Annotated in this window: 52 protein-coding genes and 2 tRNA genes; 26 read left to right on the forward strand and 28 right to left on the reverse strand. The window is 68.0% G+C overall.

What is annotated here, in order from left to right:
• Nucleotides 1-786 (forward strand): methyl-accepting chemotaxis protein (locus DBR10_RS19520; protein ID WP_233243129.1); only part of this gene is annotated, 786 nt, incomplete at its 5' end.
• Nucleotides 787-856: 70 nt separating this feature from the next.
• Here the strand turns inward: DBR10_RS19520 and DBR10_RS00355 are convergent.
• Nucleotides 857-2,083: an aminotransferase-like domain-containing protein gene (locus tag DBR10_RS00355; protein WP_108504739.1), complete on the reverse strand. Its 1,227-nt coding sequence runs from the start codon at nt 2,081-2,083 to the stop codon at nt 857-859.
• Nucleotides 2,084-2,472: 389 nt separating this feature from the next.
• Nucleotides 2,473-2,548 (reverse strand) — tRNA-Ala (locus tag DBR10_RS00360).
• 113 nt (nt 2,549-2,661) lie between these two features.
• On the opposite strand from DBR10_RS00360, the gene DBR10_RS00365 reads away from it, so the two are divergent.
• The 3 genes from DBR10_RS00365 (at nt 2,662) to DBR10_RS00375 (ending at nt 5,201) form a co-directional block, all read left to right on the forward strand.
• Nucleotides 2,662-2,976 (forward strand): YggT family protein, encoded by a 315-nt coding sequence (locus DBR10_RS00365; protein WP_108504733.1) that lies wholly within the window; start codon nt 2,662-2,664, stop codon nt 2,974-2,976.
• 3 nt (nt 2,977-2,979) lie between these two features.
• The gene (locus tag DBR10_RS00370; RefSeq protein WP_108489784.1) at nt 2,980-3,258 is read left to right on the forward strand and encodes a DUF167 family protein; all 279 of its coding nucleotides are present in this window, start codon (nt 2,980-2,982) and stop codon (nt 3,256-3,258) included.
• A 203-nt stretch (nt 3,259-3,461) separates the two neighbouring features.
• Nucleotides 3,462-5,201: an ATP-binding protein gene (locus DBR10_RS00375; protein ID WP_108504734.1), complete on the forward strand. Its 1,740-nt coding sequence runs from the start codon at nt 3,462-3,464 to the stop codon at nt 5,199-5,201.
• Between the two features lie 14 nt (nt 5,202-5,215).
• On the opposite strand, the gene DBR10_RS00380 is transcribed toward DBR10_RS00375, so the two are convergent.
• The 3 genes from DBR10_RS00380 to DBR10_RS00390 form a co-directional block, all read right to left on the reverse strand.
• Complete coding sequence (locus tag DBR10_RS00380; protein WP_255579970.1) at nt 5,216-6,415, reverse strand: FAD-dependent oxidoreductase; 1,200 nt, start codon at nt 6,413-6,415, stop codon at nt 5,216-5,218.
• A 5-nt stretch (nt 6,416-6,420) separates the two neighbouring features.
• Nucleotides 6,421-7,407, reverse strand: a complete 987-nt coding sequence (gene cysK / locus DBR10_RS00385) for a cysteine synthase A (RefSeq protein ID WP_108504736.1) — start codon at nt 7,405-7,407, stop codon at nt 6,421-6,423.
• 69 nt (nt 7,408-7,476) lie between these two features.
• Nucleotides 7,477-8,601 (reverse strand): DNA cytosine methyltransferase, encoded by a 1,125-nt coding sequence (locus tag DBR10_RS00390; protein ID WP_108504737.1) that lies wholly within the window; start codon nt 8,599-8,601, stop codon nt 7,477-7,479.
• A gap of 46 nt (nt 8,602-8,647) precedes the next feature.
• Between DBR10_RS00390 and DBR10_RS00395 the strand changes: the two genes are divergently transcribed.
• On the forward strand, nt 8,648-9,088 hold the full coding sequence (locus DBR10_RS00395) for a COG3650 family protein (RefSeq protein WP_108504738.1): 441 nt from the start codon (nt 8,648-8,650) through the stop codon (nt 9,086-9,088).
• Nucleotides 9,089-9,090: 2 nt separating this feature from the next.
• Here DBR10_RS00395 and DBR10_RS00400 read toward each other — a convergent pair whose 3' ends face one another.
• Nucleotides 9,091-9,519 carry an acyl-CoA thioesterase gene (locus DBR10_RS00400; RefSeq protein ID WP_108556072.1) on the reverse strand — a complete coding sequence of 143 codons (429 nt, stop codon included), beginning with the start codon at nt 9,517-9,519 and terminating at the stop codon, nt 9,091-9,093.
• A 3-nt stretch (nt 9,520-9,522) separates the two neighbouring features.
• On the reverse strand, nt 9,523-9,819 hold the full coding sequence (locus DBR10_RS00405) for a zinc-finger domain-containing protein (RefSeq protein ID WP_369831676.1): 297 nt from the start codon (nt 9,817-9,819) through the stop codon (nt 9,523-9,525).
• A 143-nt stretch (nt 9,820-9,962) separates the two neighbouring features.
• Between DBR10_RS00405 and DBR10_RS00410 the strand changes: the two genes are divergently transcribed.
• From DBR10_RS00410 to DBR10_RS00450, 9 genes are all read left to right on the forward strand, one after another.
• On the forward strand, nt 9,963-10,925 hold the full coding sequence (locus DBR10_RS00410; protein ID WP_108504618.1) for an ABC transporter ATP-binding protein: 963 nt from the start codon (nt 9,963-9,965) through the stop codon (nt 10,923-10,925).
• A 106-nt stretch (nt 10,926-11,031) separates the two neighbouring features.
• Nucleotides 11,032-12,369, forward strand: coding sequence for an NCS2 family permease (locus DBR10_RS00415; protein ID WP_108504619.1), 1,338 nt, complete (start codon nt 11,032-11,034; stop codon nt 12,367-12,369).
• A 70-nt stretch (nt 12,370-12,439) separates the two neighbouring features.
• Nucleotides 12,440-12,516: transfer RNA gene (locus DBR10_RS00420), tRNA-Arg, on the forward strand.
• An 81-nt stretch (nt 12,517-12,597) separates the two neighbouring features.
• Nucleotides 12,598-13,254 carry a TetR/AcrR family transcriptional regulator gene (locus DBR10_RS00425; RefSeq protein WP_233243131.1) on the forward strand — a complete coding sequence of 219 codons (657 nt, stop codon included), beginning with the start codon at nt 12,598-12,600 and terminating at the stop codon, nt 13,252-13,254.
• A gap of 138 nt (nt 13,255-13,392) precedes the next feature.
• Nucleotides 13,393-13,785: a thiol-disulfide oxidoreductase DCC family protein gene (locus tag DBR10_RS00430; protein ID WP_108504620.1), complete on the forward strand. Its 393-nt coding sequence runs from the start codon at nt 13,393-13,395 to the stop codon at nt 13,783-13,785.
• A complete protein-coding gene (locus DBR10_RS00435) occupies nt 13,782-14,234 on the forward strand; it encodes a DUF3429 domain-containing protein (protein ID WP_108504621.1) in 453 nt (150 codons plus the stop codon). Before DBR10_RS00430 ends, DBR10_RS00435 begins: the two co-directional genes overlap by 4 nt.
• 7 nt (nt 14,235-14,241) lie before the next feature.
• Nucleotides 14,242-14,967: an SDR family NAD(P)-dependent oxidoreductase gene (locus tag DBR10_RS00440; protein ID WP_108556073.1), complete on the forward strand. Its 726-nt coding sequence runs from the start codon at nt 14,242-14,244 to the stop codon at nt 14,965-14,967.
• Between the two features lie 5 nt (nt 14,968-14,972).
• Nucleotides 14,973-15,917 (forward strand): NAD(P)/FAD-dependent oxidoreductase, encoded by a 945-nt coding sequence (locus DBR10_RS00445; RefSeq protein WP_108556074.1) that lies wholly within the window; start codon nt 14,973-14,975, stop codon nt 15,915-15,917.
• 142 nt (nt 15,918-16,059) lie between these two features.
• Complete coding sequence (locus DBR10_RS00450; RefSeq protein WP_108504077.1) at nt 16,060-17,841, forward strand: hypothetical protein; 1,782 nt, start codon at nt 16,060-16,062, stop codon at nt 17,839-17,841.
• A gap of 16 nt (nt 17,842-17,857) precedes the next feature.
• On the opposite strand, the gene DBR10_RS00455 is transcribed toward DBR10_RS00450, so the two are convergent.
• The 12 genes from DBR10_RS00455 to hrcA form a co-directional block, all read right to left on the reverse strand.
• Nucleotides 17,858-18,562 carry a sugar phosphate nucleotidyltransferase gene (locus DBR10_RS00455; protein ID WP_108504076.1) on the reverse strand — a complete coding sequence of 235 codons (705 nt, stop codon included), beginning with the start codon at nt 18,560-18,562 and terminating at the stop codon, nt 17,858-17,860.
• Entirely contained in the window at nt 18,559-19,617 is a 1,059-nt protein-coding gene (locus DBR10_RS00460; RefSeq protein WP_108504075.1) for a GHMP family kinase ATP-binding protein, read from the reverse strand. The genes DBR10_RS00455 and DBR10_RS00460 overlap by 4 nt, the downstream gene beginning before the upstream one ends.
• Before the next feature lie 213 nt (nt 19,618-19,830).
• Nucleotides 19,831-20,913 (reverse strand): methyl-accepting chemotaxis protein, encoded by a 1,083-nt coding sequence (locus tag DBR10_RS00465; protein WP_108504074.1) that lies wholly within the window; start codon nt 20,911-20,913, stop codon nt 19,831-19,833.
• A gap of 190 nt (nt 20,914-21,103) precedes the next feature.
• Nucleotides 21,104-23,608, reverse strand: coding sequence for a DNA topoisomerase (ATP-hydrolyzing) subunit B (gyrB, locus tag DBR10_RS00470; RefSeq protein ID WP_369831657.1), 2,505 nt, complete (start codon nt 23,606-23,608; stop codon nt 21,104-21,106).
• Complete coding sequence (gene recF / locus DBR10_RS00475; RefSeq protein WP_108504073.1) at nt 23,605-24,768, reverse strand: DNA replication/repair protein RecF; 1,164 nt, start codon at nt 24,766-24,768, stop codon at nt 23,605-23,607. The genes gyrB and recF overlap by 4 nt, the downstream gene beginning before the upstream one ends.
• A 209-nt stretch (nt 24,769-24,977) precedes the next feature.
• Complete coding sequence (locus DBR10_RS00480; RefSeq protein ID WP_108504072.1) at nt 24,978-25,352, reverse strand: VOC family protein; 375 nt, start codon at nt 25,350-25,352, stop codon at nt 24,978-24,980.
• A 69-nt stretch (nt 25,353-25,421) separates the two neighbouring features.
• Complete coding sequence (locus tag DBR10_RS00485; RefSeq protein ID WP_108504071.1) at nt 25,422-25,766, reverse strand: hypothetical protein; 345 nt, start codon at nt 25,764-25,766, stop codon at nt 25,422-25,424.
• Nucleotides 25,767-25,771: 5 nt separating this feature from the next.
• Entirely contained in the window at nt 25,772-27,412 is a 1,641-nt protein-coding gene (locus tag DBR10_RS00490; protein ID WP_233243133.1) for a S9 family peptidase, read from the reverse strand.
• Nucleotides 27,413-27,429: 17 nt separating this feature from the next.
• Nucleotides 27,430-27,711 carry a hypothetical protein gene (locus tag DBR10_RS19525; protein ID WP_146189515.1) on the reverse strand — a complete coding sequence of 94 codons (282 nt, stop codon included), beginning with the start codon at nt 27,709-27,711 and terminating at the stop codon, nt 27,430-27,432.
• Between the two features lie 66 nt (nt 27,712-27,777).
• Nucleotides 27,778-28,896, reverse strand: coding sequence for a DNA polymerase III subunit beta (gene dnaN / locus DBR10_RS00495; protein WP_108504070.1), 1,119 nt, complete (start codon nt 28,894-28,896; stop codon nt 27,778-27,780).
• A 265-nt stretch (nt 28,897-29,161) separates the two neighbouring features.
• Nucleotides 29,162-29,782: a nucleotide exchange factor GrpE gene (grpE, locus tag DBR10_RS00500; protein WP_108504069.1), complete on the reverse strand. Its 621-nt coding sequence runs from the start codon at nt 29,780-29,782 to the stop codon at nt 29,162-29,164.
• Nucleotides 29,783-29,791: 9 nt separating this feature from the next.
• The gene (gene hrcA / locus DBR10_RS00505) at nt 29,792-30,886 is read right to left on the reverse strand and encodes a heat-inducible transcriptional repressor HrcA (RefSeq protein WP_108504068.1); all 1,095 of its coding nucleotides are present in this window, start codon (nt 30,884-30,886) and stop codon (nt 29,792-29,794) included.
• 133 nt (nt 30,887-31,019) lie between these two features.
• Here hrcA and rph point away from each other — a divergent pair, with 133 nt between their 5' ends.
• Both rph and DBR10_RS00515 read left to right on the forward strand, forming a co-directional pair.
• Complete coding sequence (rph, locus tag DBR10_RS00510; RefSeq protein WP_108504067.1) at nt 31,020-31,736, forward strand: ribonuclease PH; 717 nt, start codon at nt 31,020-31,022, stop codon at nt 31,734-31,736.
• A 130-nt stretch (nt 31,737-31,866) separates the two neighbouring features.
• Complete coding sequence (locus tag DBR10_RS00515; RefSeq protein WP_108504066.1) at nt 31,867-32,844, forward strand: S1C family serine protease; 978 nt, start codon at nt 31,867-31,869, stop codon at nt 32,842-32,844.
• 293 nt (nt 32,845-33,137) lie between these two features.
• Here DBR10_RS00515 and DBR10_RS00520 read toward each other — a convergent pair whose 3' ends face one another.
• The 4 genes from DBR10_RS00520 to DBR10_RS00530 all read right to left on the reverse strand — a co-directional run bounded on the left by DBR10_RS00520 (nt 33,138) and on the right by DBR10_RS00530 (nt 34,838).
• On the reverse strand, nt 33,138-33,362 hold the full coding sequence (locus DBR10_RS00520) for a helix-turn-helix domain-containing protein (RefSeq protein ID WP_108490621.1): 225 nt from the start codon (nt 33,360-33,362) through the stop codon (nt 33,138-33,140).
• Between the two features lie 17 nt (nt 33,363-33,379).
• Nucleotides 33,380-33,910, reverse strand: a complete 531-nt coding sequence (locus tag DBR10_RS00525) for a DUF2975 domain-containing protein (RefSeq protein WP_108490622.1) — start codon at nt 33,908-33,910, stop codon at nt 33,380-33,382.
• Between the two features lie 75 nt (nt 33,911-33,985).
• Complete coding sequence (locus DBR10_RS19530; protein WP_233243135.1) at nt 33,986-34,102, reverse strand: hypothetical protein; 117 nt, start codon at nt 34,100-34,102, stop codon at nt 33,986-33,988.
• A 142-nt stretch (nt 34,103-34,244) separates the two neighbouring features.
• Entirely contained in the window at nt 34,245-34,838 is a 594-nt protein-coding gene (locus tag DBR10_RS00530; RefSeq protein ID WP_108504065.1) for a glutathione S-transferase N-terminal domain-containing protein, read from the reverse strand.
• Between the two features lie 24 nt (nt 34,839-34,862).
• Between DBR10_RS00530 and rdgB the strand changes: the two genes are divergently transcribed.
• Genes rdgB through DBR10_RS00555 form a run of 5 tightly spaced genes read left to right on the forward strand, consistent with a single transcriptional unit; the run spans nt 34,863 to nt 38,723 of the window.
• Complete coding sequence (gene rdgB / locus DBR10_RS00535) at nt 34,863-35,465, forward strand: RdgB/HAM1 family non-canonical purine NTP pyrophosphatase (RefSeq protein ID WP_108504064.1); 603 nt, start codon at nt 34,863-34,865, stop codon at nt 35,463-35,465.
• Nucleotides 35,458-36,609, forward strand: coding sequence for a radical SAM family heme chaperone HemW (gene hemW / locus DBR10_RS00540; protein WP_108504063.1), 1,152 nt, complete (start codon nt 35,458-35,460; stop codon nt 36,607-36,609). Before rdgB ends, hemW begins: the two co-directional genes overlap by 8 nt.
• A gap of 55 nt (nt 36,610-36,664) precedes the next feature.
• Nucleotides 36,665-37,537 (forward strand): 16S rRNA (cytidine(1402)-2'-O)-methyltransferase, encoded by an 873-nt coding sequence (rsmI, locus tag DBR10_RS00545; RefSeq protein WP_108504062.1) that lies wholly within the window; start codon nt 36,665-36,667, stop codon nt 37,535-37,537.
• Nucleotides 37,534-37,911 (forward strand): YraN family protein, encoded by a 378-nt coding sequence (locus DBR10_RS00550; protein WP_108504061.1) that lies wholly within the window; start codon nt 37,534-37,536, stop codon nt 37,909-37,911. The genes rsmI and DBR10_RS00550 overlap by 4 nt, the downstream gene beginning before the upstream one ends.
• Entirely contained in the window at nt 37,908-38,723 is an 816-nt protein-coding gene (locus DBR10_RS00555; protein ID WP_108504060.1) for a SirB1 family protein, read from the forward strand. Before DBR10_RS00550 ends, DBR10_RS00555 begins: the two co-directional genes overlap by 4 nt.
• A gap of 491 nt (nt 38,724-39,214) precedes the next feature.
• Here the strand turns inward: DBR10_RS00555 and DBR10_RS00560 are convergent, their stop codons facing one another.
• The gene (locus tag DBR10_RS00560) at nt 39,215-40,186 is read right to left on the reverse strand and encodes a LysR family transcriptional regulator (RefSeq protein WP_199223466.1); all 972 of its coding nucleotides are present in this window, start codon (nt 40,184-40,186) and stop codon (nt 39,215-39,217) included.
• Between the two features lie 216 nt (nt 40,187-40,402).
• On the opposite strand from DBR10_RS00560, the gene DBR10_RS00565 reads away from it, so the two are divergent.
• The 5 genes from DBR10_RS00565 to DBR10_RS00585 all read left to right on the forward strand — a co-directional run bounded on the left by DBR10_RS00565 (nt 40,403) and on the right by DBR10_RS00585 (nt 47,886).
• On the forward strand, nt 40,403-40,960 hold the full coding sequence (locus tag DBR10_RS00565) for a phosphohydrolase (protein WP_108489740.1): 558 nt from the start codon (nt 40,403-40,405) through the stop codon (nt 40,958-40,960).
• Nucleotides 40,961-41,933: 973 nt separating this feature from the next.
• Nucleotides 41,934-42,878 carry a glutathione synthase gene (gene gshB, locus DBR10_RS00570; protein WP_108489749.1) on the forward strand — a complete coding sequence of 315 codons (945 nt, stop codon included), beginning with the start codon at nt 41,934-41,936 and terminating at the stop codon, nt 42,876-42,878.
• 135 nt (nt 42,879-43,013) lie between these two features.
• Nucleotides 43,014-44,564: a YifB family Mg chelatase-like AAA ATPase gene (locus DBR10_RS00575; protein ID WP_108556075.1), complete on the forward strand. Its 1,551-nt coding sequence runs from the start codon at nt 43,014-43,016 to the stop codon at nt 44,562-44,564.
• A 34-nt stretch (nt 44,565-44,598) separates the two neighbouring features.
• Nucleotides 44,599-46,146: a response regulator gene (locus tag DBR10_RS00580; protein ID WP_108504059.1), complete on the forward strand. Its 1,548-nt coding sequence runs from the start codon at nt 44,599-44,601 to the stop codon at nt 46,144-46,146.
• Between the two features lie 36 nt (nt 46,147-46,182).
• A complete protein-coding gene (locus DBR10_RS00585; RefSeq protein WP_108504058.1) occupies nt 46,183-47,886 on the forward strand; it encodes an AmpG family muropeptide MFS transporter in 1,704 nt (567 codons plus the stop codon).
• Nucleotides 47,887-48,042: 156 nt separating this feature from the next.
• Here DBR10_RS00585 and DBR10_RS00590 read toward each other — a convergent pair whose 3' ends face one another.
• From DBR10_RS00590 to DBR10_RS00605, 4 genes are all read right to left on the reverse strand, one after another.
• The gene (locus DBR10_RS00590; protein WP_108556076.1) at nt 48,043-48,873 is read right to left on the reverse strand and encodes a S1 family peptidase; all 831 of its coding nucleotides are present in this window, start codon (nt 48,871-48,873) and stop codon (nt 48,043-48,045) included.
• Nucleotides 48,874-48,898: 25 nt separating this feature from the next.
• A complete protein-coding gene (locus DBR10_RS00595; protein ID WP_108504057.1) occupies nt 48,899-49,327 on the reverse strand; it encodes a DUF350 domain-containing protein in 429 nt (142 codons plus the stop codon).
• A gap of 314 nt (nt 49,328-49,641) precedes the next feature.
• Nucleotides 49,642-50,847 (reverse strand): 23S rRNA (adenine(2503)-C(2))-methyltransferase RlmN, encoded by a 1,206-nt coding sequence (rlmN, locus tag DBR10_RS00600; RefSeq protein WP_108504056.1) that lies wholly within the window; start codon nt 50,845-50,847, stop codon nt 49,642-49,644.
• A gap of 105 nt (nt 50,848-50,952) precedes the next feature.
• Complete coding sequence (locus DBR10_RS00605; protein ID WP_108504055.1) at nt 50,953-51,243, reverse strand: hypothetical protein; 291 nt, start codon at nt 51,241-51,243, stop codon at nt 50,953-50,955.
• Nucleotides 51,244-51,669 lie beyond the last annotated feature (426 nt).

Here is a 51,669-nt window from a genome sequence, read left to right on the forward strand (position 1 = left end):
GCCAGCCTGGAACAGACGGCGGCCGCACTGGACGAAATCACGGCCACCGTCCGCAAGACGGCCTCGGGGGCCAAGGAAGCCTCCAGCGTCGTGGCGGCGGCCCGCGGGGATGCCCAACGCTCCGGTGACATTGTCAGTCAGGCCGTCTCGGCGATGACCGAAATCGAGGGGTCGTCGCAGCAGGTCAGCCAGATCATCGGTGTCATCGACGAGATTGCCTTCCAGACCAACCTGCTGGCCCTGAACGCCGGGGTTGAAGCGGCCCGGGCCGGTGAGGCCGGTCGTGGTTTCGCCGTCGTCGCCCAGGAAGTGCGGGCCCTGGCCCAGCGCTCGGCCGATGCCGCCAAGGAGATCAAGATCCTGATTTCGACCTCAACCCAGCAGGTCGGGGCCGGCGTGAATCTGGTGGGGCAGACGGGCGAGGCGCTCAGCCGCATCGTGGCGCAGGTCGCCTCGATCGACGCTCTGGTCAACGAGATTGCCGCCTCGGCCAACGAGCAGTCCACGGGCCTGCACGAGGTCAATGTCGCTGTGAACCAGATGGATCAGGTGGTTCAGCAGAACGCCGCCATGGTGGAGCAGGCGACGGCGGCCACCCACTCGCTCAAGGGCGAGGCCGGCGAACTGGCCAATCTGGTTGGGCGCTTCAAGGTGGCTGAGGGCTCTGCATCCCACGCCCCTGCGGCGATATCGGCACCGGCGCAGCGGCCAAGGCCTGTCACCGCCGTGCGTCCGGGCCGCAGCTCGGCAGCGGTCGCCGTCAAGGAAGACTGGGAAGAGTTCTGATCCGCAGCGACCAGGCGCGCCAAGACGACATCAAGAGGCTCTCCGGGTGACCGGGGAGCCTCTCTTCGTTTCAGGCCATGCGCGCGATCAGTCGCGCCAGTCGTGCCACGCCATCTTCGATCTGTCCGTCTTCCGGCAGGGAATAGCTGAGACGGATCGCATTGGTCACCGGAACCTCGGCGAAGAAGGGCTCGCCGGGGACGAAGGCGACCCGCTCCTCGGCCAGCGCCCGTTCCAGCAGGGTCTTGCCGTCCATACCTTCCGGCAGCTGGACCCAGACGAACATGCCGCCTTCAGGGACCGTCCAGCGGACACCGGCGGGCATGTGCCGTTCCAGGGCCGACAGCAGGGTCTGGGCCCGGGCGGCATAGGTGTTTCGCAGCAGGCCCAGGTGCTGCTCGTAGCCTTCGGACACCGCGCGATGGGCGACCATCTGGTTGACGGTCGAGACGTGCAGGTCAGCGCCCTGCTTGAGCAGGACCAGTTTTTCGATCACGGCCTTCGGACCGCAGACCCAGCCGATCCGCAGGGCCGGGGTCAGGGTCTTGGACAGGGTGCCGCAAAACAGCGTCCGGGCCGCCTCGATCGACCCTGACCGGGCGATATCCAGCGCCAGCAGGGTGGGCAGGGCCTGGTCGGTAAAGCGCAGCTCGCGATAGGCCCCGTCCTCGATCAGGGTCATGTCGAGCGTCCCGGCCATGTCGAGCAGGGCCTCACGTTCGACCAGGCTCAAGCTCTTGCCGGTGGGGTTGGCGAAGTCGGGGACGAAATAGCCCAGCGGCCGGGCGGTGCGGCCGTCCATCAGGACATCCAGGTCGACGCCTTCGCTCAGGGCGGTCTCCGGCAGGTCCAGATAGGTCGGCTCATAGCCGTTGAAGGCCTGCAGCGCGCCCAGATAGGTGGGGCGGGCGACCATCACGGTGTCGCCCCGGCTGATGAACAGCTTGCCCAGAAGGTCGAGCGCCTGTTGCGAGCCGGCGGTCAGCATGATGTTCTGGGCATCGCAGGGCACGCCGTCTCGGCTCATGCGCTCGGCGATCCACTGGCGCAGAGGCAGATAGCCCTCACTGACCGAGTACTGCAGGGCCTGGGCCGCCAGCACCGGGTCGGACAGGATGGCGTCGTAGCTCGCCTGGATCTGCGGCGTCGGAAACAGCGCGGGATTGGGAATGCCGCCAGCGAAGGACAGGATGTCCGGCTGGTCGAGCAGCTTTAGAAGTTCGCGGATCTCGCTGGCGCGCACACGGCCCATGCGCTCGCTGAAGCGCTGCGCCCAATCCGTTCTGGTCGTGGTCATGAGAAAAAAGTCCGGGGGTTCGCCGACGGGCCTGCCGTCCAAAAAGCCGCCGCAGCGGCGCTCGTCCTGATCAGGTCAGGGGCGTCATACGAAACAGGTTGGGCCCAGGGTGCGCCGACGCCAGTAGCGCCGCTGCCTGCTTGCGATCTTGCTCATGGTGTAGTCGTAGCGGCATCGTTTCCCGAAGGAAACCGGCGGGTCACACGACGGCTGCGATTTTACCGGTACCGTCTCAACAGGAGCCGGGCGCTTCGGAGGGGCCTTTGCCCAGGCGGGTGCGTCATAATGACGCGAGGGGTGATTTTTGGGGCACAATCGTGCGCTCAAGGTGCGCCGCGGAAAACGGCAACCTCAAGGAGGAGTGCAAACCGTGAAAAAGGGAAGGTCCTTGGTGGAGCCGAGGGGAATCGAACCCCTGACCTCCTCATTGCGAACGAGGCGCTCTACCATCTGAGCTACGGCCCCAAGGAAGCGCGGGAATAAGGCGGGGGGCGGCGCGCGTCAAGCGGGGGAATGGACCTTTGCTTGCCAGCGACCTCAAGGCGCGGCAAGAAGCGAGGGAATCGGACGGGAAACCCATGGCCGCTATCATTCAATTCGTCTTCTTTATCGCCTCGTCGCTTTTGAGCCTGCTGTGGTGGGCCATTATCATCTCGGCGGTCCTGAGCTGGTTGGTCGCTTTCGACGTCATCAACCTGCGCAATCCCGCAGCCTATCAGGTGGTGTCGTTCCTCGACCGGGTGACCGGACCGGTCCTGCGACCCTTCCAGAAGATCATTCCCCCGCTCGGCGGCGTCGACATCAGTGCGATCCTCGTCCTGCTGATCATCACCGGCGTGCAGAGCTACATCCTGCCGGCCCTGAAGTTCACCCTGCTGAACCTGCTCGGCTAGTTCATGCAACTCGCCGTCCGCCTGACCCCGCGTGGCGGGCGTGACAGTGCGGACGGCTGGGCGCGCGACGCGGACGGCCGTCCCTATCTGAAAGTCCGTGTCTCCAGCCCGCCGGTCGAGGGCGAGGCCAATGCGGCCCTGATCGCCTTTCTGGCCAAGGCCCTGGGTGTGCCCCGGTCTTCAATCCGGCTGGCGGCAGGGGCGTCCGCGCGGCTGAAGCGGCTCGACATCGAGGGCGTCGAGGACGCTGACCTCGTCCGGGTCTTTGGGCCGCAGATCTGAGAAATTGCGCCGGTTCGGGGTATTTTTAACCTCTTGATGCCTTCTCCCCGGGTTGCGCGGTTAAGAATTTGCCGATCATCTGGTGGATTTCTCAAACGGCTACCCATTGACGATCCACCTGACTTGACCATCATTCGACCACCTTCGGCGGCTTGCCTGTCCGACTAGGATCATTGCGCAGGCCAGCCGGGAGACGGGTGCCGATGGGGACGGGGGGGACGCAGGAGGCTTACGCGCGCGCCGTCGCTTCGCGTCGCGAGCAGACCTGGTTGCGGCTGGCAGCGGCGGCGCTGATCGCACTCATTCTGCAGGCCTTCATCCACATTGACTGGGTCTGGGGCTGGGCCGCTCTCTATGCCGTGGCCCTGGGTATCGAGGTCTGGATTTCGTATCCGGTTCTGAACAACCCCGGCATCACACCCTCGCGCCCGCGCGTGATTGCCATGGCCGTTTCGCCGTTCATCACATCTGTGATCTTCGGAGCCCTGGCCCTGCCGCTGTTTGCATCCCAGCAGCGCTTCGCCCCCACCCTGGGCGGCATGCTTCTGGCCGGTGCCCTGTTGAATGTCGTTGTCGTCAACGGCACCCAGCGTTCGGCGACAATCTCGGCGGCTGCACCGCACGTGATCTATCTGATGATCGTGCCTTTTGTCGGCAAGGCGGCCAATCCGGGCTCGCCCCTGGCCAACGCCCTCTGGTTCGGTTCCCTGCTGCTGGTCGCCTCCGTCGCCGTCGCCAGCCGGACCCTCGCGGCCGCCCTCAAGGCCGAGGCCGATGCCAAACAGGAAGCCGAACTGCGTCGCATCGAGGCCGAGGAGGCGGTCGCCGCCAAATCCGCCTTCGTGGCCATGATCAGCCATGAACTGCGGACCCCGATCAGTGCGATCCTCGCCGGTGCGGCCCGGCTGCACAGCGAGGTGCCCGACGCCGGGTCGAAGGTCCACGCCCAGCTGATCAGCGATGCCGGCGGCCTGATGCGTACCCTGCTCAACGATCTGCTCGACTTTTCCCGTCTCGATGCCGGGCGGATGGTCGTGGAGAAGGTCCCCTTCAACCTGCGCCAGACCCTGGCCGATACCCTGCGTCTCTGGCGCCCGGAGGCGGCGCGCAAGGGACTGCGCCTGCGCCTCGAAGGCGCGCCCAGCCTGCCGCGCTGGGTCACCGGCGATGCCATGCGCCTGCGCCAGGTGCTCAACAACCTGCTGTCCAATGCCGTAAAGTTCACGGCCCAGGGCTCGATCACCGTTCGGCTCTCCTGCGAGCGCAACGGTACGGCCTATCGGCTCAGCCTCGCGGTCGTGGATACGGGCCCTGGCATTTCAGCGACGATGCTGACCCGACTGTTCACGCCGTTTGAGCAGCTCGATGCCTCGATCGTTCGTCAGCACGGTGGCTCGGGGCTGGGCCTGGCGATCAGCCGCCAGTTCGCGCAACTGATGGGCGGCGATCTGACGGCGACCAGCGTCGACGGCCAGGGCGCGATCTTCACGCTCTCCCTGATGCTCGAGGCGTCCGAGCCGCCCGAGACTTCCGAAACGGCCTGCTCACTGACCGGGGCCCGGGTCCTTGTGGTGGATGATCACGTCGTCAATCGGCGGGCCATCGAACTGGTGCTGCAGCCCTTCGGGATCGAGGCCACCCTCGCCGAATCCGGTGAACAGGCCCTGGCTTTGCTGGGGACCGAGGTCTTCGATGCCGTCCTGATGGACCTCTACATGCCCGGGATGGACGGGCGCGACGCTACCCGCGCCCTGCGGTCCGGCAGCAGTCCCAATCGCGATACGCCAGTCATTGCCGTCACCGCGTCCTCGACCCCGAAGGACTGGGAGGCCTGCCGGGCTGCGGGCATGAACGGCCATGTCGCCAAGCCGGTCGACCCGATCGAGCTACACGCCGCCCTCTGCGACATCCTGCCCGAAGTCGGCCGTTCGGCCGCGGCCTGAACCGGGAGCGCCCCTCAGGGGCGCGTCGCCGGGGGAAACCGGCCGAGCCGAAGCGTGCCCGTGAGCAGAAGAACCCCCAACTGCTTCAGGCCGGGCCAGCGCGACATGGGCGTAAAGAAGAGGTCTCGCAGGGTCGGCCAGACCTCGCCCCGGGCCTGGAAGAGCGGGGTCAGGGCCTTGGAGACGGTCTGGTAGAGGGCGGTGTGGCGACGTCGCGAGGCCTGCCAGCCCGAGACCGCTATGGCGACAGGGCGGCGATGTCCGTCCAGATGCGCCGCCAGTTCAACGGCATCGACCAGGGCGAGGTTGGCCCCCTGTCCAAGTTGCGGACTTGTGCCGTGCGCGGCGTCGCCGATCAGCGTGCAGGCCGCGCGGTTCCACCGCCCGACCGAGACATCGCGATAGATGGCCCGCGAAAACCCCTGCCAGCCGGACTGCCCCTCGAGCAGTCGCGCGGCTTCCGGCCAGAGGGCCCGCAGCCGCTCTGTCCGCCAGTGGTCGAAACTGCCGGCCAGGAAGCTGTCGAAGTCGGCGACGGGCAGGGACCAGAACATCGAGACCTGTTGAGGCCCGCCCTCCGGTCCGCGCCCGACCGGCAGGACTCCAGCCATGACTTCAGCGCGGTGATAGACTTGGCGCAGGGCCCCGCTGAACTGGCCTTCCGGATCCGTGGCGTTCACCCAGATGGCCCCCCACGGATAGACCGGAGCCCTGGCCCGCGGGCGCACCTGCCGGCGAAGGGCCGAGGCCGATCCGTCGCCTATGATGGCGAGGTCAAAGGGGCCGAAGGTGCGTCCGTCCTCGGCCCGCAGCACCGGGTTGGCGAAGGTCTCAATGGACTGGATCCGCGCTCCGGTGACCAGGGTCACGCCGGCCGGCGCGAGCTGCTCATGCAGGGTATCGAACAGGACCGCGCGGTGGATTCCCACGCCATGCGCGCCGGGCCGCCAGTCCGCGTAATCGAGGTCCATGACCTGCCGACCGCGCGTATCGCGGCCCTGCAGGCGGTCGACCCGCGCGCCGGCGGTGAGGATGGCCTCGTCCAGACCCAGAGCCCGCAGGGCGGCGAGGCCGGTCGGCTGCAGCAGCAGGCCCGACCCGACCGGTCTGGGTTCGGCAAAGGCCTCCAGCAGGGTCACGTCGTGACCACGGCGGGCGAGGGCGAGAGCGGCGGCCATGCCGCCGACTCCGCATCCGACGACGCCGACCCGCAAGGGCTTCAGAGCCCTTCGAACAGGGCCGTCGACAGATAGCGCTCTGCGAAGCTGGGGATGATGGCCACGATCAGCTTGCCCGCATACTCGTCGCGCAGGGCCAGATCGAAGGCCGCCGTCAGGGCCGCGCCCGAGCTGATCCCGACCGGGAGGCCCTCGGTTGAGGCCGACCGGCGGGCCATGGCGAAGGCGTCGTCATTGCTGACCTGGACGATCTCGTCGATCACGCCCCGGTCGAGGATCCCGGGCACAAAGCCGGCCCCGATACCCTGGATCTTGTGAGGACCCGGCGCGCCGCCCGACAGGACCGGCGAGGCTTCGGGTTCGACCGCGACCATCTTCAGGCCGGGCTTGCGGGCCTTCAGGGCCTGGCCGACACCGGAAATCGTGCCGCCGGTGCCGACGCCGGCGACGACGGCGTCAACGCTGCCGGCCGTGTCGTTCCAGATCTCCTCAGCCGTCGAGACGCGGTGGATCAGCGGATTGGCGGCGTTCTCGAACTGCTGCGGCATGACCGCGCCCGGCGTCGCCTCGATGATTTCCTGGGCCCGGGCCACCGCGCCGCGCATGCCCTTCTCGGCCGGCGTCAGCTCCAGCTTGGCCCCGAGCAGCAGCAGCATCTTGCGGCGCTCGATCGACATGCTCTCCGGCATGACCAGAATCAGCTTGTAGCCCTTGGCAGCGGCGACGAAGGCCAGGGCGATGCCCGTATTGCCGCTGGTCGGCTCGACGATCGTGGCCCCCGGCCTGATCACGCCCTGGGCTTCCAGGGATTCGATCAGCGAGACGCCGATGCGGTCCTTCACCGAAGCCAGCGGGTTGAAGAATTCGAGCTTGGCCACGACCTCGCCCTTGGGCTTGATCTCGGCCGACAGGCGCGGGAGCCGGATCAGCGGGGTGTCGCCGATGGTGTCCAGGATCGAGTCATAGATCTTGCCGCGGCCGGACCGCTTGTAACGGGCCGCATCATAGGGAGCAGTGGCGTCGGCCATGGGATGATCTCGCTGCTGAAACGTCAGATTGCCCGGACCTTAGGCCGGGAGGTCTGGCCTGTCAGCGGGTCATTCCGCCGCCAGGCTTGCAGATTTGCTATCAACCAGGGGTTCCAGCAGGTGGACTGCCAGCCATCGCACCACCGGGGGCGCGACCCCGTCGCCGATCACATGCAGCCCCGCGGTCTGGCTGCCGGGCAGGCGATAGTTGTCGGGCAGGCCCATCAGCCGGGCACCCTCCCGTGTCGAGATCAGTCGCGACCGGACATCGCCCCGATCGATGACCAGCAGGGTCTGGCGGGACGAGCCGCCGCGCGGGGTCCGCAGGCAGCCGGCCAGGCCGTCAAACCGGACCTCGGCCCGCTGAACGCCGCCGCGCATGCGCTTGAAAACGGCCCCGACGGCCCGTTCGCCCGACTGCCGCCGGGCCTCGACGGCGGCGCGATGGGCCGGGGCCATCAGGTCCAGCAGGGCGAGCGTTCGCTGTGGCGGGTTCCAGTTGCAGGTTCCGTCCGGCTCCAGTAGCGCGGCCAGATCGGTGTTACGGGCCGGAGGCGCGGCGAGGCACCACCAGACCCACCCGGCCTGCAAGACCTGGGGCAGCCGGTCATGGGCGGCCCTGACGGCCCGCGTCTGGAAAGGGCTGGTGCCGCTGAACCCCGCCACAGGCCGCCGCGTGGCGATCACGAAGACCCGGGGGCGCGACTGGGGGACGAAGTGGGTGGCATCGATCTCGAGCGCCCCGAACCGGTAGCCGGCATCCGCCAGGGCCTGGCACAGGGCGGCAAAGTCCCGGCCTTCGTGCGAGGTCAGCAGGCCGACCACATTCTCGATCACCAGGGTGTCCGGGGCGCGGCCTTCGGCCGACAGGGCCTGGACCAGGCGCCAGAAGCCGAAAAAGGCCGAGGACCGTCCACCCTGGAGCCCGGCCCTGGCCCCGGCCAGGCTGAAGTCCTGGCAGGGGCTGGAGGCCCAGGCGAGGTCGGCGGTCGGCAACTGTTCCGGCGCGAGGGCCCAGACGTCACCCTGATGAAAGTGTTCGACCGCATCCGCAAAATTGGCGTGGTAGGCGGCGGCTTTCAGCGGGTCAAAATCATTGGCGAAGGGGCAGGTCCAGCCCTCACCGAGGCCAAGGCGGGCCATTCCGCCGCCGGCGAAGAATTCCAGGACGGTGCGGGTGGCTTTGCGAGTCATGCTGGTCGAGTCTAGCCTCATGGGCACATCCCGGGATAGCCGCTCCATGGTTCGCACTGCCGCCCTGACTGTTCTCCTTGCGCTGCTGGCCGCCTGCGGCCCCGGGCCGATGGGGGCCTCCGAGGAGGCCCCGCCCCCCGCAGATGCCCCCGATGCCCTGGCCGAGACCTATGCGGGGGATTTCGATGTCGTCGGGACCGAGCCGTTCTGGTCGGTGAAGATCCGCGCCTCAGGCCTGGTCTTGACCCGCCCTGACCAGCCCGAGCGCCGGCAGTCCAATCCGGGTGTGCGGCTGGATGGTGTTCAGGGGATCTGGGACTCGAGCGCCGGAGAGGCCCGTCTGGTGGTCCGCCTGACCCCCGGGGCCTGTGGCGACGGCATGTCTGACCGGGTCTATCGCTATTTTGCCGAGGTCTGGATCGACGGCGAAACCCGCAGGGGCTGCGCCGACCGGCCCGATGCGCTGCAGTCTCAACCCCGTCCCTGATCTCAGGGCAGGGGGCGTGACTTGCGATCGTCGTCTATGGCGACGAAGGTAAAGACGCCCTCGGTGACCTTGCTGGCCTGCTCGCCGTCGCGCCGCCGGCGCCATGCCTCGACCTGAACCTTCAGGGATGTCCGGCCGGTATGGACGACGCGGGCAAAAAGGCTGACCTCGTCACCGACAAAGACCGGGCTGATGAAGGTCATGCCGTCGATAGCCACGGTCGCGCAGCGTCCGGCCGCGCGATGGAAGGCGATCGAGGCCGCCGCCAGGTCCATCTGCGACAGCAGCCAGCCGCCGAAAATGTCGCCTTCGGGATTGGTATCCGAAGGCATGGCTATGGCGCGCAGAACCGGGGCCTCATGGGGCCATTCGGCTGCGGCCCAGGCCTCGGCCAGGCTGGCGGCGCGGGTCGAGCCCGTCGCGTCGGTCATGACCTAGTGGCCGCCGGAGCCTTCATAGACGCCGGGTGCGAGATGCTCGTCTTCGTCATGGCCCGCCGCGGTCGCGGCGACGAAGCGGCGGTCGCAATAGGGGCAGTCGACGAAGCCGGCCGCGCCCAGTTCCAGCCAGACGCGGGGATGGCCCAGCGCGCCGCCGACGCCGTCGCAGGCGATCCGGTGCGAGCGGACCATGATCGTCTCCGGGGCCGGACCCGCAGCGGCGGCGGCGGTCGCGGTGACGTCCATGGCGGTGGGTGCCGTGGCAGTCGTGGTCTTGGCCTTGCGCGCCATGTGCGAAAAATCCCTGAAGTCTGGACGCGGCCTTGGCGTGGCGGCGATGCAGGCATACCTATGCGACCTGTCGCGCCGGCGTCAATTCAAGCTGCGTGCGTTCCCTGCCGTATCGTCCCGTTCGGGACCTGTCTGGACGTTCCATGGACCTGCCCGCCTACGCCATCGAAGCTGAAGGCCTGTTCAAGACCTACGCCGCGACCAAGACCTCGCCGGAGAAGCGCGCCCTGAACGGGATCGATCTCAAGGTGCCCCGGGGCTCGATCTTCGGCCTGCTGGGGCCCAACGGGGCGGGCAAGTCGACCTTCATCAACATCCTGGCCGGGCTGACCCGCAAGACCAGCGGTACGGTGAGGATCTGGGGGCGCGACATTGACCAGCGTCCGCGCGATGCCCGGGCGGCCATCGGCGTGGTGCCGCAGGAACTGGCCACTGACGTCTTCTTCACGCCGCGCGAATCGCTGGACGTCCAGGCCGGCATGTACGGCGTGCCGAGGGGCGAGCGCCGCACCGACGAGCTGCTGAATGCGCTGGGCCTGTCCGACAAGGCCAATGCCTATGTCCGTCAGCTGTCCGGCGGCATGAAGCGGCGCCTGATGGTCGCCAAGGCCATGGTCCACCAGCCGCCGGTCCTGATCCTCGACGAGCCTACGGCCGGGGTCGATGTCGAGCTGCGCCGGCAGCTCTGGGAATATGTGAAGGGCCTGCACGCGCAGGGCGTGACCATCGTCCTGACGACCCACTATCTGGAAGAGGCCCAGGAGCTCTGCGACCAGATCGCCATCGTCAACCGCGGCGAGGTGGTGGCCTGCGAGCCGACCGCCAAGCTGCTCGGCCGGATGGACAGCCGCAATGTGGTGGTGACGCCCGAGCGGCCGGTCGAGGTGGCTCCGGTCCTGGCGGGTTTCGAGACCAGGATCCGGCCCGGCGGGGCCTTTGCCGTCTCGTACCGCACCGGCCAGTCCAGCGTGGAGCAGGTGCTGGCCGCCGTGCGCGCGACCGGGCTGAGCATCAAGGACATCGCCACTGAAGATCCCGACCTTGAGGACGTGTTCGTGGCCCTGACCTATGGCGACCCGAACGCCGCTGATCCGACCAAGGACTAGGCGGTTCGAAAGGCGGTTGCCGCAAAGCCCGGGTCCCCGTGGAGCCGGGCCTTGCCTTAACGCCGCCGCAGCGCCCAAACTCGCCACAGTAGGTGGGGGTTTAGGTATGAGTTTCCTGGAAAAGCAGTTCGGGCTGAAGGCCCAGGGCACCAGCCTGCGCACCGAGGCGCTGGCCGGGGTCACGACCTTCCTGACCATGGCCTATATCGTCATCGTCAATCCGACGATCCTGGGCGAAGCAGGTATGCCGGTGGCTGCGGTGGCCGCCGCCACCTGTCTGGCCGCCGGGATCGGCTGCATCCTGATGGGCCTGATCGCCAACTATCCCATCGCCCTCGCCCCGGGCATGGGGCTGAACGCCTACTTCACCTATACGGTCGTGATCGGTATGGGCGTACCGTGGCAGACAGCCCTGGGCTGTGTATTCCTGTCGGGCGTCGCCTTCCTGGTCCTGACCGTTGCGGGCATCCGGCAGCTGATCGTCGGAGCCATTCCCCGCCCCCTGTTCTCGGCCGTGGCGGCCGGCGTCGGGCTGTTCATCGCCTTTATCGGCCTGAAGGAAGCCGGCGTCATCGTCGCCAACCCGGCCACCCTGGTCGGCCTCGGGGACCTGACCAAGCCCACCCCGATGCTGGCCCTGGCCGGTCTGGCGATCATCGGGGCCCTGATGGCCTGGCGGGTGAAGGGCGCGATCCTGATCGGCATCCTGGCCGTTGCCGCCCTGGGCTGGGCCATGGGCCTGTCGAAGATTGCGCCGGGCGGCTACAGCCTGGCCGAGCTCTCGGCCACAGCCTTCCAGCTCGACATCCCGGCCGCCCTGAACCTCGGGGGCGGCAAGGGCGGTGTCGCCATGGCCATGACCCTGGCCGAGATCGTCTTCGTCTTCCTGTTCGTCGACCTGTTCGACAATGTCGGGACCCTGGTCGCCGTCACCAAGAAGGCCGGGCTGGTCGAACCCGACGGCTCGATCCCGCGCCTCAACCGCATCCTGACCGCTGATTCGGTGGCCACCATCGCCGGCTCCCTGGCCGGAACCAGCACCGTGGTCAGCTATATCGAGAGCGCTTCGGGCGTCCAGGCCGGGGGGCGGACCGGCCTGACGGCGGTGATCGTCGGGCTGCTGTTCCTGCTGACCCTGTTCTTCGCGCCGCTGGTTCAGGCGATCCCGGCCGCAGCGACCGCGCCGGCCCTGATCCTGGTCGGGGCCATGATGATCGGAGCGCTTAAGGAGGTCGACTGGGAGGACCCCGGTGTGGCCATTCCGGCCTTCCTGACGGTGATCACCATCCCGCTGACCTTCTCGATCGCCAACGGCCTGGCCTTCGGCATTACCAGCTATGCGGTGCTGAAACTGGTCCGCGGCCAGGCCCGGACCAGCGACTGGCTGCTCTACGTCCTGGCCGTCCTGTTTATCGCCCGGTTCGTTTATATGGGCGGAGAATGAGATCAGGCGCATAAGCGCGTTTGCGCCCGCTGCGGGTTTCGGCTAATAGGCCGTTCCCCGCAAGGTGGAAGCACCCGTAGCTCAGCTGGATAGAGCGTTGCCCTCCGAAGGCAAAGGTCACACGTTCGAATCGTGTCGGGTGCGCCAGCCGGCTTGAAGCCGCAAACTCCCAAACCGATCGCTTCCGTCCGTTCTGCCCGTCGGGCAGCACCAGTCAGGATCAGCAAGGTGTCGAGACCCAGGGGCTCCCGAGACGCAGATCATGAGGCCAAGCGGCGCGACCTGCTGGGCCGCATGGCGACGCGTCTGATGAGCCGCACGGTAGCAAGGCCCAGTCTCAGGGACCTCGCGGCGGCGGCCGAGGTGTCAGTGCCGACCCTGCGGCACTATTTCGGGTCGCGTCAGGCCGTGGTCGATGCCGTCATGGCCGAGTGCCTTCGGCGTGGCCGCGAGGGTCTGGAAGCCCTGCGCCACAGCGACCTGCCATTTGCCGACTCGATACGCCTCTACGCCGACTCGCTGGTTCGGGCCCTGCAGGCTCCCCGGGACGTGGTGCTTGGCGATGTTTTCGCCGTCAGCCTCGCCGAGGGGGTCATGGATCCGGATGTCGGTATCTCGGCGCTCAATCACATCATCGAGCCGACCCTGCAGGTGCTCGAAGCGCGGCTGCAAGTCCATGTCCAACGCGGCGAGATGATCCCGGTCGATGTCCGCGCGGCCGGTCTGATGCTGCTGTCGCCGCTCCTGCTGGCCTCCCTGCACCAGAACCAGCTGCAGGGCAGTCATGTACGGCCCCTGGCGCTCGAGGCCCTGGCGGCTGCGGTCAGCGACGGCTTCGTCAGGGCCTATGGCCGGGGCGGGCCGGGGCCGGTGGCTTCGGCCTGAAAAGTCTCCGCTTTTCTATATTTCACATGAGATATAGAACGTCGCTTCAACCCGTTTGGTCCGGAAGGTAGCAGGCTTGGCGAGGCAGATACCAGCACGGACGGCCAGAACGGACGGCCATTGCGCCCTGAGGGCGGCATGACCGGTGGGCCCCAGACATCCGGCCCCGCGGTCACCGTCTGGTTCGACGGCGACTGCCCGCTCTGCCGCAGCGAGATCGCCCTGATCCGCCGCCTTGACCGGCGCGGGGCCATTGATTTCGTCGATCTGACGGCGGGCGGCTCCTGCCCGACCGACCGCGCGGCGCTTCTGGAGCGCTTTCATGCCCGCGAGGCCGGGGCCGAGTCCCTGATCTCCGGCGCTGCAGCCTTTGCCGCCATGTGGCGGGCCATCCCCGTGCTCCGGCCCTTTGGTCAACTGGCCCGAATCCCGCCGGTGCTGTGGCTGCTCGAGCGGACCTATCGCGGCTTTCTGCGCTTTCGGCCCCGGCTGCAGGCGCTGGTTCGCAGCCGGTCAAGGGAATCCCGATGACGCCCAGGCCGGACGCTCCGACCCATCCGCCCTTGCCGGTGGGCCTCTATGGGGCCCTGGGCCTGCTGCCGTTCATGGCCCCGCCAGTGATCGGTGCCCTGGTGCCGGCAACGGCCGATCTGATGGCCCTGGCCCTGGGGGCCTATGCCGCGCTGATCCTGTCGTTTCTGGGCGGCGCACGCTGGGCGTTCACCGTGGCCGGAGGACCCGTCAACAGCCGCACGATCGGTTTGGCCATGCTGCCCACCCTGGCGGGCTGGGGTCTGGTTCTGTTGCCTGAGGGGCTGAGGGCCGAGCGCCTGGCGAGCCTTGCCCTGGCCCTGGCCATTCACGGCGTCTGGGACCTGCGATCCCCTGGTCTGCCGGGCTGGTATTCGGCCCTACGACTGCCCCTGTCGGTGATGGCCTGCCTGTCGCTGCTGGCCGGCGCGGTCCTGCTGCGTGGATAGCGGCACCATGACCGGACCGGCGGTGGTCGTCGGCGGTTCGGGCGGGATCGGCTGGGCCCTGGTCGAGACCCTGCTGGCCGAGGGCAAGCACGCGCCGGTCTTTGTCCTGTCCCGGCAGCGCCCGGCCAACTGGCGCGACGATCCCCGGCTGGTCTGGCTGGCGGTCGATCTTCTCGACGAGGCGTCGCTGGCGACCGCGGCCGGGGAAATCCGGGCCTCGGGAGAGCCGAGCCTGATCCTGGTGGCGACCGGCGTCCTGCAGACCGGCGATCTGGTTCCCGAGAAGTCCATGCGGGCGCTGGACCTGGACCGGCTGACCCGGATCTTCCAGATCAATGCGGTTGGTCCGGCCCTGGTGGCCAAGCACCTGCTGCCCCTGACGCCGCGCGACCGGCGGAGTGTCCTTGCGGTGCTGTCGGCGCGGGTTGGCAGTATCGGCGACAACCAGCTGGGCGGCTGGTACGGCTACCGGGCCTCGAAGGCGGCGCTGAACATGCTGCTCCGCACCTTGGCCATCGAGCACCGTCGCACGCGGCCCATGGGCCTGTGCGTCGCCCTGCATCCGGGAACGGTTGAAACGACGCTCAGTGCGCCGTTTCCGACCACGGCACCCGGCAAGGTCCGATTGACCCCCGGCCGCAGCGCTCGGGCCCTGCTGGGTGTTCTGGGCAAGCTCGGACCGGAGGCCAATGGCGGCTTCTATGCCTGGGACGGCCAACCCATAGCCTGGTGACCTGCATGAAGACCCTGAACATCGCTGTCATCGGGGCCGGCATGGCCGGCCTGACCGCTGCCATGGCGCTCAAGGAAGCCGGACACGGCGTGACGGTCTTCGACAAGGCGAGGGGGCCGGGAGGGCGGATGTCGACCCGGCGGCAGGCGACGGCGGCGGGAGATCTGGCCTTCGACCACGGTACGCCGGCCTTCACCGCCCGGGATGCGGACTTCCAGGCCCAGGTCGAGGCCTGGATCCTTGCCGGCGTGGTCGAACCCTGGCGCGCCGGCGGCGAGGGTCTCTATGTCGGGGTGCCGGGCATGAATGCGCCGCTCAAGGCGATGGCGGCCGAGCTCGACTGCCGCTGGTCGGTCGCGGTTACGGGGCTGACGCAGGATCAATCCGGATGGGGACTGGCAGGGGCGGAGGGCGATGGCCCGTTTGACGCAATCATCCTGGCGATCCCGGCCGAACAGGCCGCCATTCTTCTCGACAGGGTTGAGACCGGTCTGGCCGAGCGGGCCCGGGCCAGTATCTCGACGCCGTGCTGGAGCCTGATGCTGGCCTTCGACGGGCCGGTGGAGACGGCCGGGGCGGTGGTCGCGGGGCAGGGCGGCGCGGCCTGGGCCGGCCGCCAGACCAGCAAGCCCGGCCGGTCAGGACCCGAGGCCTGGGTGGTCCAGGCCAGTCCCGAGTGGTCGTCGGCGCAATTGGAACTGACGCCGGACGAGGCGGCTGCGATGATGCTCGACCAGTTCCAGGCGGCGGTCGGTTCGGCCTTGCCCGGTCTGGTGTCGGCGGTCGCGCACCGCTGGCGCTATGCCCTCGCCGGATCAACGGAGGGCCCCGCTGCGGTCTGGGTTCCTGAGTTGGCGCTCGGGGTCTGCGGGGACTGGCTGGGCGGGGCGTCGGTCGAAGGGGCCTGGCGATCGGGCCTGGCCGTGTCAGAGTTGCTCAGCGCGTCCTGATCGCGGGCCGCAAGCGCGGTCGTGTGATCAACCGGCGCGTCAAATTGCCCCTTAACTTCCCGCGAGATTCAATCCACCGTCGCGGGTGTTAACCAAGAGCGCGCCTCGGTGAGCGTGTCGTGGTTCGACGGGGAGACGGGTAATGCGTTCGCCGGCCGACATGGACATCGTGCAGATCGATATCAGCACCAAGTGCCACCTGAACTGCTCGAACTGCACCCGGCTGATCGCCCACCAGCCGTCGCGCGACGACATGGCGCTGCAGACCTTCGAGACGGCCGTCAACAGCATGCAGGGCTGGAATGGCCCCAACAAGGTGCTCGGCATTATCGCCGGCGAGCCGACCCTGCACACCAGTTTCGAGAAGATTTCCTGGCGCTTCGCCGAGCTGTGGGGCGGGCCGACCTCGAACGAGGGCAAGATGCCCATTCGCGACTTCAATGAGTTCGCGAGTCAGCGGCTGTTCGACCGCGGCAACGGGCGGGGGCTCTGGACCAGCCTCGGGGCCGGCTTCTACAAGCACTATGAGACCGTCATGGCGGTCTATGGCCACTGGAACACCAATACCCACGAGTCGGCCGGCTATCATCAGGCCCTGCTGGTCTCGCGTGCCGACTACATCAAGGCCACCGGCATGTCCGAGGAGCTTTGGGTCCAGAACCGCGACGACTGCTGGGTGCAGAAGCTGTGGTCGGCCTCGATCAACGACAGGGGCGCCTATTTCTGTGAGGTCGCGGCGGCCATTGACCGGCTCTATTTCGGCGGCAAGCACGCCTGGCCGGTCGAGCACGGCTGGTGGCAGCGCAAGCCCGAGGATTTCGGCTCGCAGCTGGATCTCTGCAACTATTGCGGCCTGGCCCAGCCGGGGCCGTCGCAACTCGACCTTCTGGAACGCGACATCATTTCCGACGAGCACCTGGCCCTGCTGAAGAAGATCGGCAGCCCGGCGATCAAGAAGGACAAGTACGAGCTCTTCAACCGCACCGACCATGTCGAGCAGCGCAAGGTCGACACCCGCGACAACTATATCGGCGGCGGCGGGGCCGGCCGCCGGGTCGGGATCGGTCACAAGTCGACCAAACCCAAGAAGCTGTCCTGCGTGCTGGTGTCGGTCGGCTATGGCGAGGACCTGGCCGAAACCCTGCCGCGCAATATCGGCCTGTTCGACGAGATGGTGGTGGTCACCTCCAGCACGGACGAGCGCACCCAGGCCCTGGTGAAGGAGCACGGGGCCAAGCTGGTGATCTCCGATCGCTGCTTCGATGAGGACCATGCCTTCAACAAGGGGCGCATGCTCAATGACGGCCTGGCGGCTCTGACCAGCCCCGACTGGATCATCCTGACCGACGCCGACATCATCCTCAATCCCGACACCCGGGACCTGATTTTCAGCCACTCCTGGAATCCGGGCTGCCTGTACTTTACCGAGCGCATGGACCGGACCGTGACCGAGGGGCAGTCACCCTCGGTGAACATGGAGCCGAACGGCTATTTCCAGATGTTCAACCCCAAGGCCCTGGCCATCCGGGATCGCTGGCCCCAGGTGATGAGCGAGGAGTTCTGCTCGGCCGGCGGCATCGACACCTGGTTCTGCCAGCAGTGGAAGCGCGAGAACCTCATCGGCATCAAGGATTTCGCCGTCGAACACCTGTCCAGCCGCTTCCTCGGCGAGAACTGGAACGGCGTGACGCCGCAGACCGGCAAGTGGCGTCAGCTGGGCATCCTGACGACGGGCGGCTTCTCGACCTTCCTGAAGATGACCACCCTGCCGGACGTCATCAAGCTGACCGACACGCTGTTTGGTCAGAGCAAGATCATCGAGACCAAGGACGTCAATGAGCACGTCCGGGTCCTGCCCGACGGTCTGGAATTCATGGGCAAGCCCTTGGGACGCAGCCACATCCACGTCGCCTTCAAGGATTGACCGGGGCCTTGAAGGCCTAGGCGCGGCTTGCCAGCAGACCCTGCGCTTCGGCGAAGCTTTCCGGCACGCCGATGTCGATGAAGTCGCCCTCAAAGACCTGACCGCCTAGTTGGCCGGTCCGGCAAAGGCCCGGCAGAATGTCGTTTTCCAGTGAGCTCGGCGCGATGGCGGTCGGGATGATCGAGCGTTGCAGGCGGTAGGCTCCGCCGTTGATCAGGCCCGGGAGCGTGGGCGCGAGGCCGCGGGGCTGGAAGGCCGTTACGCTTTCGCCTTCCAGAACGATCGTCTCATAGCGATCCGCGAGCGGGATCTGTCGCAGGGCGAGGGTGGCAGGCCACTCCCGTGAGGTCGAAAGGGCCGCCCAGTCAAAGTCGAACCAGGTGTCGCCGTTGACCAGCAGGAAAGTCTCGTCCAGCTTTTCCCGGGCCTGGGCGAGGGCCCCGGCTGTTCCGAGCGGGGCCGTTTCGACCGAGATGGCGATCTCCAGGCCATGGTGATCCTCCGGCTGGAGGCTCGCGACATAGGCCTCGATGATGTCGGCCCGGAACCCGGCCAGCAGCAGTATGGACCCAAAGCCGTGGCGATGCGCCTTGTCGATCAGATGCTGCAGAAACGGCCGGCCGGCGACGGGCAGCATCGGCTTTGGCATGTCGCGGGTCAGGGAGCCGAGGCGCGAGCCCGAGCCCCCGACCAGGATGGCGCACTGGCGCAGGCGGCTCATCGCGGCACGCTCCAGGCCTCGGCCCCTTCAAAGGTGATCTTCACCGAGCTGGCCCGGCCGCCGGCCGCGTTCAGGGCCGAGATCAGGTGGTAACGGTTTTCCGGATCCGTGCAGAACATCAGGAACCCGCCACCGCCGGCTCCGGAGACCTTGCCGCCCCAGGCCCCTTCGGCCATGGCGAGATCGAACAGGCGATTGACGGCGTCGGTCGCGATCCCCTTGGCGGTTCGCTTCTTGGCTTCCCAGGAGCGCATCAGGATCGCGGACAGGTCCCGCATGTCACCCTTGAGCAGGGCCTCGCGCATGACCGCAGCATCAGCCTTCAACTGGTGCATGTTCTCGATGGTCTCGGCATTGAGGGCGCGCAGGCCGTCAATCTGCTCCTGGATAATCCCTTCCGACCGGCGGGACTGGCCCGTGAAGCAGATGACCAGCGAGGATTCGAACTCGTTCAGGAAGGCTCTCGGCACCCGCAGGGGGCTGACCATTACCCGGTCATCCGCCAGGAACTCGATGAAGTTCACACCGCCGAAGGCTGCGGCATACTGGTCCTGACGGCCACCGGCGAGGCCCAGCTTGCGGCGTTCCAGTTCGAAGGCCAGGCGCGCGACATCGCCGGGACCGAGGGGCAGTTCGAGCGCGACCCGGAAGGCTTCGATCAGGGCCACGACCAGGGCCGAGGATGAGCCGAGTCCCGACCCGGCCGGAGCATCAATCGTGGTCGAGACGGTCAGGGCAGGACGATGGCCGTCGAGATAGGTCTCCACGATGTGCTCGTAGACCGCCTTGTGCAGAACCAGGCCATGGTCGAGGTGGATCGGGGCATCGGGCTCCAGACGCTCGTCAGCACCAATATCGCGGGCCCGGAAGATCGTACTTCCGTCCGGATTGTGCATGATGTGTGCGAACGCAAAGCGATCGATCGTGGCGTTCAGCACCGCGCCGCCGAACTGGTCGCAATAGGGCGAAAGGTCCGTCCCGCCTCCGGCGAGACCCAGTCGCAGCGGAGCCCGGGACCGGACGTCGAAGGGGCGAAGGGCGCGCGCTCTGGACATGCTCAGATCTTTACACGGTTCGGGGGCAGGCGGTGTGGTGACCCTTTAGCCGGTGATCGCGACACAGGCGTCAAGAGGTCCACAGGTCGGGACCTGCGAGGACAGGGCTTGGCACGGGTCGGCATGGCGAGGGGGTGAAACCTGCGTCAAAAGGATACGGCGATGATGCCGCTGATCCCTGTCCTGCAAGGCTCAAACCACGGTGCCAGGGCCTCAGGCTGCGGCGGCAGGCCGGTCGGCCGGAATCGCCGGGGCCTGGTCCTGGGTCTGGACGAGGCAGCCGTACCAGCCCAGGCCCCGGTAGGTTTCGTAGCCCGGGGTCAGGGCGTAGCCGACGGTGACCTCGCCGTCGGCATAGCTGCCCATGGCGCCGCTCGCAGTGTTGAGCGGGAAGGTCTCGGTCAGGACGCCCTGGCCGTCCGAGGCGGCCAGCACGCGACCCTTGGCGTTCAGCAGCATGACCCGTGACCGCGCCCGCTCTTCCGGGGTCAGACGAATGCCGTCGACCACGGCCTGGGCCTGGGGCTTCCAGTCGAAATGGACACCCAGGACGCCCACGATCTTTCCCCGGCTCTGGCCGCCCTCGCGGATGGCGGTGGCATAGGTGGCGACCGGGGCGTCATTCAGGGCCTTCACGCGTTCGACGTCGCAGGCGACAAAATCGTCTCCGGTCCTGGTCGCCAGGGCATCCTGGAACCAGGCCGTATCGGCCACGGAAGCGCTGCGGGCTGCCGGATAGAGGTCGGGGCGGCCCGTTGCCAGGACGCGGCCCCGGGTGTCGCAGATCCACAGGTCCAGATAGACGGTATAGGCATCCAGAATGACGCCGAGGCGCTGGCTGGCGTAGCGGTTTGCCTCAGCCGAGGGCGCATCGGCGCAGGCCACCACGGCGGAGTCGGTGGCCCACCAGCGGACGTCGCAGGTACGTTCATAGAGGTTGCGGTCGACGATCTCGATCGCGTTCAGGGCCAGGTCCGCCAGCCGCTGGCCGCGCATGTGGCCGAGGATGGCTCCGCCGATCGCCGTCAGTTCGTCGAGGTCGCCGCGAACCTCGCTCTCGAGGGCCGCAGCCACCGCGTCGATCTCGGTGGAGATCTTCTTGAACTCTTCGGCGACGATGGCGAAGCCCTTGCCGGCTTCGCCGGCCCGGGCCGCGACGATCAGGGCATTGATCGAGAGCATCTTGGCCGCCCGGTTGACCCGCGCGATCTCGCCGATCTTTTCACCGGCGACGGTGCTGAGCCGCTCGGAGAGGTCCAGGATCCTCTCCGGACGCAGACTGGCGTCTTGTGCCAACTTTGCAGACCCTCACGCAAAACCTTACCGACTGGCGGAAGGCTCGCGCACGGTCGAGTCCGTGTCACTCGACCTATGCGACATAGGGCCGCAGAGAAGGCTTTCCTCCCCAATCCGGGGAGGAAGTCTGACCGGTCGCCGCCAGATTGGGCGGCGTGTGCTCAAAACTCGCGCAAATCCGTCAGCGGATCTAGACGTCGACCTCGGCGTCGAGGGCGTTGTCCTGGATGAACTCGCGCCGCGGCTCGACCAGATCACCCATCAGACGGCTGAACATGTCGTCGGCGTCGTCGGCGTGGTGGACCTTGACCTGCAGCAGGGTACGGGCCTCGACGTCCAGCGTGGTCTCCCACAGCTGGTCGGGGTTCATCTCGCCCAGACCCTTGTAGCGCTGGATCGACAGGCCCTTGCGACCGGCGTCGAGCACGGCCCCGACCAGATCCATCGGACCCCGGACGGTCGTCGACTTGTCCTTGCGACGGAAGACGGCGCGGCCCGAGAAGATCTCGGCGAGAGCCCCGGCCCGGTCGGCCAGACGGCGGGCATCGGCGGCATTGAGAAGGCCGTCGTCCAGCACGACGCTCTCGGTGACGCCGCGACGGACGCGCTTGAAGACATAGGCCGTGTCGCCGCGCTCGCCGCTCCACGGGCCGTCGCCCTCTTCGGCATAGAGGTCGAGGCGGGCCGCAGCGGCCGCGATGTCGGGCTTGTCGCCCAGCAGGCCGGCCAGGGCCGTCTGCTCGACGGCAAAGGCCGGGGCGCGGGCGGCCAGACGATCGATATTGCCCTTGGCCTGACGGCACAGCTGGATCAGGGCCAGCAGGTCCTGGCCGGTGCGGCGCTCGCCCGACGGCAGGTCCAGTTCGGCCCCCTCGACGCCTTCGTCGATCAGGAAGGCGTCCATCTCGGCATCGTCCTTCAGATAGCGCGAGGACTTGCCCTTGGCGGCTTTGTAGAGCGGCGGCTGGGCGATGTAGATGTAGCCGCGCTCGATCAGTTCCGGCATCTGCCGGTAGAAGAAGGTCAGCAGCAGGGTGCGGATGTGGGCGCCGTCGACGTCGGCGTCGGTCATCAGCACGATCTTGTGGTAGCGCACCTTGTCGGCATTGAAGTCGTCGCGGCCGATCCCGGCCCCGAGCGCCGTGATCAGGGTGCCGATCTGGTCGGACGACAGCATCTTGTCGAAGCGGGCCCGCTCGACATTGAGGATCTTGCCGCGCAGGGGCAGGACGGCCTGGTTGTCGCGGTTGCGGGCCTGCTTGGCCGAGCCACCGGCCGAGTCACCCTCGACGATGAAGATTTCGGACTTGGCCGGATCGCGCTCCGAACAGTCGGCGAGCTTGCCGGGCAGGGAGGTGATGTCGAGCGCGCTCTTGCGGCGGGTCAGTTCACGGGCCTTGCGGGCGGCTTCCCGGGCGGCTGCGGCTTCAGCGATCTTGCTGACAATCGCCTTGGCTTCGTTGGGATGTTCCTCGAACCAGCTGGCCAGGCCTTCCTGGACCAGGCCCTCGACGGCCGGGCGCACTTCGGACGAGACCAGCTTGTCCTTGGTCTGTGAGCTGAACTTGGGGTCCGGCACCTTGACCGACAGCACGCAGGTCAGGCCTTCGCGGGCGTCCTCGCCCCCGACACTGACCTTTTCCTTCTTCGTGATGCCCGAGCTTTCGGCGTAGTTGGTGATGATCCGGGTCAGGGCCCCGCGGAAGGCCGACAGGTGGGTGCCACCGTCCCGCTGCGGGATGTTGTTGGTGAAGCACAGCATGTGCTCGTGGTAGCTGTCGTTCCACCACAGGGCCAGGTCGACCTCGACCTTGTCCTTGCGGCCGCGAATGACGATCGGCATTTTCAGCAGCGGGGTCTTGGCCTTGTCGAGGTGGCGGACGAAGGCCTCGATGCCGCCCTCATAGTGCAGCTTTTCTTCCCACGGCTCGGCGTCGCGCAGGTCGCGGAAATAGATGGTCACGCCCGAGTTCAGGAAGGCCAGTTCGCGCAGGCGGTGTTCCAGCGTCTTGCGGTCGAAATCGATGAACGCAAAGGTGTCCTTCGACGGGAAGAAGGTGACTTCCGTGCCCGTCAGGGTCGTTCCCTCTTTCGGGCCGTCGGTGCGCAGCGGCGAGTCGCCGGTCTGGGCCAGCGAGGTCACCGCGTCGCCGCGCTCGAAGCGCATCTGGTAGCTGTGACCGTTGCGGTGGATCTTCAGTTCCAGCCAGTCGCTGAGCGCGTTGACCACCGAGACGCCGACGCCGTGCAGGCCGCCCGAGACCTTGTAGCTGTTCTGGTCGAACTTCCCGCCGGCGTGCAGCTGGGTCATGATGACCTCGGCCGCCGAAACGCCCTCGCCCTCGTGGATGTCGACCGGAATGCCGCGCCCGTCGTCGGTGACCGTCACCGAGCCGTCGGCATTGAGAATGACCTCGACCTTGGTGGCGTGACCCGCCAGGGCCTCGTCGATGGCGTTGTCGACCACCTCATAGACCATGTGGTGCAGGCCCGAGCCGTCATCGGTGTCGCCGATATACATGCCGGGGCGCTTGCGCACCGCGTCCAGGCCCTTCAGCACCTTGATCGAATCCGCGCCATATTCGCCGCCCATCACTTCGGGGGCGGCCATCTGCGAGCCGTCCGCGGTGGTCAGGCGATCGCCGGACTCGGCGTCGCTGGTGTCTTTGGGGTGGCCCTTGGTCTCGTCGGTCATACGTCTTCCAATGTAGTCAGGCCGAGTTCACTGACGCGAACCCCCAAAGCCCGACCCTTCAGGTGGTCGAACAGCGACTCGTCCGTGCCGGTCAGGAAGGCCTGGAGCTTGAGCGCCGTGATTTCGTCGGCCAGGGCAGCCCGCCTTTTCAGGTCGAGATGCGCGGCGACTTCGTCGAGCAACACTATAGGATTCGGCGCTGATTCCGCACGCGAAAGTCGCGCCGCCTGGGCCAAAACCAGGTTCAGAATCAGCGCTTTCTGCTCTCCGGTCGAACATTCGGCAGCCGGACGGTCCTTCTCGACATGCAGGATGGCCAGATCGCCGCGATGCGGTCCGGTCAGGGCCCGTCCGGCGGCCCCGTCGCGGCCCCGCGCAGCCGCCAAAGCCTGGGCGAGGCGCAGCTCGATCTCGCCGAAATCGAGGCCCTCGATAGCCATCTTCTCCCACTCACCGGTCAGGGACAGGCGGGCCTGGGGGAAGGGCCGGTCGCCGCGACCGTCGATCTCGGCCTGCAGGGCCTCGAGGGTCCGGGCCCGGGCCTGGGCCATCAGCGCGCCGGCCTCGGCCAGCCGCGCCTCCAGCGCCGTCAGCCAGACCGCATCGGCGGGGGCCCCGGCCTCCTGGGCATCGGTCAGTAGCCGCATGCGCTCGCGCTGGGCCTTGTCATAGGCATTGGCATGGGCCGCATGGGCGGGCTCGCCGGCAAAGACCAGGCGGTCGAAGAAGCGCCGGCGCTCCGACGCCGCCTCGAGAAACAGCCGATCCTGGGCCGGGGTCAGCCAGATCGGCCGCACATGATCGGCCAGACGGCCCGGCGGCACGGTCTCGCCGTCGACCCGCACCAGCCGCCGGGTCTGGCCGCCGGTTTCGACGCCGGTCCCCAACTGAACGGGTTCGTCCAGCCCCGACTCGACCAGGGCGGCCACGGCCCAGGCCCGGCCGGTCGTCTCGCCCGGCATCCGCCGCCCGACCTCGGCCAGGCTGGAGCCGCGCAGGCCGCGACCCGGCGACAGCAGGCTGACGGCTTCCAGCAGGTTGGTCTTGCCCGCGCCATTGGCCCCGAACAGATAGACGCTGGCCCCGCCGGTCTCGAGACGGGCGTGGGCATAGGACCTGAAGTCGGTCAGGGTCAGGGTGTTGATCGCGGCCGACGCCATGAGGGTGTCTTACGGCAGGTTGCGGTTGGCGTCACGTTTGACGGGTGCGGCGGCATGCACCCGCTTGCCCCCTACGGGCTGCTGCGCAGCCGTCTTCCCCCGGAGGGGGAAGATAGTCTCATCTTCCCCCCCGAACGGGGGGAGGACGACCGGCGAAGCCGGTCAGGAGGGGGCCTGCGGCGTTGGCCGCCTGCCCCCCTCCAAGCCCCCTAGCCGAACTTGTAGCCGCAGAGCTTGTTGCCGTCCGGGTCGCGGAAATAGGCGAAATAGACGCCCGGCATCCGCTCGCCGGGCGGGCCGTCGCAGGTGGCACCCAGTTCCAGGGCCTTGGCGTGGAAGGCGTCGACCTCTTCGCGGGTGTCGAAGTCAAACCCGCCCATCATGCCGTTGCCGACACAGGCCGGATTGCCGTCATAGGGCCCCAGAACCCCGAACAGGCCGGTGCCCTTGCCGCGATAGAGGCGGCCGCCCGAGGCATGTTCGTGAATGCCGTTCATGCCGATCGACCCGAGCAGGCCGTCATAGAAGGCCTTGGCCTTTTCCAGATTGTTCGACCCGACGGTCATGTAGCTGAGCTTGGCCATGTGGCGCCTCCCGTTTTCTTATGAAACGGACGGTAGCATGCGCGGCGGACCGGACAAGCGCCCCGCGCCCTACTCGAAATAGCTGCGGGCGATCTCGATATTGTCCTTCTGCCAGACCCCGGCCGCGCCGATCATCACCCGCCGCATATTGGCCAGGAAGATGGCGCGGGCCTCCTGCGGATCGACCAGCTGGCGCAGCGGCCAGTCGAAGCGGGCATCCGGGGCGATGGCATGGCAGACGGCATAGTTCATCAAGACCAGATCGACCCGGTGCTCGACCGCGCCGAACACCGCCTCGACCTGCTGCGAGCGCTCGAACCAGGTGGCGCAGCCGGTAAAGTCGGTCGCCTCCCAGAGGGTCAGCATATTGTCGAGCAGGGCCGCGAACCGCTCCTCGCGCAGGCCTTCGGCCATCCGCCCTACTGACCCTTGGGCGCGCCCAGCACCTTCTGCAGGAACTGGGTCTCGACCTCTCGGCGGCGGTCATTGTTGATCTTCTTCAGGAAGCCGTGGCCCTCGTCCTTGAACTGGACGTACCAGGTCTCGATGCCCTGCTCGCGCAGCCTGGCCACCACCTGGTCGGATTCGGACTTGGGTACGCGCGGATCGTTCCAGCCCTGCATGACCAGCATCGGCTTGCTGATCTTGGCGACATTGTTCATCGGCGAGATCGTCTCGAAGGCCTTCAGCATCTTCGGATCGCGCTCGTCGCCATATTCGGCCCGGCGCAGGTCGCGGCGATAGGCTTCGGTGTTCTGCAGGAACGAGACGAAGTTGCTGATGCCGTAGCGCTCGATCCCGCCGGCCAGGCGGTCGGAATAGTGGGTCATCACCGCCAGCGACATGTAGCCACCATAGGACTGGCCATAGACGACGACGCGGCTGGGATCGAGATCCGGCTGGGTCTTGATCCAGTCCAGCAGGGCCCCGATGTCCCTGACCGAGTCCTCGCGCTTCTCGGCATTGTCGAGGTTCAGATAGGTCTTTCCGTACCCGGATGATCCCCGGATATTGGTGACGATCACCGCCGCGCCCAGTTCGGCGACGCTGTGCTGGTGGAAGGCGCTGAAGGTCGGGCGCGACTGGGCCTCGGGGCCGCCGTGGATGTCGATGATCACCGGGGCCTTCTGGCCGGCGGCTAGTTTGGGCCTGTAGACAAAAGCCGGGATCGAGCGCTTGTCGAACGAGGGGTAGCGGATCAGGTCCGGCGTCGCCAGGGCCTTCGCGTCCAGTCCGCCCAGCTCCGACGCCGTCCAGCGCTGCAGCTTGCCGTCGCTGACGCCCCAGCTCCAGGCGTCGCTGGAGGCGGTGGGGGTCGACAGGCTGAAGCCCAGGGTTTCGCCGTCGGCCGAGAAGGCCAGGCCGCCGACCACGCCGGCGGGCAGCTGGGGTTGCGGCAGGGCGCGCCTGGTCCTGAAGTCCTGCACGACCAGTTTCGAGTAGCCGTCCTCATTGACGACATAGGCCAGGATGCTGCCGTCGCCCGACAGGGCAAAGTCCTCGATGTCCCACGGACGATCGGTGCCCGAGACGATGGTCCGGGCCCCGGTGGCCAGATCAATCTGGGTCAGCCGCATGAAGTCCGAGCCTTCGTCGGACAGCAGCAGCACGCTCTTGCCGTCGGGCGTGAACTTGCCGCCGGCATAGGAGACCTTGGTCGTGCCGGCGTTGAGCGGCGTCAGCTTGCCGCTCGCCACGTCGAGCAGCCAGCGCTTCGACTCGGCGATCGAATAGTAGCGGCCGACCAGCACGGTCCTGCCGTCGGGCGACACCGCCTCGGGCGAGATCGCGCCTTCGCCCTTCAGGATCACCCGGGCCCCGCCGGGGGCGGACGGATCGCGCATCAGGATGTCGGCGTCGCCCGAGCCCTTGGTCGATCGCGCCCAGACCAGGACCGCTCCGTCCTTTGACCAGGTCGCCCCGCTGTTGCGGGTGCCGGTTTCGGTAATCTGGGTCTCGACGCCCGCCGCATTGCGGATGAACAGCTGGAACCACTCGTCGCCGCCGGTGTCCTTGGAGAACAGCACATCGCCGTTCGGCAGGGTGTGGACCCCGCTCACCGGCTCGTCATGGAAGGTCAGCTGCGGTCGGCGCCGGGGGCGGCCACCCGGTGCAGCTGGTTGGTATTGGCAAAGCGGGTGACGATCAGCATGCCGCCGTCAGAGGCCCAGTCGGCGAAGCTGGCGGCCCGGACGTTCTGGTAGCGGTTCAGCCCGGCCCGGATCGACGGCGCGGCCACTGGCACGTTCTCGAGGATCTGGTTGCCGATCTCGCGGCGCTCGACTTGGGCGGTCTGGGCCAGGGCCGGCGCGGTGAACAGGAGGACGGCGAGCGAGGCACCGGCGAGCATGCGGTTCATGGATGGACCCCTTCAGACAGCAAAACGGGCGCCCGAAGGCGCCCGTCTGGTTTTCGATGATGCGGATCAGACCCGCAGCGGCATCAGCACGTATTTCACGCCGGGATCGGTCGGATCGACCACCAGGGTGGGGCTGGCCGGGTCAGCGAAGCGGAACTCGGCGATCGGGCCGCCGATCTGGCCGCAGACGTCGAGCAGGTAGCGGGCATTGAAGCCGATTTCGAACGGCTCGCCGTCATAGTCGACCTCGACCTCTTCGACGGCCTGGCCGGCTTCCATGTTGCGGACGGTCAGGGTGATGCGGCCGGGCTCGATGGCCAGCTTCACCGAGCGGCTCTTCTCGGCCGAGATGGTGGCGACGCGGTCGACGGCCTTGGCGAACAGGTCGTTGTCCAGCGTCAGGATCTTGCCGTTGTCGCGCGGAATGACGCGCAGATAGTCGGGGAAGGCCCCGTCGATCACCTTGGAGGTCAGGGCGGCGGCCCCGAACTCGAAGCGGACCTTCTGGGCGCTGACCTGCAGGTCGACATGCTCGCCGGCCGATTCCATCAGGCGGCGGGCCTCCTGGATGGTCTTGCGGGGCACGATGATGCCGGGCAGGCCTGCCGCGCCCTCGGGGGCGTCCATCTCGGCCAGGGCCAGGCGGTGACCGTCGGTGGCCACGGCGCGCAGCTTGGTGACGCCGCCGTCATTGACGGTGTGGAGATAGAGGCCGTTCAGATAGTAGCGGGTCTCTTCGGTCGAGATCGCAAAGCGGGTCTTGTCGATCAGCCGCATCAGCTCGTTGGTGTCGACGGCGATCCGGCCCGACAGGCCGTCGCTGCTCATCACCGGGAAGTCGCCGGCCGGCAGGACCGGCAGGTTGAAGCGCGAGCGGCCGGCCTGGATCACCAGACGCGGATCATCGCCGCTGAAGCTGAGCGACACGTCCGAGCCGTCGGGCAGCTTGCGGACGATTTCGTACAGGGTCTGGGCCGGGGCGGTGATCTGGCCGGGGACGTCGATCTGGGCCAGGCCCTCGTCGATGATCTCCATGTCCAGGTCGGTGGCCGAGAAGCTCAGGGTATCGCGATCGGCCGACAGCAGGATGTTCGACAGGATCGGGATCGTGTTGCGGCGTTCAACGACGCTCTGCACATGTCCCAGCGCCTTCAGCAGCGCCGCCCGTTCGATCGTAAGCTTCATAATCAGGTCCAGATCGCGTCGCCGGCGCGGTTGAGTCGCGCGCCCGGCTCCGAAGTGAATGGACGGACGACATTAGCGAAATCGCGCGGTTGGGGAAGAGGGCGGGGCGGCTGGCGGCGGCGAAAAGCAAGGCCGTTGCAAGGAATGGCCCGGCTTTCGCCTCGCCGTCATCCCTGGAACCTCCCCGGGACCGACAGGTCAGCGCGCGCAACGGGATCGGTCCCGGGCCCCGGGCCCGGGATGACGCTTTTGAACGCGCTTGATCTCAGGACTTGATGTCGATCGAGCCACCGGAGTCGCTGGGCGCAGCGCCGTAGGGGTTGGCGGCGGCGGTGGGCGGTTCGGCCGCGCCGGGGGCCGTCGAGCCCTTGGCGGCCACGGCGACCATGGCCGGGCGCACGAGGCGACCCATCAGCTCATAGCCGGCCTGCAGGAGGGCGATCACGCCACCGGCGGCGACCTCGGTCGAGGGCTGCTCCATCACCGCCTGGTGCAGGTGCGGATCGAACTTCTCGCCCTTGGCCGGCTCGATCTTCTTCAGGCCGTTGCGCTCGAAGGCCGCCAGAAGCTCCTTCTCGGTCATCTCGACACCGATGATGTAGTTGGTCACCGCCGGATCCTGCGAGTCGCGCGGGCTCATGGCGGTCGCGCGGGCCAGGTTGTCGGCCGCGCCCAGCAGGTCGCGGGCGAACTTCTGGATCGCATAGGCGCGGGCGTCGTTCATCTCGCGCTCGGCCCGGCGCTTGGTGTTTTCCACGTCGGCGGCATAGCGCAGGGCCTGATCCTTCAGGGCCGCCACTTCCAGCTTCAGCGCCTCGATTTCCTGGGCCGCGTCCTCGCCGTCCTGGATCATGATCTCTTCAACCGGCGCTTGCTCGTCGCTCATCTCGTCGTCCTATCCATCCATCATCCGGCCGAGCACGCGGGCGGTATAGTCCACCAGCGGGATCACCCGGGCATAGTTCAGGCGCGTGGGGCCGATCACCCCGATCGCGCCCAGCACCTTGCGTTGGCCCGTCATATAGGGCGCCGCGATCACGGAGGAACCCGAAAGCGAAAAGAGTCGCGTTTCAGCCCCGATGAAAATGCGTACGCCCTGGGCTTCGCGCACATCATCCAGCAGGCCGATCAGCTGGCCCTTCTGCTCGAGATCGTCAAACAGCATGCGCACCCGCTCGAGATCCTCGCGGGCCCCGGTCTCCCTGAGGCCGTCGCCGAGCAGGTTGGCCTGACCCCGCACGATCAGGGCGCGGGCATCGCCCTCGCCACCGCCCCAGGCGGCCAGGCCGTCCTCGACCAAACGCGCCGTGGTCTCGTCCAGTTGCCGCCGGGCCATCTCAAGCTCGGCCCGGACCTCGTCCTTGGCCTCGCTGAGGGTCCGGCCGCGCAGGCGGGCATTGAGGAAGTTGGAGGCTTCCTGGAAGGCCGAAGGGGTCATGCCGGGGGCCCGCTTCATCAGCCGGTTCTCGACCGTGCCGTCCTCGAAGACCATCACCGCCAGGGCCTGGTCGCCGCCCAGGGCCACGAACTCGACATGCTTGACCCCGCCCTCGCGGACGGGCGTGACCACGATGCTGGCCCCGCCGGCCAGGCCCGACAGGATCGAGCCGGCCTCGGCCAGGGCCTCCTCCAACGAGCGTCCGCGGGCGAACAGCCGGGCCTCGATGGCACGCCGCTCGTCTTCACCCACATCGCCGACTTCCAGGAAGCCGTCGACGAACATCCGCAGCCCGGCATGGGTGGGAATGCGTCCGGCGCTGGTGTGGGGGGCATCCAGCAGTCCCAGCTGGGCCAGGTCCTGCATGGTGTTGCGGATCGAGGCCGGCGACAGGGGCGTGCCGCCACGCGACAGGGGGCCGCCGCGCGACAGGGTCCGGGAGCCGACCGGCTCGCCGGTTTCCAGATAGGCCTCGACCACCCGACGGAAGATGTCTCGGGCCCGGGCATCCAGCTCGGTCAGGCCGGGTGTGCGACCGAACAACTGCGTCATGGTGGACCGTCAGAAACCTCGCGCGGGTTCAAAAAAGGCCGGGTGCTCTTCCAAGTTCCCGTATCCCGGAGGATAAGCGGCCCCACCCTGCATTCAAAGCCCTTACACCCTTTCTCGAAACCCGGAGTCTCCCATGCGTCCCTCAAGCCGCGCCCCCGACCAGTTGCGCGCCGTCACGCTGGAGACCGGGGTCAACCGCTATGCCGAGGGCTCGTGCCTGATCGGCTTTGGCCACACCAAGGTTCTGGTCACCGCCACGGTTGAAGAAAACGTCCCCGGCTGGATGCGCAACAAGGGCGCCGGCTGGGTCACGGCCGAGTACGGCATGCTGCCGCGCGCCACCCACACCCGCGGCCGTCGCGAGGCCGCCACCGGCAAGCAGACCGGCCGCACCCAGGAAATCCAGCGCCTGATCGGCCGCTCGCTGCGCGCCGTCGTCGACCTGAAGGCCCTTGGCGAACGCCAGATCACCCTCGACTGCGACGTCGTCCAGGCCGACGGCGGCACCCGCACGGCCGCGATCACCGGGGCTTGGGTGGCCCTGCGGCTGGCGACGCAGTACCTGCTGGACGAAGGCGTGCTGAAGACCGACCCGATCGTCGGCCAGGTGGCGGCCGTGTCCTGCGGCGTGTTCAACAATGTCCCGGTGCTGGACCTCGACTATGAGGAAGACAGCAATGCCGAGGCCGACAGCAATTTCGTCCTGACCCAGGGCGGCGACATCGTCGAGATCCAGGCCACCGGCGAAAAGCGCGGCTTCAGCCGGGCCGAGTTCGAAGCCCTCTACGGCCTGGCCGACAAGGGCATCAACGAGCTGTTCGCCTTCCAGAAGGCCGCCATCGGGCGCTGATACCCCGAGCGGCTCGCCCGGTAACTGCGCACAGGGGCGTTGCGATCGGCCAAACGGCCGCCGTGACGCCCTGTCCTCTTGCCGCCGGGGCGGCGGGGCCCCAGATTCGTCCCTCGAGAGGAGATCGCACGTGGCGACACCGTTCCAGGGATACGAAGTCGAGGCCCGCCTGCGGCCGTCCGCCGAAGCCTATGGCTTCGACCTGGACCGCGTTCTGGCGGCCGTCGTCGCGCTTGAGGCGCAGGTCCCGGACGACGCCTATACGGCAGGCATTCTCGGCACCGAGCGTCTCGGCAATGGCGTCGTCGTCAGCCCCACGGGGCTGGTCCTGACCATGGCCTATCTGATCACCGAGGCGCGTGAGGTGATCCTGACCCTGAACGACGGTCGCCGCGTCCCGGCCCACGTCCTCGGGTTTGATTCGCGCACCGGCCTGGGTCTGGTCCAGGCCCTGGAGCCGCTCAATCTGCCGGTGATGCCGATCGGAACCTCGCAGGGCCTGATCGGCGGGGCCGGGGTGATCGTGGCCGGGGCCGGCGGACGGTCCCATGCCGCAGCGGGCCAGGTCCTGACCCGGATGCCCTTTGCCGGCTACTGGGAGTTCCTGCTCGACGAGGCCATCATGGCCGAGCCGGCCCACCCGCACTGGAGTGGCGCGGCCCTGATCGGGCCCAAGGGCGATCTTGTCGGACTCGGCTATCTGAGCCTGGAAACCCGCTCTGCCGACGGCAGGGCCAAGCCGATCAACATGTTCGTGCCGGCGGACCTGCTGCCCCCGATCCTGGATGATCTGGCGCGCGGCCGGCCGCCCCATGCGCCGCGTCCCTGGCTGGGTGTCTTTGCCCAGGAGATCGAAAACCATGTCGTGGTCGTCGGGGTCTCGCCCAAGGGGCCGGCGGCGCGGGCCGAGCTGAAGCCGGGTGACGTGATCCTGGCCGTGGCCGGACGACCGGTCGCCACCCTCGCCGAGTTCTACAGCCGCCTGTGGGCCCAGGGTCCGGCAGGCGCGACCATCCCGCTGCGGCTTCTGCGCGAGCATGACAGCTTCGAGGTCGAGATTCGCTCAATGGACCGCGCCACCCTGCTGCAGAAGCCGAGGCTGAACTAGGTCGGGCTTTCCGGCACCGTTTCCCGGTCCGGCGCGGGACGATTAAACCCTATTGGCGGCCGGAACGTGCGAGGGTGCAAAGGTCCGCCGTGTCCCCGTGACCGGCGGCGATCCTGCCCGACGGCGTCCCGCCAGGCCGGTCAGGATCCTGGAACCACGCGCCATGAAAGAGACCAAGGGCAAGTCCAAGAAGCAGGCCCCGCCCAAGCCCAACGCCTCCAACCCCAGCGTGAAGGGCGAGATGGCGACCCTGTTCAAGAAGAAATAGGCCGACGGCCGGCCGCGGCGGCGGCTCAGTCGTCGCTGTCGGGCGGGCCGCTTTCGAAGGTCAAAAGATCGCCCGGCTGGCAGTCCAGCTCACGGCACAGCGCATCCAGGGTCGAGAACCGGACGGCCCGGGCTTTTCCGGTCTTGAGGATCGACAGGTTGGCGATCGTGACGCCGACGCGATCCGATAGTTCGGTCAGGGACATGCGGCGTTCCAGCAGCACGCGGTCGAGATTGACCCGGACGGGCATGGCAGGATTCTCCGCAGTCAGATGGTGAGTTCGGCTTCACGGCGAAGGCGGGCACCCTCGCGGAAGACTTCGGCCAGGACGAAGACCACCAGGACCGAGAACCAGGCAGTCAGTGTGAAAGAGACCTTGCTGTCGCTCGACGGGGCCAGCCAGTGGGACATGGCCGTATAGATGTAGCGCCCGATCTCCAGACCGCCCAGGATCAGGCCGATCATCCGCAGGCGCAGTACGTTGTCGGGGTGGAAGGGATCGCCCGCCGTCAGGGTGCCGAAGATCCGCCGCAGGCGTTCGACGATCAGCATCCAGCCGCCCATCATCAGGGCCCAGGCCCCGAGGGCGCTGGCGAACAGCGGGCCGTTGCGGCTTACCGACTCGACGGCGTCGCTGATCGGTACCAGGCGGGCCAGCAGGTCCGGGTTGAAGCTGAACAGCAGGGCGATCAGCGTGAAGATCGACAGCAGGCTGACGAAGATCCAGAGACCGACATAGATGACGTCGAGAATGATCTTCAGAAAGCTCGAAACCGAGCCGGGCCCCAAGGCGCGCATGGCTGTTTCCCCCGCCCTCCCCAGGGCGCAAAACGAGGTCGCGCGCGCGGCGCGGCCTTCAGTCCCCTCTATAGCCTAGAGCGTCTGCACCACGAAGGTGATCGCCGAGACCGGCAGGCCCACGATGAGGGCAGCGGTGATCGAGGCCATGATGACCTTGTCGGCGATGCGGAAGAACTTCGAGACAGCCATGGGGGTGGGTCCATTGAGGTGGCTGGGCGACAGCCGGAGAGTCGGCTGCGTCCATGGCCTAGAGATAGAACCCGATTCCGGTTTCGCCAATGTTGATTATCGACAAACGATATTAAACTTTTGCAATCATGGCCGATCGGCCTCAGGTCAGTTGCGCGGAAGTCACAGCGACCGACTCGCGGCGGGCGACGACCTCGAACCAGGCCGACAGGGTCGGACGCCCTTCGCGCCAGTCGACGACGGCCCGGGCATCGAAATAGGCCAGCTGGGCCGCCGCAGAGATCTCGCCGATCTCGAAGCGGGCGGCCGTGAGGGCCTCGGCCTCCAGGCTGTCGAGCCCTGCCACGATGGCGCGCAGCTGGCGATCGATCAGCTCGGCGCGCTGGTCGTCGGCTGGACGCAGGCGTTCGCGGACCACGGCCACAGCCGCCGAGCCCATGCCGTCGGTCAGGGCCTGCAGCCGCAGGGCGCGGCGGCGGGCGGCCCCGGCGGCGGGGATCAGGCCGGCGCCACCCTCGGCGTCGAGGTGGTCGCAGATCACGGCCGAGTCATAGAGGATCTCGCCGTCGTCCAGCACCAGGGTCGGCACCTGGCAAAGCGGGTTCAGGGCCCGCAGGGCCTCGTCGGCAAAGGGGCTGGCGGTCTCCAGCGTGATCCGGTCGGAGAGGCCGTTTTCGTGGGCGACGATGCGAACCTTGCGCGCAAAAGGCGACAGGGCGGAGTAGAAGAGCCGCATGGAGTTTTCCTCAAGGAGCCGCGCATGGCGCTGAAACTGGAGCCGGGCCTCAAGCTTGTGGCCGCGACACACAATCCTGGCAAGGTGCCCGAGATCGCCGCCCTGCTGGACGGCCGGTTCGAGATCGTCACCGCCGGTCAGCTGGGCCTGCCGGAACCTGATGAGACCGAAACCACCTTCGTCGGCAATGCCCTGCTCAAGGCCCGCCATGCCGCCGACCTGTCGGGGCTGGTGGCCCTGGCCGACGATTCCGGCCTGTCGGTGGCGGCCCTCGGCGGCGCGCCGGGCGTCTATTCGGCCCGCTGGGCCGGCCCCGGCAAGGATTTCGCCCTGGCCATGGCCAAGGTCGAGGAACGCCTCGACGAGACCGGATCCACTGACCGCTCGGCCTGGTTCACCTCGGCCCTGGCCGTCGCCTGGCCGCATGGTCCGGCGGTGGTGGTGCAGGGCGAGGTCCATGGCCAGCTGGCCTTCCCGCCGCGCGGCAGCCGGGGCTTCGGCTATGATCCGATCTTCCAGCCCGACGGTCATCAGCTGACCTTCGGCGAGATGGACCCGGCCGCCAAGGATGCGATGAGCCACCGGGCCCGGGCCTTCGAAAAGCTGAAGGCGGCCCTGTTTGACTGAGCCGGGACCGCCGCTGGGGGTCTACATCCACTGGCCCTACTGCGCCCGGATCTGTCCCTATTGCGACTTCAACGTCGTGCGCGACCGGGGGCGGACCGCCGAGCAGCAGGACCTGGCCGATGCCATCGTCGCCGACCTGACTGCCCAGCGGGCCCGCACCGGGCCGCGAACCCTGCTGTCGATCTTCTTCGGTGGCGGCACGCCCTCGCTGATGGACCCCGTCCAGGTGGCCCGGGTGATCGCCACGGCGGGGGCCCTCTGGACGCCTGCCCCGGATCTGGAGATCAGCCTCGAGGCCAATCCCACCGATGCCGAGGCCGGGCGCTTCGAGGCCCTGGCGGCGGCGGGGGTGGCGCGGCTGTCGCTTGGGGTCCAGTCCCTGCAGGACGAGGCCCTGGTGCAGCTGGGCCGCAACCACGACGCCGGCTCGGCCCGCAGGGCCCTGGCGCTGGCGGCGCGGGTCTTTCCCCGGCTGTCGGTCGACCTGATCTATGCCCGGCCCGGCCAGTCCGACCGCGACTGGCGCGACGAGCTGGACGCGGTCCTCGCCTTCGCGCCCGAGCATGTCTCGCCCTACCAGCTGACCATCGAGGCCGGCACGGCCTTTGACCGGGCGGTCGGGCGCGGCAGGCTGGTGGTGCCGGACGAGGACCTGGCCACCACCCTGTTCGAGACCACCCAGGCCGTGCTCGAGGGCGCGGGCTTCGAGGCCTATGAGGTGTCCAACCACGCTCGCGGCGAGGCGGCCCGCTCGCGCCACAACCTCGTCTACTGGCGGGGCCATGACTATGTCGGTGTCGGGCCCGGCGCGCACGGGCGCCTTACCCTCTCCGGCGGCCGCATCGCCACCACGGCCCACCGCAAGATCGCCGACTATGTCGCCGCCGTGCGGGAGAGCGGCGTCGGCTTCGAGGCCGAAGCCCTGAGCTCGGTCGAGGCGGCCGAGGAGCGGCTGCTGCTGGGCCTGCGCATCGACGCCGGCGTGGCCTTTGACGAGGTGGCCGTTCTGGGCCTGGCACCCGGGGCCGCCAAGGTGCGCCGCCATGTCGAGCTGGGGCTTCTGGCCGACGATCCGTCGCATCTGCGCGCCACCCGCGCGGGCCGTCTGGTGCTGGACCGGCTGACAGGCGCGCTCGCGACCTGATAGGAGTGGTCCTCAACGTTTCGTTGCGCGGCCCCGCGCAGAAAGTTTCGCACCCTTGAGCCGTCTGCCCGATCCGCCCCCGCTGTCTGACGCCCCGCTCGCCCCGGGGCTCTATCTGGTGGCGACGCCGATCGGAAACCTGCGCGACATCACCCTGCGGGCGCTGGATGTGCTGAACGCCTGCGACCTGCTGCTGGCCGAGGACACCCGGGTGTCGGGCAAGCTTCTGGCCGCCTACCAGATCTCCAAGCGGCTCGAGCGCTATGACGAGCACGTCGCCGACCGCGCCACGCCGCGCATTCTCGAGCGGCTGGAGGCCGGCGAGCGGGTCGCCCTAGTCTCGGACGCCGGCACGCCGATGGTCTCCGACCCCGGCTATCGTCTCGCCAAGGAAGCCATCGCCGCCGGCCATGCCGTCTATCCGATCCCCGGGGCCTCGGCGGCCCTGGCGGCCCTGACCCTGGCCGGCCTGCCGACCGACCGCTTCCTGTTCGCCGGCTTTCCGCCGCCTAAGAGCGCCGCCCGCAAGACCTTCTTCGAGGAGCTGGCCCCGGTGCGCGCCACCCTGATCTTCTATGAGGGGGCCTCGCGGGTCGCCGACAGCCTGGCCGACATGGCCGCCGTCTTCGGTCCGCGCGAGGCGGCCGTGGCCCGCGAACTGACCAAGCTCTACGAGACCTGCATCCGCGGTCCTCTGGACGTTCTGGCCGCCGATCCGCGCTTCGAAAGCCCCAAGGGCGAGATCGTCATCCTGGTCGGGCCCGGCTCGGAAAAGCCGGTCCAGGCCGGCGATGCCGAGAGCGCCCTGCGCGAGGCCATGGCCCGCCTGCCGCTGGGCGAAGCGGCCTCGGAAGTCGCCAAGGCGCTGGGCCTGCCGCGCCGCGACCTCTACCGCCAGGCCCTGGCTCTGAAGGACGGGGCCAAATGACCGCCCTTCGCCAGGCAAGGGGTGCCGCTGCGCGGCAATCCGGCCGCCGCGCCGAGGTGCTGGCGGCCGCCTGGCTGATGCTGAAGGGCTATCGCATCCTGGGCTTTCGACTGGTCACCCCGCTGGGCGAGATCGACCTGCTGGCCCAGCGCGGCCGGGTTCTGGCCGTGGTCGAGGTCAAGCGTCGGACGACGCTGGAGGCGGCTCTCGACGCCGTCACCGCCGAGCAGCGCCGGCGTCTGCGGCGGGCGGCGGCCCATCTGGTCGCCCATCGCCGGGGTCTGAAGGACATCGCGGTCCGGCTCGACCTGATCGCCCTGGCCCCCGGCCGCCGTCCGCGCCATCTTCGCGATGCCTGGCAGGAGGGATCATGACCCGCGAGGAGGCTGAAGCGATCCTGATCCGGGCCGGCGAGGGGGCTGACGCCGACTTTCCGCTGTTCGAGGCCGCACTGGCCTGCGCCGTCCATGAAAATCCCGACCGCAATCCCGGCCCGGCCGAGGCCCTGGCCCAGGAGGCGGCCGAGCGGCTGATCGAGCGGCTGAAGTCCGAGTCGCCTGAGGAGGCCGTGGCCGAGGCCCTCGCCGGCGACCTGCGCCTGAACGGCGACGTCCTGACCTATGACCATCCCGACAATGCCGACGTCATCGCCATCGCCGAGCGCCGCAAGGGCCTGCCGGTCGCGCTGGGGGTCTTCTACCTGCATGCCGCGCGGCAGGCCAAGGTCGCCCTGGCCGGGGTCGACTTCCCGGGCCACTTCCTGCTGCGCATCGAGACCGAGGAGGGCCCGCTGGCGCTCGACCCGTTCAGCGAGGGGCGGGTGGTCCTGCCGTCGGAGCTGTCACGGCGGGCCCTGCGGACCGGCCTGATGCCCGATGTGGCGGCGCGGCTGGAGCTGCTGATGGCCCCGGTTCCCGACCGCGCCGTGCTGATCCGTCTGCAGAACAACATCTTCGCCCGCGCCCAGCAGGCCCGCGACTGGCCCCGCGCCGAGCGCTCGGCCCTGCGGCGGGCGCTCCTGAATCCCGCCGACCACCGGCCATGGCTGGACGTGGCGGCGGCGCGCGAGGGCCAGGGCGCCCTGGCGGGGGCCCTGCAGGCCCTGACCCGCGCCCAGATCCTCGACGGCGGCGCCGCCATCGCCGCCCGGGCGGCGCGGGAGCGGGTGCGGCTGCGGCTGAACTAGGGAGTGGTGGCTCAAACCATTCCCTCTCTCTTCGAGAGAGGGAGGGGCCTGTCCCGGCGAAGGCCGGGATGGGAGGGTGAGAGGTTTCACCGCTGGCTGAAAAAGCCCGTTGTTACAGCCTTTTGACCATGAGGCGTCTGCGGCGGGCTGCCGGTGCCGGTTTGCTGTCAGCCGGTGATCTCCAGATGATCAGGCGTCGGGGTTCTGCGAAGGTCCGGTTTCGGGCGGCGGGCTGATTTCTGGTTGCGACCCAAATCGGAAGTCCACCAAACCGAGCCTCCCGGCCCAGTCTGACATATTGCGCGTCTTTGAATGGCCCGCCGTCGGACGTCAGGGCCTCCTCGCAACAAGACCGCGCTCGGGCGAACGAAGTCAAATCGTCTAGGCTTGCAACATTAGAATAATTCAACAGCGGGCGATGCAGCGCGTCAGGTGTGCAGCCTCAAACCTGTGCAAGTTGCGACTTGGCACTTTCAGCCCAGCTTTCAGGCTTATGGAGGTGGCGCTGGCGCGAAGCCGGGCGTCTTCACAGCGACGACTATTGGTGCTTCCGATCTAAAGGCTTCCACCAAGAGGCTGCGCGCTAGCGCCACACGCGGATGGCGCAGCGAGTACCGGGCCCAGACAAGGTGGAATGGATTACGCGGAACCGAAACTGGAGCCGGTATCTCGACGAGAATGCCCGCTTCACGTTCGGCGCGCGTAAGGTAGCCCGGCAAGACTGACCAGCCGAGGCCCGCGCAAAGCGCTGACCGCAGCACCCAGAGATCCGGCGCAGTGATCCTAGGCAGCCGCGCAAGCTCAATCCCGTTCTCATCAAGCCATGTGCGTACGAGCGGCCGGTCGAGGTCGTATGCAAGATGTGAAACCTGATCGAGGCCTTCGGCCAGCGAGAATTCGGCGATACGCTCGGCGACCGCTGCCGAGGCGACCGCTAGCAAACGTTCTTCACCCAGAATTTCAGATGCAAGCCGCAGGTCGTCAGGCTGTGACGCAGTGATCGCTAGATGAACCTTATCGTCCAGCAACATGCTGTAGAGTGCTTCACGTCCTCCTATGTGAAGCCGCAGATCAAGTCCTGCATCCAATAATGGACCGAGCCGCGGCGTAATCATCTCACCCAAAAGATCTGACGGTGCAGCAATATGCACCGTCCCGGACATGCGCGACGAGCGTGCCCTGGCTGTAGCCAACGCTGTTTCTGCCACGTCGAGGCTTCCGCCGATCGACGCTGCCAGATCGTCGGCGATTGCGGTGGGCCTTACGCCACGAGAGTGGCGGTCGAATAGCGGATGGCCAAGCTGCGCTTCCAGCGAGGCCATGTGCTGGGAAGCTGCTGGCTGAGTGATTCCGATCGCACGCGCTGCCTCGCTCAAGGATCGGTGGCGGTACACCTCTACGAAGGTGCGAAGCTGTATCAAGGACATTTCCGTTCCATAAACCTCCTTATGAGCCGTCGCCATTCCTCTTTGATTTTATGATGCCCAAACTTGCGTATGTGTTTCGTCACCACGGAGCGAACAGATGCACGAGCGAGGCGAAGTATTGGTGGGGCTAACCGCCATGATTGCGGGGATCACCCTTTCGCCTGCCTTGTTTGTTCGTTCGCGCCGATCTCAAAGACCAGTCCGGGCAATTGCGTCAACCGTACCTGCCTGGACCTGCACGGAGGATTTTCGATGATCCAACCAATCGTCTCCGACCCAACAGTCGAACGGTATTTGCCGATGGTTGCAGAAGCGGTGGGCCCCGATCTCGCCGCGTACCGCAACCACATCTACCGAGTACTGAGCTACGCGTCGCATTTTCTCGGCGATGATCCGCGGGGACGCGAACACATTGGCTTCGCGTTGGTGTTCCATGACGTGGGCATGTGGACCGACCACGAATTGGCCTACTTGGAGCCGTCGGAGGCACTGGCCGAACGCGTCCGGGCGCAACACGCGTCGCATCTCAACCCTACACTGGTCGCCGATATCATTCACTGGCATCACAAAGTGCTACCATTCAACGGATCTGACGCCGCCGTAGTTAACGCGGCGCGGAAGGGCGACTGGATTGATGCGAGCATGGGTGTGGTGCGTCACGGCGTTTCTCGCCAAGACGTGGCGGCACTCGAGGCAGCAATCCCGGTCTTGGGCTTCCCTGATGTGCTATTGCGTCTCGCGAAAGATTTACATCAAGGAAGCCGACTGCTTGGTCTCTGCCGGGTTATCTCGCGAGTCTACAAACTTTAACAACACCTAGGCCCGAGTGGGTTCGCCATTCAAGATTTGGTGCCATTCTGCAAATGCATGATGCTTGGCGTATCAGAAAGGATTCTCGGATGGAGAGACCGCGACTGTGGAAACGTACAGGAAGCTATTGACATCCTGAAGCCTGTTGCTCGGCGCTGAGCCTAACGTCGGCGGCCTTGAAATCACTATCCGCCCTTCTCAGACCTCAGTCGCTTCCGCTTTTCGGTATCTCGTGGCGTGACAGACCTGACCGGTCTACTGGCGCTGGCCGTCCAGTCGGTAGGCGTCTTCAGGAGGGAGGATGGCCCCGCTCCATTCTGACAGGATGAAACCTCTCACCCTCAAATCCCGGCCTTCGCCGGGACAGGTCCCGCCCTCTCTCTTTGAGAGAGGGACTTGGTCAGGGCGTCCGCTCGCCACCCTTCTCAGACGTCAGCAGCGTCCGCTTTTCGGCCTCTCGTGGCTTGGCGGACGTGATCGTTCGAATGGCACCGGCCGTCCTGGCGGTTGGAGTCCTCAGGAGGAGAGGCTGGCCGTGAGATGTATGGATGGCTCCCTTCGGCGCGAAGGTGGGCTTGCGCCCATCCCATAAATCGCCGTCATCCCGTGGCTTGTCCACGGGACCCATGGTTCCGTTGCACCGTGAGCAACCGGCGATCATCCGACCGTGAAGCCGACAAATGGGTCCCGTGGACAAGCCACGGGATGACGGGAGTATGGGGATTAAGGGCACGGTCTCCGGGTTCGCCCCGGCCGCTTCGCGCCTCCCCCCTGACTTCAGCGAGCAGTCGCGTGAGGGCGAGAGCCCGTGTCCGCCAGACTTGCCTCCTACGGACCGCTTCGCGGTCGTCTTCCCCCGCAGGGGGAAGATGGGACCAACTCACCCCTCGCATTCCCTTCGCCGCAGCCTTAACTAGGCTCTCGCGGCGCGGGATGGTCCTAACCCCGGCGCCAAGCTGATCCGGAGTCGTCCATGTCGTTGAGAGTCGCCGTCCAGATGGATCCCGTCCTGGGGATCAATATCGACACCGACACCACCTTCCTGATGATGATGGAAGCCCAGAGCCGGGGGCACCGGCTGTGGGTCTATACGCCTGACAAGCTGTCGCTCGAGGATGGCCGGGTGTTTGCCCGGGCCCAGCCGCTGGTGCTGACGGCGGTCAAGGGGGCCCATGCCCAGCTGGGCGAGACGGTCGTGCTGGACATGAAGGACGATGTCGACGTGGTGCTGATGCGCCAGGATCCGCCGTTCGACATGGCCTATATCACCGCCACCCACTTCCTCGAGAAGGTCCACCCGCACACCCTGGTGGTCAATAATCCGGCCGAGGTGCGCAATGCGCCCGAGAAGCTGTTCGTCACCGACTTCCCCGGCGTGCAGCCGCCGACCCTGATCACCTCGGACTATGAGGCGATCTATGATTTCCGGGCCCGGCACGGCGACATCGTGCTGAAGCCACTCTATGGCGGCGGCGGCTCGGGCGTGGCGCGGCTGCTGGCCGACGATCCCAACCTGGATGCCCTGCTGGAGCTGCACGCCCTGATCGGTCGCGAGCAGGTCATCGCCCAGAAGTTCGTGCCGGCCGTCAGCAAGGGCGACAAGCGTATCCTGCTGGTCGACGGCGAGCCGGTGGGCGCGATCAACCGCGTGCCGGCGGCGGGTCAGGTGCGCTCCAACCTGCGGGTCGGCGGCCGGGCCGAGGCGGTCGAGCTGACCCCCCGCGATCTGGAGCTGTGCGCCATCATCGCGCCCGAGCTCAAGCGCCGGGGGCTTTTGTTCGTGGGTATCGACGTGATCGGCGAGTATCTGACCGAGATCAACGTGACCTCGCCGACCGGGGCCCAGCAGCTGAAGCGGTTCAGCGGCATAGACGCCGCCGCCGTGCTCTGGGATCGCATCGCAGAGCTTCGCGCCTGAGCCTTCTGACGGGCTGAAAGACTGAAACGGGCGGCCGAGGCCCGGCTTTTCCCGAAACGTTCATTTTTTGTTCTTGCTCTACCCCGGCTTGCATGGTTCGCTTGTGGATAACTCCAATCGATCCATGAGGCGGACATGGCCGCGAAGGTGGTCACGGTGGCGTTCGAGGGCGTCGAGGCGCGCCGCGTCGATGTCGAGGTGCAGCTGACCAACGGTCAGAACAACTTCGTCATCGTGGGCCTGGCCGACAAGGGCGTCGCCGAGAGCCGGGAGCGGGTGCGCGGCGCCTTTGCGGGTCTGGGGCTGTCGCTGCCGGGCAAGCGCATCGTGGCCAATCTGGCCCCGGCCGACATGCCCAAAGAGGGGGCCCATTTCGACCTGCCGATCGCTCTGGCGGTAATGGTGGCGCTGGGGGTGATCCCGCTGGACGCCCTCGACGGCTGGGCCGCCATGGGCGAGCTGTCGCTGGACGGACGGATCGTGCCCGCCGCCGGAGCCCTGCCGGCGGCCATGGCGGCCGGGGCCATGGGTCTGGGCCTGATCTGTCCCGAGGCCAGCGGTCCCGAGGCCGCCTGGGCCGGTGGCACCCGCATCCTGGCGCCCCGGTCGCTGGTGGCCCTGATCAACCACTTTCGCGGCAGCCAGGTGCTGTCGGCCCCGGCCCCCGGTCCGGTTCTGGAGGGCGAGCGGGTCAAGGACCTGCGCGACGTCAAGGGCCAGGAGCATGCCAAGCGGGCGCTCGAGATCGCCGCCGCCGGCGGCCACAACCTTCTGTTCTGCGGCCCGCCGGGCTCGGGCAAGTCGATGCTGGCCCAGCGCCTGCCGGGCCTGCTGCCGCCCCTGACCTCGGCCGAGCTGCTGGAGACCTCGATGGTCCATTCCGTGGCGGGGCTGATCGCCCGAGGGGCCCTGACCCGGGCCCGGCCGTTTCGCAGCCCGCACCACAGCGCCAGCATGGCGGCCCTGACCGGCGGCGGGCACCGGGCCAAGCCCGGCGAGGTGTCGCTGGCCCATAACGGCGTGCTGTTCCTGGACGAGCTGCCGGAGTTCGGGGTCCAGGCCCTGGACAGCCTGCGCGCTCCGCTGGAAACCGGCGAGGTGATGGTGGCGCGGGCCAATGCCCATGTCCGCTATCCGGCCCGCGTGCAGCTGGTCGCGGCCATGAACCCCTGCCGCTGCGGTCATGGCGGGGCCGGGCGCGGGGCCTGCGGCAAGGCGCCCCGCTGCCAGAAGGACTATCAGGGCCGCGTCTCGGGGCCGCTCATCGACCGGATCGATCTGGCGGTCGACATGCCCGCCGTGACCGCCGCTGACCTCGCCCTGCCGCCGCCGGTCGAGGGCTCGGCCGAGGTCGCCGTCCGCGTCGCCCGGGCCCGGGCCCTGCAGGTGGCGCGGGCCGAGGCGGAGGGCAGTCCCGACACCCTGAACGGCCGGGCCGAGGGGGCGTTTCTGGAGACGATCGCCGATCTCGACGAGGCCGGGCGCAGCCTGCTGGCCCGGGCCGCAGAGGCCGGACGGATCAGTGCCCGGGGCTGGACACGGGTGCTGCGGCTGGCCCGCACGATCGCCGATCTGGAGGATGCAGGCGCGGTGCGCCGGATCCATGTCGCCGAGGCCCTGGCCCACCGTCGCACGGCCGCGACCGGCGAGCCGGAGGGTCTTTCCAGTGGGCAACCGGTGTTTTGACCGGGTGTTAAGCCGCGTCCCCTAGGGTGAGCCCATGACCGATACGCGCCCCACCGGTGTTACGCCCGAACAGCTGGCCACCCTGAGCCACGAGTTTCGCACGCCCCTGAACGGTGTGCTGGGCATGGCCCGGCTGCTGGAGGGCACCCGCCTGACCGGCGAGCAGCGCGCCTATGTCACCGCCCTGCGCGAGAGCGGTGACCACCTGCTGTCCCTGGTCAATGACGTGCTCGATTTTGCCCGGCTCGGCGCCACGGACATCGCGCTGAGCCTGGCCCCGGTGCATGTCGGCGACCTGCTGCGCCAGGTGGCTGAACTGATGAGCCCTCGGGCCCACGAGAAGGGCATCGAGATCGCCTGGGCCGTAGCCCAGGACGTGCCGATCCTGTTTGCCGACGAGGGCCGGCTGCGGCAGATCCTGCTGAACTATGCCGGCAATGCCGTGAAGTTCACCGAGACCGGCGGCGTGCTGCTGTCGGCCGGAGTCTCCGGGGCCGGCCGGGTGCGGTTCACGGTCACCGATACCGGGCCAGGCGTTGCGCCGGAGGCCCGCGCCAAGATCTTCCAGGCCTTTGTCCAGACCGACATCACCCATCGCACCCAGCTGGGCGGGGCAGGCCTGGGCCTGGCCATCGTCACGCGTCTGGCCCGGGCCATGAACGGCGAGGCCGGGGTCGGGGGCGAGGTCGGGCAGGGCGCCGACTTCTGGTTCGAGGCCCCGTTCGAGACGGTGTCTGACGCGACCCTGGACCGCTCGCTGGCCGGGCATGCCGTCGGCGTGGCCTCGCCCAATGCCATCGTCCGGGCCGCAACCCTGCGCCAGATCCAGGCCGCCGGCGGACGGGCCTTCGTCGCCGATGACGTGGCCGGCGTCGTGGCGGCCGCGCCGCTGGACGCGGTGCTGCTGATCGACGCCGCCCTGGCCGGACCGCGCCGGTCGCTGCGGCCGCCGGTGGGCCGACGGGCGGTGGTCCTGCTGACGCCCGACCAGCGCGGTCGCATCGACCGCCTGCGGGCGGCCGGTTTCAGCGGCTATCTGATCAAGCCCCTCCGGGCGGCCTCGATCGTCGCCCAGGTGCTGCAGGCCAATGCCCAGACGCCAGCCCCGGCCGGGCGTCCCGTCGAGGACGACCGCATCGCGGCGGCCTCGGCCCCCGGCGTGCGGGTGCTATTGGCCGAGGACAATCCGATCAACGCCCTGCTGGCCCGCACCCTGCTGGAACGCGAGGGCTGCAAGGTCGACCGTGTGGCCGACGGCGAGCAGGCCGTCGCGGCCCTGTCCAGCGACAGCTATGACCTGATCCTGATGGACCTGCGCATGCCTGGCATGAGCGGGCTCGACGCGGCCCAGACCCTGCGCGCCCAGGGCATCACCGCCCCGATCGTCGCCCTGACGGCCGATGCCTTCGACGAGGACCGCCGGGCCTGCCTGGCGGCGGGTATGAACGACTTCCTCGTCAAGCCGCTGACGCATGGATCGCTGCGCGAAGTGCTCAGCCGCTGGACGGGTCGCCCGGGCGAGGCCGCCGAGCCGGCCTCCGGCTGGACGAAATCCCCGACGCGCGCCAAGGTCGCCGGCTAAGGGCGGGGCTTTCCCCGCCAGGGGAAAAGCCGCCGCATGACCGCTCCGACCGCCGCACCGCCGAAGAAGACGCTGCTGCAGACCCTGGCCTTTTTCGGCGAGCGTCGCAGCCTGGTGATGCTGGGCCTCGGCTTCGCCTCGGGCCTGCCCTACATGCTGATCTTCGACACCCTGTCGCTGTGGCTGCGGGATGCGGGCCTGTCGCTGGCGGTGATCGGCTTCTTCAGCCTGGCGACCCTGTCGTTCTCGTTCAAGTTCCTGTGGGCCCCGTTGATTGACCGCACGAAGGTGCCGGTCCTGCACGGCCTGGTCGGCCACCGGCGGGCCTGGATGCTGGTCTGCCAGGCGGTGATCATCGCCGGCCTGCTGCTGATCTCGGGCATCAATCCGGCCACCAACCTGCCCCTGATGGCGGCCGTGGCCGTGATCGTCGGCTTCGCCACCGCCAGCCAGGACATCGTCATCGACGCCTGGCGGATCGAGGTGGTCGACACCGACCGCCAGGGCCAGATGGCGGTGGCCGTGCAATGGGGCTATCGCGGGGCGATGATCATGGCCGGCGCGGTGCCGCTGCTGCTGGCCGAGCGCTTCGGCTGGAACATCTCCTATCTGGCCATGGCCGCCGCCATGTCGGTCGGCGTGGTCTCGACCCTGCTGGCCCCGCGCGAGGCGGCCCATGCGATCCGGCCCATTCACACCGACGGCGTCACCCAGCCTCGCGCCCTCGAGATCGGCGAGTGGCTGCTGCGGCTGGCCATCCTGCTGGTCGGAGCCCTGCTGGTCGGCTCGGGTCTGTCGGGCGATGCCAGCCTGCTTTCGGGCTTTGTCGGCGGCGAGGCCCTGGAGGCGGCCTGGAAGGCCAAGCCCAACGGCATCTGGCTGCAACTGGTCGGGGTGCTGGCCGGTCTGGGCGTGATCGTCGTCGCCGCCTGGCCGATCCCGAAACTGCCGACCAAGCCGGGGGTCTATCTGTCGACCGCGCTCTATGCGCCGCTGAAGGAGTTCCTGACCCGCTTTTCGGGCGTCGCCGGCCTGATCCTGGCGACCATCTGCGTCTACCGGGTCTCGGACTTCGTGCTCAACATCATGAACCCGTTCTACCGCGACATGGGCTTCTCGCTCACCGAGATCGCCGAGATCCGCAAGGTGTTCGGCATCGTCGCCTCGATGGCCGGGGTCTTTCTCGGCGGCGTGGTGGTGGCGCGGCTGGGCCTGATGCGGGCCCTGATCGTCGGGGCCTTCGCCCAGCCGATCAGCAACCTGGTCTTCGCCTGGCTGGCGATGAGCGGCCACAATACCGGGGTGCTGCTTGCGGCCATCTGCATCGACAACCTGGCCGGCGGCGTCGCCGGAACGGCCCTGATCGCCTACATGTCGAGCCTGACCACGGCCGGGTTCACGGCCACGCAGTATGCCCTGTTCTCGTCGCTGTACGCCCTGCCGGGCAAGCTGCTGGCCTCGCAGTCCGGCCGTATCGTCGAGGCCTCGGCCGTGGCGGCGGAAGCCGGCGGACCGATCGGTGCGCTGAAGGCCCTGTTCACCCGCCTGCCGCCGGAGAGCTTCACCGCCGCCGGGGCCAAGCTGGGGGTCAGCGCCCCGGCCATGGCGGCGGGCTATACGGCGTTTTTCCTCTACACGGCCCTGATCGGCCTCGTGGCCATCGCCCTGTCGTTCCTGGTCGCGGCGCGGCAGGGCGAGATCGGCAAGGCGGCAGACACGGCAGAGGCCGAAACGACCTAACCGTCTGCCTACCCAAACCTTGTCATCCCGGCCGTACCCCGGCGGAAGTCGGGGGGAGAGCCGGGACCCAGGGGCCAATGCCGCGCGGTTGCCCCTGGGTCCCGGACAGCCTCTGCGAGGCTTCCGGGATGACATGATTATGGAGCGTTGAAGGGATCAAACCCCCAGACACACCACCTGGGCCACCCGCAGGTCGCGGCGCAGGCCGTCGGCGACGCGGCCGTAGTTGTCGGTGGTGATCGCCTCGCCCATGGCGCTCTCGGCCCCGTGACGGCGGCGGGGGCCCAGCAGGGTCTTCAGGGTCTCGGGCGCGGTGGTGTAGATGCGGCCCCGGCGGGGGCTTTCGGCGACCGTGACGCCGATCACCCGCCCGGCCCCGTCGAGGGCCGGGGCGCCGGACAGGCCGGCCAGGGTGCCCTTCAGCCCGTCGGTGCGACCGACCTCGGCCCAGACCAGCACCGGCTCGGTCCGCGCCCCGCGACCATGCACGACGAGGTTTTCACGACCCAGCAGGCGCGAGGCGGCCTCGCCCGGATGGCCCTGCGGGAAGCCCGGATGATAGGCCCGCGCCCCGCGGCGCAGCGGCTCGCTCAGGCCCAGCGGCACCGACGGCGCGCCGCCCTCGGTGGTCAGGATGGCGGCATCGGCGCGCGGATCGATGGTGATGCGGGCCGCGACACCCCGGCCGTCGGCCACGACGATCGCTGCCGACCTGCAGCCGTCGACCACGTGGCGGGCCGTCAGCCAGGTGCCGTCATCGCTGATCGAGAAGGCCGTGCCCGAGCCCGGCTCGGCCTTGTCGGGCACCTGGACGACGATCGAGGGGTCGAACGGCGAGGCCGGGCCCAGCGGCAGGCCTTCCTCGCCGGGCACCGGCGGCGGCGGCGGCGGGGCGTCGGAGCGCTCCTGACGGCCGACGGCAACCACCAGCAGGGCGCTGACGGCGACCGCATAGACCAGCCAGTCGGGAAGCTTGGGGAAATGCACGGGACTGCGCCCTCGGCTTTCCGGATCAGCCGGCCACGGCGGCGGCGAGGATCAGGGCGGTGGCCAGCTTGGCCCCGACCAGCAGGGCGGCGGCGGCGACCTCGCCCTCATGGATGCGCTCGGGCAGGCCCTGCAGCACCATGTCGGTAACGCGGAACACCAGCAGCTGCACGGCGATGGTGGCCGCGCCCCAGATGACGATCTCGATCACCGAGGTCGAGGCCATCAGCGACACCGCCAGCGGAATGGCCAGACCCACCATGACGCCGCCCAGCGACAGGGCGGCGGCCGAATTGCCCTCGCGGATCAGCTTGATCTCGCGGTGCGGGGTGAGCATCGCATAGAGGGTGGTACCGATGATCAGCATGATCAGGGTGACCCCGGCATGGAGCAGGGTGACCGGAAAGCCCGTGGCGAAGGCCTGAACCTCAGGCGATTGAAGCTGCGACGGCATGAACGCGATAACCCCCGGACCGGAAACGGCACAGACTCACTAACACGGCTCGGCGAGGCTTGCGTAGGGGGCTCGCGTCAGAGGGGGGCGGATGCCATGCGGTGTTCAGCAGTCGGGCTGAAAACTCTGCCTTCCTGGGCCCTGTGCCCAGGACCCATGGGATCAGGAACCGCTGAACCGAACCTCAGGCCTGGGCGCGTCCGCCGAAAAGACTTTCATTTTCAGAGCCTGCCGCCGGCCATGGGTCCTGGGCACAGGGCCCAGGAAGACAGCGCTTTGTTCAGCCCCCTTCTCCCGCAAGGGGAGAAGCGGCCTCAGACCCCCTCGTCGTCCTCGTCGTCTAGCACGCCGGCCATGGCGGCCATCGACAGCTTGCGCATCGCCGAGGCGCGGACCTTTTCGCTCTCGCTCTTCAGCTGGCCGCAGGCGGCGAGGATGTCGCGGCCGCGCGGAGTGCGGATCGGCGAGGAATAGCCGGCCTTGTTGACGATGGCCGCAAAGGCCTCGATCGCCGCCCAGTCCGAGCACTGATAGTCGCTGCCCGGCCACGGATTGAACGGGATCAGGTTGATCTTGGCCGGGATGCCCTTGATCAGCTTGATCAGTGCGCGGGCCTCGGCCGGGCTGTCATTGACGCCCTTCAGCATCACATATTCGAAGGTCACCCGCCGGGCATTGCTGATCCCCGGATAGGCGCGGATGCCCGCCATCAGCTGCTCGAGCGGATACTTCTTGTTCAGCGGCACCAGCACGTCACGCAGGGCGTCGTTGGTGGCGTGCAGGCTGATGGCCAGCATGGCCTGGGTCTTCTCGCCCAGGGCCTGCAGCTGCGGCACGACGCCCGAGGTCGAGACGGTGATCCGCCGCCGCGAAATGCCGATGCCCTCATTGTCGCTGATGATCTCGATGGCGTCGGCGACGCTGCCCAGATTGTACAGCGGCTCGCCCATGCCCATGAAGACGATGTTGCTCAGCAGCCGGTCGTCCTTGTCGGATGGCCATTCGAGGAGGTCGTCCTTGGCGATCTGCACCTGGGCGACGATCTCGGCGGCGGTCAGGTTGCGCACCAGGGCCTGGGTGCCGGTGTGGCAGAAGCTGCAGTTCAGGGTGCAGCCCACCTGGCTGGACACGCACAGAGCGCCCGAGCGGCCGACCGAGGGAATATAGACGGTCTCGACCTCGATGCCGGGGGCCATGCGGATCAGCCACTTGCGGGTGCCGTCCTGCGACACCTGCCGCTCGACCACTTCGGGCCGGGCGATGGTGAAGGCCTCGGCAAGCCGAGCCCGCGTTTCCTTGGCCACGTCGGTCATCAACGTAAAGTCGGTGACGCCGCGATGATGCATCCAGCGAAACACCTGGGTGGCCCGCATCCGCGCCTTGCCGTGCTCGGCCGCGCCGGACTCGACCAGGGCGTCCATCAGCTGGGCGCGGGTCAGGCCCGACAGGTTGACGGGCGGCTTGGCGGCCGGGGCGGCGTCAGCACGGGCGACGCGCGACAGATCAAGGGTGACGCTCAAGGGGCGGTCCGGGGGCAGGAGAGATGTGAGGATCGAGGCGGAGATATAGCAGAGGCCGGGACTTTCTCCAAAAGTCCCGGCCGGTGGTGGTGGCTGAGGGGTGCCCTAGCCCAGATCTTCCATCTCGGGGCCGGCAGCCCCCGACGACAGCCGCGCCGTCAGACGGGCCCGGACGTCGTCGGGTACGGGATCGTAGGTGTCGATCAGATTGAGTTTCGACTTCAGCAGGTTGTAGCGGATCCGCAGCATCAGCTCGTCGCTGGCGACCCGTTCGAACGCCGCCAGCTCGGCCTTGAGCTGCTGCGGCGTCATCTCGCCGCTGGACGGGAAGGGGATCACCTTGTCGTCCGGGGTGGACGGCCCGCCGGGCGGCGGAGGGGCTCTGAATCGGCTCATGGACGGATCTCCGGGGGATGAGGGGTGAACGGCGCGCCCGCCGGGCATCAGGCACGGGGTCGCGACGACCGCCGACGATGCGCCGGCGGGGGGAGGGGAGGCGGCGGAGCGTCCGGGCCAGGCCCGGAGGAAGGGATAGAGGGAACCGTTTCGGCCGGGGCCGGAGCGCTCCGCGTGACCGATTTTCCGGTGAGCCCTCGGGGCGCGGGGTTTTAACCCGCTCCCGACAGAGGCCCCCGACGGGCGGAGACTTGGCGTTCTCCGGACCGCCCGGGCGATTTCAGCCCGGGCCTGTTGCGCGTCGCCGGCGGGGCCGGGCCGTCCGACGGCGGGTTGGTGACCGGTTTTTCCCGGCGAGACCCTCAGGGGGACTTACACGCCTCGAACCGGTCCCCGCCGGGGACGACACCGACACCGGCCGACGGG

This window comes from Caulobacter sp. HMWF025 (assembly GCF_003060965.1).
Classification (GTDB): domain Bacteria; phylum Pseudomonadota; class Alphaproteobacteria; order Caulobacterales; family Caulobacteraceae; genus Caulobacter.

Bases quoted from the DNA above. Each gene is read 5' to 3' on its own strand.
- DBR10_RS00415 (WP_108504619.1), top strand. From the start codon at position 11,032: ATGAGTTTCCTGGAAAAGCAGTTCGGGCTGAAGGCCCAGGGCACCAGC.
- DBR10_RS00375 (WP_108504734.1), top strand. From the start codon at position 3,462: ATGGGGACGGGGGGGACGCAGGAGGCTTACGCGCGCGCCGTCGCTTCG.
- cysK (WP_108504736.1), bottom strand. From the start codon at position 7,407: ATGGCCGACGCCACTGCTCCCTATGATGCGGCCCGTTACAAGCGGTCC.
- DBR10_RS00520 (WP_108490621.1), bottom strand. From the start codon at position 33,362: ATGCCCGTCCGGGTCAATCTCGACCGCGTGCTGCTGGAACGCCGCATG.
- DBR10_RS00585 (WP_108504058.1), top strand. From the start codon at position 46,183: ATGACCGCTCCGACCGCCGCACCGCCGAAGAAGACGCTGCTGCAGACC.
- DBR10_RS00460 (WP_108504075.1), bottom strand. From the start codon at position 19,617: ATGTCCAGAGCGCGCGCCCTTCGCCCCTTCGACGTCCGGTCCCGGGCT.
- DBR10_RS00365 (WP_108504733.1), top strand. From the start codon at position 2,662: ATGGCCGCTATCATTCAATTCGTCTTCTTTATCGCCTCGTCGCTTTTG.
- DBR10_RS00405 (WP_369831676.1), bottom strand. From the start codon at position 9,819: ATGGCGCGCAAGGCCAAGACCACGACTGCCACGGCACCCACCGCCATG.
- DBR10_RS00400 (WP_108556072.1), bottom strand. From the start codon at position 9,519: ATGACCGACGCGACGGGCTCGACCCGCGCCGCCAGCCTGGCCGAGGCC.
- DBR10_RS00530 (WP_108504065.1), bottom strand. From the start codon at position 34,838: ATGCGGCTCTTCTACTCCGCCCTGTCGCCTTTTGCGCGCAAGGTTCGC.
- DBR10_RS00555 (WP_108504060.1), top strand. From the start codon at position 37,908: ATGACCCGCGAGGAGGCTGAAGCGATCCTGATCCGGGCCGGCGAGGGG.
- DBR10_RS00595 (WP_108504057.1), bottom strand. From the start codon at position 49,327: ATGCCGTCGCAGCTTCAATCGCCTGAGGTTCAGGCCTTCGCCACGGGC.
- DBR10_RS00605 (WP_108504055.1), bottom strand. From the start codon at position 51,243: ATGAGCCGATTCAGAGCCCCTCCGCCGCCCGGCGGGCCGTCCACCCCG.
- DBR10_RS00580 (WP_108504059.1), top strand. From the start codon at position 44,599: ATGACCGATACGCGCCCCACCGGTGTTACGCCCGAACAGCTGGCCACC.
- DBR10_RS00430 (WP_108504620.1), top strand. From the start codon at position 13,393: ATGACCGGTGGGCCCCAGACATCCGGCCCCGCGGTCACCGTCTGGTTC.
- DBR10_RS19525 (WP_146189515.1), bottom strand. From the start codon at position 27,711: ATGAACCGCATGCTCGCCGGTGCCTCGCTCGCCGTCCTCCTGTTCACC.
- DBR10_RS00370 (WP_108489784.1), top strand. From the start codon at position 2,980: ATGCAACTCGCCGTCCGCCTGACCCCGCGTGGCGGGCGTGACAGTGCG.
- grpE (WP_108504069.1), bottom strand. From the start codon at position 29,782: ATGAGCGACGAGCAAGCGCCGGTTGAAGAGATCATGATCCAGGACGGC.
- DBR10_RS19530 (WP_233243135.1), bottom strand. From the start codon at position 34,102: ATGGCTGTCTCGAAGTTCTTCCGCATCGCCGACAAGGTCATCATGGCC.
- dnaN (WP_108504070.1), bottom strand. From the start codon at position 28,896: ATGAAGCTTACGATCGAACGGGCGGCGCTGCTGAAGGCGCTGGGACAT.
- DBR10_RS00410 (WP_108504618.1), top strand. From the start codon at position 9,963: ATGGACCTGCCCGCCTACGCCATCGAAGCTGAAGGCCTGTTCAAGACC.
- DBR10_RS00435 (WP_108504621.1), top strand. From the start codon at position 13,782: ATGACGCCCAGGCCGGACGCTCCGACCCATCCGCCCTTGCCGGTGGGC.
- DBR10_RS00455 (WP_108504076.1), bottom strand. From the start codon at position 18,562: ATGAGCCGCCTGCGCCAGTGCGCCATCCTGGTCGGGGGCTCGGGCTCG.
- DBR10_RS00480 (WP_108504072.1), bottom strand. From the start codon at position 25,352: ATGGCCAAGCTCAGCTACATGACCGTCGGGTCGAACAATCTGGAAAAG.
- DBR10_RS00525 (WP_108490622.1), bottom strand. From the start codon at position 33,910: ATGCGCGCCTTGGGGCCCGGCTCGGTTTCGAGCTTTCTGAAGATCATT.
- gshB (WP_108489749.1), top strand. From the start codon at position 41,934: ATGTCGTTGAGAGTCGCCGTCCAGATGGATCCCGTCCTGGGGATCAAT.
- gyrB (WP_369831657.1), bottom strand. From the start codon at position 23,608: ATGACCGACGAGACCAAGGGCCACCCCAAAGACACCAGCGACGCCGAG.
- DBR10_RS00395 (WP_108504738.1), top strand. From the start codon at position 8,648: ATGGTTCGCACTGCCGCCCTGACTGTTCTCCTTGCGCTGCTGGCCGCC.
- recF (WP_108504073.1), bottom strand. From the start codon at position 24,768: ATGGCGTCGGCCGCGATCAACACCCTGACCCTGACCGACTTCAGGTCC.
- DBR10_RS00485 (WP_108504071.1), bottom strand. From the start codon at position 25,766: ATGGCCGAAGGCCTGCGCGAGGAGCGGTTCGCGGCCCTGCTCGACAAT.
- DBR10_RS00440 (WP_108556073.1), top strand. From the start codon at position 14,242: ATGACCGGACCGGCGGTGGTCGTCGGCGGTTCGGGCGGGATCGGCTGG.
- hrcA (WP_108504068.1), bottom strand. From the start codon at position 30,886: ATGACGCAGTTGTTCGGTCGCACACCCGGCCTGACCGAGCTGGATGCC.
- DBR10_RS00450 (WP_108504077.1), top strand. From the start codon at position 16,060: ATGCGTTCGCCGGCCGACATGGACATCGTGCAGATCGATATCAGCACC.
- rdgB (WP_108504064.1), top strand. From the start codon at position 34,863: ATGGCGCTGAAACTGGAGCCGGGCCTCAAGCTTGTGGCCGCGACACAC.
- DBR10_RS00445 (WP_108556074.1), top strand. From the start codon at position 14,973: ATGAAGACCCTGAACATCGCTGTCATCGGGGCCGGCATGGCCGGCCTG.
- DBR10_RS00560 (WP_199223466.1), bottom strand. From the start codon at position 40,186: ATGGCGACGGCTCATAAGGAGGTTTATGGAACGGAAATGTCCTTGATA.
- DBR10_RS00565 (WP_108489740.1), top strand. From the start codon at position 40,403: ATGATCCAACCAATCGTCTCCGACCCAACAGTCGAACGGTATTTGCCG.
- DBR10_RS00550 (WP_108504061.1), top strand. From the start codon at position 37,534: ATGACCGCCCTTCGCCAGGCAAGGGGTGCCGCTGCGCGGCAATCCGGC.
- rph (WP_108504067.1), top strand. From the start codon at position 31,020: ATGCGTCCCTCAAGCCGCGCCCCCGACCAGTTGCGCGCCGTCACGCTG.
- DBR10_RS00575 (WP_108556075.1), top strand. From the start codon at position 43,014: ATGGCCGCGAAGGTGGTCACGGTGGCGTTCGAGGGCGTCGAGGCGCGC.
- DBR10_RS00355 (WP_108504739.1), bottom strand. From the start codon at position 2,083: ATGACCACGACCAGAACGGATTGGGCGCAGCGCTTCAGCGAGCGCATG.
- DBR10_RS00390 (WP_108504737.1), bottom strand. From the start codon at position 8,601: ATGACTCGCAAAGCCACCCGCACCGTCCTGGAATTCTTCGCCGGCGGC.